The 57,671-nt window shown below is 51.3% G+C and carries 47 protein-coding genes and 7 pseudogenes (2 of these 54 only partly in view); 35 read left to right on the top strand and 19 right to left on the bottom strand.

What is annotated here, in order from left to right; all coding sequences use genetic code 11:
- The 5 genes and pseudogenes from phoB to malZ form a co-directional block, all read left to right on the top strand.
- Positions 1 to 407: pseudogene (gene phoB, locus CRI63_RS04780) on the top strand (phosphate response regulator transcription factor PhoB) (it extends 284 nt beyond the left edge of the window).
- Positions 408 to 464: 57 nt separating this feature from the next.
- Positions 465 to 1,760, top strand: a pseudogene (gene phoR, locus CRI63_RS04770) (phosphate regulon sensor histidine kinase PhoR).
- 405 nt (positions 1,761 to 2,165) lie between these two features.
- On the top strand, positions 2,166 to 3,485 hold the full coding sequence (gene brnQ, locus CRI63_RS04765; RefSeq protein ID WP_130206217.1) for a branched-chain amino acid transporter carrier protein BrnQ: 1,320 nt from the start codon (positions 2,166 to 2,168) through the stop codon (positions 3,483 to 3,485).
- 75 nt (positions 3,486 to 3,560) lie between these two features.
- Positions 3,561 to 4,934, top strand: coding sequence for a proline-specific permease ProY (gene proY, locus CRI63_RS04760; RefSeq protein WP_130223251.1), 1,374 nt, complete (start codon positions 3,561 to 3,563; stop codon positions 4,932 to 4,934).
- 154 nt (positions 4,935 to 5,088) lie between these two features.
- Positions 5,089 to 6,907: pseudogene (gene malZ, locus CRI63_RS04755) on the top strand (maltodextrin glucosidase).
- Positions 6,908 to 6,911: 4 nt separating this feature from the next.
- Here the strand turns inward: malZ and acpH are convergent.
- Complete coding sequence (gene acpH, locus CRI63_RS04750) at positions 6,912 to 7,493, bottom strand: ACP phosphodiesterase (RefSeq protein WP_135518657.1); 582 nt, start codon at positions 7,491 to 7,493, stop codon at positions 6,912 to 6,914.
- A 92-nt stretch (positions 7,494 to 7,585) separates the two neighbouring features.
- Here acpH and queA point away from each other — a divergent pair, with 92 nt between their 5' ends.
- The 6 genes and pseudogenes from queA to yajD all read left to right on the top strand — a co-directional run bounded on the left by queA (position 7,586) and on the right by yajD (position 13,525).
- The gene (queA, locus tag CRI63_RS04745) at positions 7,586 to 8,656 is read left to right on the top strand and encodes a tRNA preQ1(34) S-adenosylmethionine ribosyltransferase-isomerase QueA (protein WP_130206226.1); all 1,071 of its coding nucleotides are present in this window, start codon (positions 7,586 to 7,588) and stop codon (positions 8,654 to 8,656) included.
- A gap of 54 nt (positions 8,657 to 8,710) precedes the next feature.
- Complete coding sequence (gene tgt, locus CRI63_RS04740; protein WP_000667317.1) at positions 8,711 to 9,838, top strand: tRNA guanosine(34) transglycosylase Tgt; 1,128 nt, start codon at positions 8,711 to 8,713, stop codon at positions 9,836 to 9,838.
- A gap of 22 nt (positions 9,839 to 9,860) precedes the next feature.
- Entirely contained in the window at positions 9,861 to 10,193 is a 333-nt protein-coding gene (yajC, locus tag CRI63_RS04735) for a preprotein translocase subunit YajC (protein ID WP_000007629.1), read from the top strand.
- A gap of 27 nt (positions 10,194 to 10,220) precedes the next feature.
- Positions 10,221 to 12,067, top strand: a pseudogene (secD, locus tag CRI63_RS04730) (protein translocase subunit SecD).
- Between the two features lie 10 nt (positions 12,068 to 12,077).
- Positions 12,078 to 13,049, top strand: a complete 972-nt coding sequence (secF, locus tag CRI63_RS04725) for a protein translocase subunit SecF (RefSeq protein WP_130206230.1) — start codon at positions 12,078 to 12,080, stop codon at positions 13,047 to 13,049.
- A 128-nt stretch (positions 13,050 to 13,177) separates the two neighbouring features.
- Positions 13,178 to 13,525: an HNH nuclease YajD gene (gene yajD / locus CRI63_RS04720; RefSeq protein ID WP_000974823.1), complete on the top strand. Its 348-nt coding sequence runs from the start codon at positions 13,178 to 13,180 to the stop codon at positions 13,523 to 13,525.
- A gap of 176 nt (positions 13,526 to 13,701) precedes the next feature.
- Here yajD and tsx read toward each other — a convergent pair whose 3' ends face one another.
- Entirely contained in the window at positions 13,702 to 14,586 is an 885-nt protein-coding gene (gene tsx, locus CRI63_RS04715) for a nucleoside-specific channel-forming protein Tsx (RefSeq protein WP_116836751.1), read from the bottom strand.
- 298 nt (positions 14,587 to 14,884) lie between these two features.
- Positions 14,885 to 15,427, bottom strand: a complete 543-nt coding sequence (locus tag CRI63_RS04710; protein WP_135518655.1) for a DUF3251 domain-containing protein — start codon at positions 15,425 to 15,427, stop codon at positions 14,885 to 14,887.
- 150 nt (positions 15,428 to 15,577) lie between these two features.
- Here CRI63_RS04710 and nrdR point away from each other — a divergent pair, with 150 nt between their 5' ends.
- From nrdR to pgpA, 6 genes are all read left to right on the top strand, one after another.
- Positions 15,578 to 16,027 (top strand): transcriptional regulator NrdR, encoded by a 450-nt coding sequence (gene nrdR, locus CRI63_RS04705; RefSeq protein ID WP_064527125.1) that lies wholly within the window; start codon positions 15,578 to 15,580, stop codon positions 16,025 to 16,027.
- 3 nt (positions 16,028 to 16,030) lie between these two features.
- Complete coding sequence (ribD, locus tag CRI63_RS04700) at positions 16,031 to 17,134, top strand: bifunctional diaminohydroxyphosphoribosylaminopyrimidine deaminase/5-amino-6-(5-phosphoribosylamino)uracil reductase RibD (RefSeq protein WP_130258536.1); 1,104 nt, start codon at positions 16,031 to 16,033, stop codon at positions 17,132 to 17,134.
- 88 nt (positions 17,135 to 17,222) lie between these two features.
- Positions 17,223 to 17,693 (top strand): 6,7-dimethyl-8-ribityllumazine synthase, encoded by a 471-nt coding sequence (gene ribE / locus CRI63_RS04695; RefSeq protein ID WP_001021161.1) that lies wholly within the window; start codon positions 17,223 to 17,225, stop codon positions 17,691 to 17,693.
- Between the two features lie 19 nt (positions 17,694 to 17,712).
- Positions 17,713 to 18,132 carry a transcription antitermination factor NusB gene (gene nusB / locus CRI63_RS04690; RefSeq protein WP_000801121.1) on the top strand — a complete coding sequence of 140 codons (420 nt, stop codon included), beginning with the start codon at positions 17,713 to 17,715 and terminating at the stop codon, positions 18,130 to 18,132.
- A gap of 79 nt (positions 18,133 to 18,211) precedes the next feature.
- Entirely contained in the window at positions 18,212 to 19,189 is a 978-nt protein-coding gene (thiL, locus tag CRI63_RS04685; RefSeq protein ID WP_135518653.1) for a thiamine-phosphate kinase, read from the top strand.
- Positions 19,167 to 19,682, top strand: coding sequence for a phosphatidylglycerophosphatase A (gene pgpA / locus CRI63_RS04680; protein WP_053883271.1), 516 nt, complete (start codon positions 19,167 to 19,169; stop codon positions 19,680 to 19,682). Before thiL ends, pgpA begins: the two co-directional genes overlap by 23 nt.
- Positions 19,683 to 19,751: 69 nt before the next feature.
- Here pgpA and yajO read toward each other — a convergent pair whose 3' ends face one another.
- The 4 genes from yajO to xseB form a co-directional block, all read right to left on the bottom strand.
- Entirely contained in the window at positions 19,752 to 20,726 is a 975-nt protein-coding gene (gene yajO, locus CRI63_RS04675; protein ID WP_135518651.1) for a 1-deoxyxylulose-5-phosphate synthase YajO, read from the bottom strand.
- Positions 20,727 to 20,905: 179 nt separating this feature from the next.
- Complete coding sequence (gene dxs / locus CRI63_RS04670) at positions 20,906 to 22,768, bottom strand: 1-deoxy-D-xylulose-5-phosphate synthase (RefSeq protein ID WP_113264463.1); 1,863 nt, start codon at positions 22,766 to 22,768, stop codon at positions 20,906 to 20,908.
- A 24-nt stretch (positions 22,769 to 22,792) separates the two neighbouring features.
- Complete coding sequence (ispA, locus tag CRI63_RS04665) at positions 22,793 to 23,692, bottom strand: (2E,6E)-farnesyl diphosphate synthase (protein ID WP_130206240.1); 900 nt, start codon at positions 23,690 to 23,692, stop codon at positions 22,793 to 22,795.
- Positions 23,692 to 23,934, bottom strand: a complete 243-nt coding sequence (gene xseB, locus CRI63_RS04660; protein ID WP_001124935.1) for an exodeoxyribonuclease VII small subunit — start codon at positions 23,932 to 23,934, stop codon at positions 23,692 to 23,694. The genes ispA and xseB overlap by 1 nt, the downstream gene beginning before the upstream one ends.
- A 205-nt stretch (positions 23,935 to 24,139) precedes the next feature.
- Between xseB and thiI the strand changes: the two genes are divergently transcribed.
- Positions 24,140 to 25,588: a tRNA uracil 4-sulfurtransferase ThiI gene (gene thiI, locus CRI63_RS04655; RefSeq protein ID WP_000668687.1), complete on the top strand. Its 1,449-nt coding sequence runs from the start codon at positions 24,140 to 24,142 to the stop codon at positions 25,586 to 25,588.
- Positions 25,589 to 25,641: 53 nt separating this feature from the next.
- Here the strand turns inward: thiI and yajL are convergent, their stop codons facing one another.
- Positions 25,642 to 26,232 carry a protein deglycase YajL gene (gene yajL, locus CRI63_RS04650; protein WP_100008880.1) on the bottom strand — a complete coding sequence of 197 codons (591 nt, stop codon included), beginning with the start codon at positions 26,230 to 26,232 and terminating at the stop codon, positions 25,642 to 25,644.
- Positions 26,195 to 27,106: a 2-dehydropantoate 2-reductase gene (panE, locus tag CRI63_RS04645; RefSeq protein WP_135403887.1), complete on the bottom strand. Its 912-nt coding sequence runs from the start codon at positions 27,104 to 27,106 to the stop codon at positions 26,195 to 26,197. The genes yajL and panE overlap by 38 nt, the downstream gene beginning before the upstream one ends.
- 167 nt (positions 27,107 to 27,273) lie before the next feature.
- Between panE and yajQ the strand changes: the two genes are divergently transcribed.
- A complete protein-coding gene (gene yajQ, locus CRI63_RS04640) occupies positions 27,274 to 27,765 on the top strand; it encodes a nucleotide binding protein YajQ (protein ID WP_001138904.1) in 492 nt (163 codons plus the stop codon).
- Between the two features lie 127 nt (positions 27,766 to 27,892).
- Here the strand turns inward: yajQ and CRI63_RS04635 are convergent, their stop codons facing one another.
- A complete protein-coding gene (locus CRI63_RS04635) occupies positions 27,893 to 29,257 on the bottom strand; it encodes an MFS transporter (RefSeq protein ID WP_135518649.1) in 1,365 nt (454 codons plus the stop codon).
- Between the two features lie 392 nt (positions 29,258 to 29,649).
- Between CRI63_RS04635 and CRI63_RS24215 the strand changes: the two genes are divergently transcribed.
- The 3 genes from CRI63_RS24215 to CRI63_RS04625 all read left to right on the top strand — a co-directional run bounded on the left by CRI63_RS24215 (position 29,650) and on the right by CRI63_RS04625 (position 32,099).
- On the top strand, positions 29,650 to 30,423 hold the full coding sequence (locus CRI63_RS24215; protein ID WP_240782715.1) for a sel1 repeat family protein: 774 nt from the start codon (positions 29,650 to 29,652) through the stop codon (positions 30,421 to 30,423).
- 61 nt (positions 30,424 to 30,484) lie between these two features.
- The gene (locus tag CRI63_RS24210; RefSeq protein WP_240782714.1) at positions 30,485 to 31,150 is read left to right on the top strand and encodes a hypothetical protein; all 666 of its coding nucleotides are present in this window, start codon (positions 30,485 to 30,487) and stop codon (positions 31,148 to 31,150) included.
- Positions 31,151 to 31,160: 10 nt separating this feature from the next.
- Positions 31,161 to 32,099: a tetratricopeptide repeat protein gene (locus CRI63_RS04625; protein ID WP_135518647.1), complete on the top strand. Its 939-nt coding sequence runs from the start codon at positions 31,161 to 31,163 to the stop codon at positions 32,097 to 32,099.
- Positions 32,100 to 32,124: 25 nt separating this feature from the next.
- On the opposite strand, the gene cyoE is transcribed toward CRI63_RS04625, so the two are convergent.
- From cyoE to CRI63_RS04590, 7 genes are all read right to left on the bottom strand, one after another.
- Entirely contained in the window at positions 32,125 to 33,015 is an 891-nt protein-coding gene (cyoE, locus tag CRI63_RS04620; RefSeq protein ID WP_130223227.1) for a heme o synthase, read from the bottom strand.
- Between the two features lie 11 nt (positions 33,016 to 33,026).
- Positions 33,027 to 33,356 carry a cytochrome o ubiquinol oxidase subunit IV gene (locus CRI63_RS04615; protein ID WP_130237752.1) on the bottom strand — a complete coding sequence of 110 codons (330 nt, stop codon included), beginning with the start codon at positions 33,354 to 33,356 and terminating at the stop codon, positions 33,027 to 33,029.
- A complete protein-coding gene (locus tag CRI63_RS04610) occupies positions 33,356 to 33,970 on the bottom strand; it encodes a cytochrome o ubiquinol oxidase subunit III (RefSeq protein ID WP_000179819.1) in 615 nt (204 codons plus the stop codon). Before CRI63_RS04610 ends, CRI63_RS04615 begins: the two co-directional genes overlap by 1 nt.
- The gene (gene cyoB, locus CRI63_RS04605) at positions 33,960 to 35,951 is read right to left on the bottom strand and encodes a cytochrome o ubiquinol oxidase subunit I (protein ID WP_130215449.1); all 1,992 of its coding nucleotides are present in this window, start codon (positions 35,949 to 35,951) and stop codon (positions 33,960 to 33,962) included. Before cyoB ends, CRI63_RS04610 begins: the two co-directional genes overlap by 11 nt.
- Before the next feature lie 21 nt (positions 35,952 to 35,972).
- A complete protein-coding gene (cyoA, locus tag CRI63_RS04600; RefSeq protein ID WP_135518645.1) occupies positions 35,973 to 36,920 on the bottom strand; it encodes a cytochrome o ubiquinol oxidase subunit II in 948 nt (315 codons plus the stop codon).
- Positions 36,921 to 37,380: 460 nt separating this feature from the next.
- Positions 37,381 to 38,856: a muropeptide MFS transporter AmpG gene (gene ampG / locus CRI63_RS04595; RefSeq protein ID WP_135403883.1), complete on the bottom strand. Its 1,476-nt coding sequence runs from the start codon at positions 38,854 to 38,856 to the stop codon at positions 37,381 to 37,383.
- A gap of 43 nt (positions 38,857 to 38,899) precedes the next feature.
- On the bottom strand, positions 38,900 to 39,478 hold the full coding sequence (locus tag CRI63_RS04590; RefSeq protein WP_130206262.1) for a lipoprotein: 579 nt from the start codon (positions 39,476 to 39,478) through the stop codon (positions 38,900 to 38,902).
- 304 nt (positions 39,479 to 39,782) lie between these two features.
- Here CRI63_RS04590 and bolA point away from each other — a divergent pair, with 304 nt between their 5' ends.
- From bolA to fadM, 9 genes and pseudogenes are all read left to right on the top strand, one after another.
- Complete coding sequence (gene bolA / locus CRI63_RS04585; protein ID WP_130215453.1) at positions 39,783 to 40,100, top strand: transcriptional regulator BolA; 318 nt, start codon at positions 39,783 to 39,785, stop codon at positions 40,098 to 40,100.
- Between the two features lie 343 nt (positions 40,101 to 40,443).
- The gene (gene tig, locus CRI63_RS04580) at positions 40,444 to 41,742 is read left to right on the top strand and encodes a trigger factor (RefSeq protein ID WP_001198386.1); all 1,299 of its coding nucleotides are present in this window, start codon (positions 40,444 to 40,446) and stop codon (positions 41,740 to 41,742) included.
- Between the two features lie 244 nt (positions 41,743 to 41,986).
- The gene (clpP, locus tag CRI63_RS04575) at positions 41,987 to 42,610 is read left to right on the top strand and encodes an ATP-dependent Clp endopeptidase proteolytic subunit ClpP (RefSeq protein WP_000122253.1); all 624 of its coding nucleotides are present in this window, start codon (positions 41,987 to 41,989) and stop codon (positions 42,608 to 42,610) included.
- A gap of 125 nt (positions 42,611 to 42,735) precedes the next feature.
- A pseudogene (gene clpX, locus CRI63_RS04570) lies at positions 42,736 to 44,011 on the top strand (ATP-dependent protease ATP-binding subunit ClpX).
- Between the two features lie 187 nt (positions 44,012 to 44,198).
- A pseudogene (gene lon, locus CRI63_RS04565) lies at positions 44,199 to 46,554 on the top strand (endopeptidase La).
- 190 nt (positions 46,555 to 46,744) lie between these two features.
- Entirely contained in the window at positions 46,745 to 47,035 is a 291-nt protein-coding gene (gene hupB, locus CRI63_RS04560; RefSeq protein ID WP_254892905.1) for a nucleoid-associated protein HU-beta, read from the top strand.
- A 191-nt stretch (positions 47,036 to 47,226) separates the two neighbouring features.
- Complete coding sequence (gene ppiD / locus CRI63_RS04555; protein WP_135518643.1) at positions 47,227 to 49,098, top strand: peptidylprolyl isomerase; 1,872 nt, start codon at positions 47,227 to 47,229, stop codon at positions 49,096 to 49,098.
- A gap of 151 nt (positions 49,099 to 49,249) precedes the next feature.
- Complete coding sequence (locus CRI63_RS04550; protein ID WP_130206270.1) at positions 49,250 to 49,621, top strand: helix-hairpin-helix domain-containing protein; 372 nt, start codon at positions 49,250 to 49,252, stop codon at positions 49,619 to 49,621.
- Positions 49,622 to 49,715: 94 nt separating this feature from the next.
- Positions 49,716 to 50,114 (top strand): long-chain acyl-CoA thioesterase FadM, encoded by a 399-nt coding sequence (gene fadM, locus CRI63_RS04545; RefSeq protein WP_135518641.1) that lies wholly within the window; start codon positions 49,716 to 49,718, stop codon positions 50,112 to 50,114.
- 51 nt (positions 50,115 to 50,165) lie between these two features.
- Here fadM and queC read toward each other — a convergent pair whose 3' ends face one another.
- Both queC and CRI63_RS04535 read right to left on the bottom strand, forming a co-directional pair.
- A complete protein-coding gene (gene queC / locus CRI63_RS04540; protein ID WP_130206272.1) occupies positions 50,166 to 50,861 on the bottom strand; it encodes a 7-cyano-7-deazaguanine synthase QueC in 696 nt (231 codons plus the stop codon).
- 64 nt (positions 50,862 to 50,925) lie between these two features.
- The gene (locus CRI63_RS04535) at positions 50,926 to 52,620 is read right to left on the bottom strand and encodes an SgrR family transcriptional regulator (protein ID WP_135518639.1); all 1,695 of its coding nucleotides are present in this window, start codon (positions 52,618 to 52,620) and stop codon (positions 50,926 to 50,928) included.
- Between the two features lie 99 nt (positions 52,621 to 52,719).
- Here CRI63_RS04535 and cof point away from each other — a divergent pair, with 99 nt between their 5' ends.
- The 4 genes and pseudogenes from cof to CRI63_RS04515 all read left to right on the top strand — a co-directional run.
- Positions 52,720 to 53,538, top strand: a complete 819-nt coding sequence (gene cof, locus CRI63_RS04530; protein WP_135486577.1) for an HMP-PP phosphatase — start codon at positions 52,720 to 52,722, stop codon at positions 53,536 to 53,538.
- Between the two features lie 152 nt (positions 53,539 to 53,690).
- Positions 53,691 to 54,149, top strand: a complete 459-nt coding sequence (gene decR, locus CRI63_RS04525) for a DNA-binding transcriptional regulator DecR (protein WP_000884589.1) — start codon at positions 53,691 to 53,693, stop codon at positions 54,147 to 54,149.
- A 29-nt stretch (positions 54,150 to 54,178) separates the two neighbouring features.
- Positions 54,179 to 55,950: pseudogene (locus tag CRI63_RS04520) on the top strand (SmdA family multidrug ABC transporter permease/ATP-binding protein).
- Positions 55,943 to 57,671, top strand: the 5' portion of a protein-coding gene (locus tag CRI63_RS04515; RefSeq protein ID WP_130223209.1) for a SmdB family multidrug efflux ABC transporter permease/ATP-binding protein. Its footprint extends 53 nt past the window's final position; only the first 1,729 of its 1,782 coding nucleotides appear in the window; the start codon lies at positions 55,943 to 55,945; the stop codon falls past the right edge of the window. Before CRI63_RS04520 ends, CRI63_RS04515 begins: the two are co-directional and overlap by 8 nt.

Below are 57,671 nucleotides of genomic sequence, written 5' to 3'. Positions count from 1 at the left end.
TGAAACCGGTGCGGATGACTATATCACCAAGCCGTTTTCGCCGAAGGAGCTGGTGGCGCGAATCAAAGCGGTAATGCGCCGTATATCGCCGATGGCGGTGGAAGAGGTGATTGAGATGCAGGGGCTAAGTCTCGACCCGACATCTCACCGGGTGATGGCGGGCGAAGAACCGCTGGAGATGGGGCCAACTGAATTTAAACTGCTGCACTTTTTTTATGACGCATCCCGAGCGCGTGTACAGTCGCGAGCAACTGTTAAATCACGTCTGGGGAACCAACGTATATGTGGAAGACCGCACGGTCGATGTCCACATTCGCCGCCTGCGTAAAGCACTGGAGCCCGGCGGGCATGACCGCATGGTGCAGACCGTGCGCGGTACAGGATATCGTTTTTCAACCCGCTTTTAACGCCTTGCTCATCGGACGCAGAGCAGGGCTTATGATTTCTTAACTGGAGTATCTTACGTGCTGGAACGGCTGTCGTGGAAAAGGCTGGTGCTGGAGCTGCTACTTTGCTGCCTCCCGGCTTTCATCCTGGGTGCATTTTTTGGTTACCTGCCCTGGTTTTTGCTGGCATCGGTAACAGGACTGCTTATCTGGCATTTCTGGAATTTATTGCGCCTTTCATGGTGGCTGTGGGTGGATCGCAGTATGACACCGCCACCGGGGCGTGGTAGCTGGGAACCGCTGCTGTACGGTTTACACCAGATGCAACTGCGTAATAAAAAAACGCCGCCGCGAGCTGGGTAATCTTATCAAACGCTTTCGTAGCGGCGCGGAGTCGCTGCCTGACGCGGTGGTGCTGACCACGGAAGAGGGCGGTATTTTCTGGTGTAACGGTCTGGCGCAACAAATTCTAGGTCTGCGCTGGCCAGAAGATAACGGGCAGAACATCCTTAACCTGCTGCGTTATCCGGAGTTTACGCAATATCTGAAAACGCGTGATTTTTCTCGCCCGCTCAATCTGGTGCTCAACACCGGGCGGCATCTGGAAATTCGCGTCATGCCTTATACCCATAAACAGCTGCTGATGGTGGCGCGAGATGTCACGCAAATGCATCAACTGGAAGGGGCGCGGCGCAACTTTTTCGCCAACGTAAGCCATGAGTTACGTACGCCATTGACCGTGTTACAGGGCTACCTGGAGATGATGGATGAGCAACCACTGGAGGGGGCTGTACGTGAAAAAGCGTTGCACACCATGCGCGAGCAGACTCAGCGGATGGAAGGCTGGTGAAGCAGTTACTGACCTTGTCGAAAATTGAAGCCGCGCCGACGCAGTTGCTGAATGAGATGGTTGATGTGCCGATGATGCTGCGCGTCGTTGAGCGTGAAGCTCAGACGCTGAGCCAGCAAAAACAGACACTTACCTTTGAGATTGATAACGGCCTCAAAGTGTCTGGCAGCGAAGACCAGTTACGCAGTGCGATTTCGAATCTGGTCTATAACGCCGTGAATCATACGCCGGAAGGTACCCATATCACCGTACGCTGGCAGCGAGTACCGCACGGTGCCGAATTTAGTGTTGAAGATAATGGACCGGGCATCGCACCGGAGCATATTCCGCGCCTGACCGAGCGTTTTTATCGCGTTGATAAAGCGCGTTCCCGACAAACAGGCGGTAGCGGGTTGGGGTTAGCGATCGTGAAGCATGCGGTAAATCATCATGAAAGTCGGCTCAATATTGAAAGTACGGTGGGCAAAGGTACGCGTTTCAGTTTTGTTCTGCCGGAACGTTTAATTGCCAAAAATAGCGATTAATCCACCTTTGTCATTTTTTGTTGCCATAAGCCAGCCGATGCTGGCTTTTTTTCTTTGCAGTCAAAAAACGGGCGCTGAATTTTACAATGTCTGGTGATTTTTTGTTCGCATGATAAGCCATATCTTTTTCACGGAAATAGTGTTTTATACTGGTTGGTGATTTCTTATCGCTATATACCTCTGGTTTTTAGATCCCTCCTTGCTTTAAAACGTTATAAGCGTTTAAATTGCGCTTCAGGTGCTGTCATACTGACTGCATTCACGCGGTAAATCGAAAAACTATTCTTCGCCGCGCCTGGTTGGGAGTATTTCCCGCTAAAATTGTTTAAATATACCGCTGTATCATCCCCAGGGATTGGCACAAAATTTAACGTTACAACACCACATCCACAGGCAGTATGATTTATGACCCATCAGTTAAGATCGCGCGATATCATCGCTCTGGGCTTTATGACATTTGCGTTGTTCGTTGGCGCAGGTAACATTATTTTCCCTCCTATGGTCGGCTTGCAGGCAGGCGAACACGTCTGGACTGCGGCATTCGGCTTCCTTATTACTGCCGTTGGTCTGCCGGTATTAACGGTAGTGGCGCTGGCGAAAGTTGGCGGCGGCGTTGACAGTCTGAGCACACCAATCGGTAAAGTCGCAGGCGTGCTGCTGGCAACGGTCTGCTACCTGGCGGTAGGGCCGCTGTTTGCAACACCGCGTACGGCAACTGTCTCCTTTGAAGTGGGCATTGCGCCGCTGACGGGTGACTCCGCACTGCCGCTGTTTATCTACAGCCTGGTCTATTTCGCTATCGTTATTCTGGTTTCGCTCTATCCGGGCAAGCTGCTGGATACCGTGGGCAACTTCCTTGCGCCGCTGAAAATTATCGCGCTGGTCATCCTGTCTGTTGCCGCGATTGTCTGGCCGGCGGGTTCTATCAGCACGGCGACTGAGGCTTATCAAAACGCTGCGTTTTCTAACGGCTTCGTCAATGGCTATCTGACGATGGATACGCTGGGCGCGATGGTGTTTGGTATCGTTATTGTCAATGCGGCGCGTTCTCGCGGCGTTACCGAAGCGCGTCTGCTGACCCGTTATACCGTCTGGGCTGGCCTGATGGCAGGCGTTGGTTTGACTCTGCTGTACCTGGCGCTGTTCCGTCTGGGTTCAGACAGCGCGTCGCTGGTTGATCAATCCGCAAATGGTGCCGCTATTCTGCATGCTTACGTTCAGCACACCTTTGGCGGCGGCGGTAGCTTCCTGCTGGCGGCGTTAATCTTCATCGCTTGTCTGGTCACGGCGGTTGGTCTGACCTGCGCTTGTGCGGAATTCTTCGCCCAATACATCCCGCTCTCATACCGTACGCTGGTGTTTATCCTCGGCGGCTTCTCGATGGTGGTGTCTAATCTGGGCTTGAGCCAGCTGATTCAGATCTCTGTACCGGTGCTGACTGCCATTTATCCGCCGTGTATCGCACTGGTTGTATTAAGTTTTACACGCTCATGGTGGCATAATTCGTCCCGCGTGATTGCTCCGCCGATGTTTATCAGCCTGCTTTTTGGTATTCTCGACGGGATCAAAGCATCTGCATTCAGCGATATTTTACCGTCCTGGGCGCAGCGTTTACCGCTGGCCGAACAAGGTCTGGCGTGGTTAATGCCAACGGTGGTGATGGTGGTTCTGGCCATTATCTGGGATCGCGCAGCAGGTCGTCAGGTGACCTCCAGCGCCCACTAAATCACTGTAAATTTGTTTTAACCACGGGGCTGCGATGCCCCGTGGTTTTTTATTGTGTTGATGGGTTAGGAATTGATGGAAAGTAAGAACAAGCTAAAGCGTGGGCTAAGTACCCGACACATACGCTTTATGGCACTGGGTTCAGCAATTGGCACCGGGTTGTTTTACGGTTCGGCGGACGCCATCAAAATGGCCGGACCGAGCGTGTTGTTGGCCTATATTATCGGTGGTGTCGCGGCGTATATCATTATGCGTGCGCTGGGAGAAATGTCGGTACATAACCCGGCCGCCAGCTCTTTCTCGCGTTATGCGCAGGAAAACCTTGGCCCGCTGGCAGGTTATATCACCGGCTGGACCTACTGCTTTGAAATCCTTATTGTCGCCATCGCCGATGTCACCGCTTTCGGTATCTATATGGGCGTCTGGTTCCCGACGGTGCCGCACTGGATATGGGTGTTGAGCGTGGTGCTGATTATCTGCGCCATTAACCTGATGAGCGTGAAAGTCTTTGGTGAGCTGGAGTTCTGGTTCTCATTCTTTAAAGTCGCCACCATTATCATCATGATCGTTGCTGGTTTCGGCATCATCATTTGGGGGATTGGCAACGGCGGGCAACCGACCGGTATCCATAACCTGTGGAGCAACGGCGGCTTCTTCAGTAACGGCTGGCTTGGCATGGTGATGTCGTTGCAAATGGTGATGTTTGCTTACGGTGGGATCGAAATTATCGGGATTACCGCCGGTGAAGCGAAAGAGCCGGAGAAGTCTATTCCGCGCGCGATTAATTCAGTGCCGATGCGTATTCTGGTGTTCTATGTTGGTACGCTGTTCGTCATTATGTCTATCTATCCGTGGAATCAGGTAGGTACTGCTGGTAGCCCGTTCGTGCTGACGTTCCAGCATTTGGGGATTACCTTTGCCGCCAGCATTCTTAACTTCGTTGTGCTGACTGCTTCGCTGTCGGCAATTAACAGCGATGTGTTTGGTGTAGGCCGTATGCTGCACGGCATGGCAGAGCAGGGCAGTGCGCCGAAAATTTTCAGCAAAACGTCGCGTCGCGGTATTCCGTGGGTCACGGTGCTGGTCATGACTACCGCGCTGCTGTTTGCTGTGTATCTGAACTACATCATGCCGGAAAACGTCTTCCTGGTGATTGCCTCGCTGGCGACCTTCGCTACCGTGTGGGTGTGGATTATGATCCTGCTGTCGCAGATTGCCTTCCGTCGCCGCCTGCCGCCAGAAGAAGTTAAAGCGCTGAAATTTAAAGTTCCTGGCGGAGTGGCAACGACCATCACGGGGCTGGTTTTCCTGGTCTTTATCATCGGACTGATCGGTTATCACCCTGAAACGCGTATCTCTCTGTACGTTGGTTTTGCGTGGATTGTGGTGCTGTTGATTGGCTGGATGTTTAAACGCCGCCACGATCGCCAGTTGGCAGAAAACCACTAATTCCTGCCTTTTGTCGCCGGATCAGGAGCAAAACCTGATCCGGCTATTCCGAAAATTATCCGCCCCCGTCCTCATCCCCTAAATATCCTTCAGATGATGATTGATCCTGCATTAGGCTATGGCAAGGTGAACACATTTTAATCGCAGGGGAATTATGATGTTGAATGCATGGCACCTGCCGGTGTCCCCGTTTGTTAAGCAAAGCAAAGATCAACTACTCATTACACTGTGGCTGACGGGCGAAGAGCCGCCACAGCGCATTATGTTGCGCGTGGAAAACGATAACGAAGAAACATCAATACCGATGCATAAACAGCGCAGCCAGCCGCAGCCTCGAGTGACGGCGTGGCGGGGAGCGCTCTCTCTCGCCACCGGGCAACCACGGCGGCGCTACAGTTTCAAATTGTTGTGGCACGATCGCCAGCGTTGGTTTTCGCCGCAAGGTTTCAGCCCAATACCACCAGCACGGCTGGAACAGTTTGCCGTCGATGTGCCGGATATCGGACCACAATGGGCGGCGGATCAGATTTTTTATCAGATCTTCCCGGATCGTTTTGCCCGGAGTCTGCCTCGTAATGCCGATCAGGATCATGTCTATTATCATCACGCCGCCGGGCGGGAAATCATATTGCGTGACTGGGATGAGCCGGTCACGGCACAGGCGGGCGGATCAACGTTCTATGGCGGCGATCTGGACGGGATAAGCGAAAAACTGCCGTACCTGAAAAAACTCGGGGTGACAGCGCTGTATCTTAATCCGGTGTTTAAAGCACCCAGCGTGCATAAATACGATACCGAAGATTATCGCCACGTCGATCCGCAGTTTGGCGGCGACGGGGCGTTGCTGCGTTTGAGACACAACACGCAGCAGCAAGGAATGCGCCTGATGCTGGACGGCGTGTTTAACCACAGTGGCGATTCTCATGCCTGGTTTGACAGGCACAATCGCGGGACGGGCGGCGCTTGCCATAACCCCGAATCGCCCTGGCGCGACTGGTACTCGTTTCGCGATGACGGCACGGCGCTCGATTGGCTGGGCTATGCCAGCCTGCCAAAACTGGATTATCAGTCGGAAAGTCTGGTGAATGAAATTTATCGCGGTGAAGACAGCATTGTCCGTCACTGGCTGAAAGCGCCGTGGAATATGGACGGCTGGCGGCTGGATGTGGTGCATATGCTGGGGGGAAGCGGGCGGGGCGCGCAATAATTTGCAGCATGTCGCCGGCATCACTGAGGCGGCGAAAGAAACCCAGCCAGAAGCGTACATTGTCGGTGAATATTTTGGCGATGCGCGGCAATGGTTACAGGCCGATGTGGAAGATGCATCGATGAACTATCGCGGCTTTACTTTTCCGCTGTGGGGCTTTCTCGCTAATACCGATGTCTCTTACGATCCGCAGCAGATTGACGCTCAAATCTGTATGACCTGGATGGACAATTACCGTGCCGGGCTTTCTCATCAACAGCAACTGCGTATGTTTAACCAGCTCGATAGTCACGATACCGCGCGATTTAAAACGTTACTCGGACGGGATGTTGCGCGTCTGCCACTGGCGGTCGTCTGGCTGTTCACCTGGCCTGGTGTGCCGTGTATTTATTACGGCGATGAAGTGGGGCTGGACGGCAATAACGATCCATTTTGTCGTAAACCGTTTCCCTGGGACCCGGAAAAACAAGATACGGAGCTATTCGCGCTATACCAGCGAATGATTGCGCTGCGTAAGAAGAGCCTGGCATTGCGTCGTGGCGGCTGTCAGGTGTTGTATGCGGAAGATAACGTGGTGGTGTTTGTGCGTGTGCTCAATCAGCAGCGTGTGCTAGTGGCAATCAACCGTGGTGAAGCGTGTGAAGTGGTGCTACCCGCATCGCCGTTGCTTAATGTCGCGCAATGGCAATGCAAAGAAGGGAACGGACAACGGGTAGATGAGATCCTGACGTTGCCCGCGATATCAGCCACGGTGTGGATGAATTAATACCCTACAACGCTTTGCGTGACGCCTGCTCCATCATCCGCGGATAAAATTGCCAGAAGCGGGTTTCAAGGGCGTCGTAATGGGTGTCTAAATCGTACCAGGAGTCACGCAGAGCATCCAGACGTGGGCGACGGCTTGCCATGCCGTTTAACACGCTCTGGATGAAATCCATATCGCGATAGCGCACCAGCCATTGCTCTGACCACAAGTAGTTATTCAGATTGATAAAGCGCGGCGGTGAGTCCGGCAGAATGGTGATCACTTGTTCGCGGGCATAACAGACAAATTCCTGTAGCGGAAAGTCCGGCGACAGCTGCGACCAGTGGCGGGAAAGAAAGTGATCCCACATCACATCCAGCGTAATAGGCGCAACGCGGCGAGTTTCACTACGAAACCACTCCCGCGCTTCGCGGACTTCCGGCAGATTGTCGGTTAACACATCGATACGCCGATGCATATGAATACCTGCAACCACGTCGGGCGGAAAACTTTCGTCAGGATTTCCGCGAACAAAATCAGCCAGTAAATTGCCGGAAAGCGAACTTTCAGCGAGATGGGCTAAATGCAGGTGAGCTAAAAAATTCATCGATTATATTCTATCCAAAGGGGGGTAAAGGTTGCAGGGAGAGCGCCCCGGCACTAGACTACCCGCCTCTTATTTTAGTCTGAGTCAGTGTCATGCGCGTTACCGATTTCTCCTTTGAATTGCCCGAATCCCTGATTGCCCACTATCCAATGCCTGAACGCAGTAGCTGTCGTTTACTGTCGCTGGACGGGCCGACGGGCGCGCTGACGCACGGTACTTTCACCGATTTACTCGACAAGCTCAACCCCGGCGATCTTCTGGTTTTTAACAATACCCGCGTGATCCCGGCGCGCCTGTTTGGGCGTAAAGCCAGCGGCGGTAAAATTGAAGTGCTGGTTGAGCGGATGCTCGACGACAAACGCATTCTCGCGCATATTCGCGCCTCGAAAGCGCCAAAACCGGGCGCGGAGCTACTGCTGGGCGATGATGAAAGCATCAAAGCAACAATGACCGCTCGTCACGGCGCGCTGTTTGAAGTCGAATTTAACGATGAGCGCTCGGTGCTGGATATTCTCAACAGCATCGGCCATATGCCACTGCCGCCGTACATCGACCGTCCGGACGAAGATGCAGACCGCGAACTTTATCAAACGGTTTATAGCGAAAAACCAGGCGCGGTAGCAGCACCGACCGCCGGACTGCACTTTGACGAACCGCTGCTGGAAAAATTACGCGCCAAAGGCGTGGAGATGGCATTCGTGACTCTGCATGTGGGGGCGGGTACCTTCCAGCCGGTACGCGTCGACACCATTGAAGACCACATCATGCACTCGGAATATGCAGAAGTGCCGCAGGATGTGGTTGACGCAGTGCTGGCTGCGAAAGCGCGTGGAAATCGGGTGATTGCGGTTGGCACCACCTCTGTTCGCTCGCTTGAGAGCGCGGCCCAGGCGGCGAAAAACGATCTGATTGAACCGTTTTTCGATGATACACAAATCTTTATCTATCCCGGCTTCCAGTACAAAGTGGTCGATGCGCTGGTGACTAACTTCCATCTGCCGGAGTCAACGCTGATTATGTTGGTTTCCGCATTTGCCGGTTATCAACACACCATGAACGCCTATAAAGCGGCAGTAGAAGAGAAATATCGCTTTTTTAGTTACGGTGATGCGATGTTTATCACGTACAATCCGCAGGCAATTAATGAGCGCGTCGGGGAGTAATTCCGCGGCGCTGGTTTAAACGTTGGACTGTTTTTCTGACGTAGTGGAGAAAAAATGAAATTTGAACTGGACACCACCGACGGTCGCGCACGCCGTGGCCGCCTGGTCTTCGATCGTGGCGTAGTGGAAACGCCTTGTTTTATGCCTGTTGGCACCTACGGCACCGTAAAAGGGATGACGCCGGAAGAAGTTGAAGCCACTGGCGCGCAAATTATTCTGGGTAACACTTTCCACCTGTGGCTACGCCCGGGTCAGGAAATCATGAAACTGCATGGCGATCTGCACGATTTTATGCAGTGGAAAGGCCCGATCCTTACCGACTCCGGCGGCTTCCAGGTCTTCAGTCTCGGCGATATCCGTAAAATCACCGAACAGGGCGTGCACTTCCGTAACCCCATTAACGGCGACCCGATTTTCCTCGATCCCGAAAAATCGATGGAGATTCAATACGATCTTGGCTCAGACATCGTCATGATTTTTGACGAGTGTACGCCGTATCCTGCTGACTGGGATTACGCGAAGCGCTCTATGGAGATGTCGCTGCGTTGGGCGAAGCGTAGCCGCGAGCGTTTTGACAGCCTCGGCAACAAAAATGCGCTCTTTGGTATCATTCAGGGCAGCGTTTACGAAGATTTACGTGATATCTCTGTTAAAGGTCTGGTAGATATCGGTTTTGATGGCTACGCTGTCGGCGGTCTGGCAGTGGGTGAGCCGAAAGCAGATATGCACCGTATCCTGGAGCATGTGTGCCCGCAAATTCCGGCAGACAAACCACGTTACCTGATGGGCGTTGGTAAACCGGAAGACCTGGTTGAAGGCGTGCGCCGCGGTATCGATATGTTTGATTGCGTAATGCCAACACGTAATGCGCGTAACGGTCATCTGTTCGTGACCGATGGCGTGGTGAAAATCCGCAATGCGAAGTATAAGAGCGACACTGGCCCGCTCGATCCTGAGTGTGATTGCTACACCTGTCGCAATTATTCACGTGCCTACTTGCATCATCTCGACCGTTGCAACGAAATATTAGGCGCGCGACTCAACACCATTCATAACCTTCGTTACTACCAGCGTTTGATGGCGGGTTTACGCAAGGCTATTGAAGAGGGTAAATTAGAGAGCTTCGTAGCTGATTTTTACCAGCGTCAGGGGCGAGAAGTACCACCTTTGAACGTTGATTAATATTAATAATGAGGGAAATTTAATGAGCTTTTTTATTTCTGATGCGGTAGCGGCAACGGGTGCTCCGGCACAAGGTAGCCCGATGTCTTTGATTTTGATGCTGGTGGTATTCGGTCTGATTTTCTATTTCATGATCCTGCGCCCACAGCAGAAGCGCACCAAAGAACACAAAAAGCTGATGGACTCCATCGCGAAAGGTGATGAAGTGCTGACGAACGGTGGCCTGGTCGGTCGCGTAACCAAAGTAGCAGAAAACGGCTACATTGCTATCGCGCTGAATGACACCACTGAAGTAGTTATTAAACGTGACTTCGTAGCCGCCGTTCTGCCGAAAGGCACCATGAAGGCGCTGTAATTAAAATTTTTCCCTAAGGGAATTGCCGTGTTAAACCGTTATCCTTTGTGGAAGTACGTCATGCTGATCGTGGTGATTGTCATCGGTCTGCTGTATGCGCTTCCCAACCTGTTTGGTGAGGATCCGGCTGTTCAGATCACTGGCGCGCGCGGAGTCGCCGCCAGTGAGCAAACGCTGATCCAGGTCCAGAAAACGTTACAAGAAGAAAAAATAACTGCTAAGTCTGTGGCACTGGAAGAGGGCGCTATTCTTGCGCGCTTCGACTCCACTGACACCCAGCTACGTGCTCGTGAAGCATTAATGGGCATTCTGGGTGACAAATATGTCGTGGCGCTTAACCTTGCCCCGCTACGCCGCGCTGGCTGGCAGCTATTCACGCTGAGCCGATGAAGCTCGGCCTTGACTTGCGTGGCGGCGTTCACTTCCTGATGGAAGTGGATATGGACACTGCGCTTGGCAAACTTCAGGAACAAAATATCGATAGCCTGCGCAGCGATCTGCGTGAAAAAGGCATCCCGTATACCACTGTTCGTAAAGAAAATAATTACGGTCTGAGCATCACTTTCCGCGATGGCAACGCCCGTGATGAAGCCATTGCCTATCTGAGCAAGCGTCATCCTGATCTGGTCATTAGCAGCCAGGGTAGCAACCAGCTGCGTGCGGTCATGAGCGATGCGCGTCTCAGTGAAGCGCGTGAATATGCGGTGCAGCAGAACATTAACATCCTGCGTAACCGTGTAAACCAGCTTGGTGTGGCGGAGCCTGTAGTACAACGTCAGGGCGCAGACCGCATTGTCGTTGAGCTGCCAGGTATTCAGGATACCGCTCGCGCGAAAGAGATTCTTGGCGCGACCGCGACGCTGGAGTTCCGTCTGGTAAACACCAACGTTGACCAGGCCGCTGCTGCATCTGGCCGCGTACCGGGCGACTCTGAAGTGAAACAGACCCGCGAAGGTCAGCCGGTTGTGCTGTACAAACGCGTAATTCTGACCGGTGACCATATCACCGACTCCACTTCCAGCCAGGACGAATACAACCAGCCGCAGGTTAACATCTCGCTCGATAGCGCTGGTGGCAACATCATGTCTAACTTCACTAAGGACAACATCGGCAAACCGATGGCGACCCTGTTTGTGGAGTACAAAGACAGCGGTAAGAAAGATGCTAACGGTCGTGCGGTTCTGGTGAAACAGGAAGAGGTGATTAACATCGCGAATATCCAGTCTCGTCTGGGTAACAGCTTCCGTATCACTGGTATCAACAACCCGAACGAAGCGCGTCAGCTGTCGCTGCTGCTGCGTGCCGGTGCGTTGATCGCGCCGATTCAGATTGTTGAAGAACGTACCATTGGCCCGACTCTGGGTATGCAGAACATTGAACAGGGGCTGGAAGCGTGTCTGGCTGGCCTGCTGGTTTCTATTCTGTTCATGATCCTCTTCTATAAGAAGTTTGGTCTGATTGCGACCAGTGCTCTGATTGCGAACTTGATCTTGATTGTCGGCATTATGTCGCTGTTGCCAGGCGCAACGCTGAGTATGCCGGGTATCGCGGGTATCGTCTTAACCCTTGCGGTAGCGGTCGATGCTAACGTACTGATCAACGAACGTATTAAAGAAGAGTTAAGCAACGGGCGTACTGTTCAGCAGGCAATTGATGAAGGTTATCGTGGCGCGTTCAGTTCCATCTTCGATGCGAACATCACCACGCTGATTAAAGTCATCATCCTGTACGCGGTGGGTACCGGGGCAATTAAAGGGTTCGCGATTACTACCGGTATCGGTGTGGCGACGTCGATGTTTACCGCGATTGTCGGTACGCGTGCCATCGTAAACCTGCTATATGGCGGCAAGCGCGTCAAGAAGCTGTCAATCTGAGGAGTGCGATGTGGCACAGGAATATACTGTTGAACAACTAAACCACGGCCGTAAAGTCTACGACTTTATGCGCTGGGACTACTGGGCTTTCGGCATCTCTGGTCTACTGTTAATCGCCGCGATCGTCATTATGGGCGTGCGTGGCTTTAACTGGGGGCTGGATTTCACCGGTGGTACGGTTATTGAAATTACGCTCGAAAAACCGGCTGAAATTGATGTAATGCGTGATGCATTGCAGAAAGCGGGCTTTGAAGAGCCGATGCTGCAAAACTTCGGTAGCAGCCACGACATCATGGTCCGCATGCCGCCAGCTGAAGGAGAAACCGGTGGTCAGGTGCTGGGCAGCAAAGTTCTGAAGGTGATTAACGAAGCTACCAATCAGAACGCGGCGGTGAAGCGTATTGAGTTCGTCGGTCCGAGCGTAGGGGCAGACCTTGCGCAAACCGGCGCGATGGCGCTGATGGCGGCGCTGCTGTCTATCCTCGTGTACGTAGGTTTCCGCTTTGAGTGGCGACTGGCGGCAGGGGTGGTTATTGCGCTGGCGCACGACGTTATCATTACGCTGGGTATTTTGTCGTTATTCCATATCGAGATTGACCTGACCATTGTGGCATCGTTGATGTCGGTTATCGGTTACTCGCTTAACGACAGTATCGTGGTATCGGACCGTATTCGTGAAAACTTCCGCAAGATCCGTCGCGGTACGCCTTACGAAATCTTTAACGTGTCCTTGACCCAGACGCTGCACCGTACCTTGATCACATCCGGTACCACCTTGATGGTTATCCTGATGCTGTATCTCTTTGGTGGCCCGGTGCTGGAAGGCTTCTCGCTGACCATGCTGATTGGTGTGACTATAGGTACTGCATCTTCCATCTATGTAGCATCGGCGCTGGCCCTGAAACTGGGTATGAAGCGCGAACACATGCTGCAGCAGAAAGTGGAAAAAGAAGGGGCGGACCAGCCGTCAATTCTGCCTTAATCAAGTTCCCGTTGATGTTGAAAATCCCGGTCAGAAGATCGGGATTTTTTTTGATGTATGGAGATTGCGAAAATCCCCGCATCTTGGGAAACTGCGCGTAACCCTACATTTCATCCAGGTAACTTTTCATGGCTATCATCCCAAAAAACTATGCGCGGTTAGAAAGCGGCTATCGCGAAAAAGCATTAAAACTCTATCCGTGGGTCTGCGGTCGCTGCTCCCGCGAGTTTGTTTATTCCAACCTGCGTGAGCTTACCGTTCACCACATTGATCACGACCATACCAATAACCCGGAAGATGGCAGTAACTGGGAATTACTTTGTCTCTATTGCCACGATCATGAGCATTCGAAATATACCGAAGCGGATCAGTATGGTACGACCGTTATCGCAGGGGAAGATGCGCAGAAAGATGTCGGTGAAGCGAAGTACAACCCGTTTGCTGACCTGAAAGCGATGATGAACAAGAAGAAGTGATTAAAACGTAAAATTGCCTGATGCGCTACGCTTATCAGGCCTACGTAATATCAGCAATGTATTGAATTCACGTGCTTTTGTAGACCAGATAAGGCGTTTACGCCGCATCCGGCATGAACAAAGCGCACGTTGTCGACAATCTGAAATGCCGGGAATAAATCCCGGCATTTTCATAATCAGAAGTTGTAACCTACCACCAGGTAACCACCCCAGCCGGTAGAGCGAACGTTGAAGTTGCCGTTGCCGAAGTTCAGTTCTGCATCGTCGTTCCACTGACCACCGTCATGCCAGTAACGTGCAACGACAGAGTAGTGCCAGTGATCGTAGTTCAGCGCCAGAATATGGCTGGAAGCGATGGAGTTATTGCTGCGCGTCTTAATACCGTTGATTGCGTTACCGCTGTCATCACCCAAATCGGAACCCCAGTCGAAGTTGGTGAAACCGATGTAGCTTAACTGACCGCCCCACAGATCGGTAATCGGCACAAAGTATTTAATTTTGAAACGGTAACCGTCCCACTCGTTTTCGTTCGCTGCGCCGTAGTTCTGCCACTGGTATTTCGCATACACGTTCATGGACAGGCTCATCGGCAGGCCAGTGTCGATGTCAGTACCCAGACCCATATACCAGGTGCTCTGGCGACCATCTTTGTTACGGCCCATGTCGTAAATGTAGTTGTTCGCGAAGTACCACTCTTTGAACGGACCGAAGCTAAGGTCAGTATTGGTCAGCTTATCGATGGAGAAACGCGGTTCGATTTCCATAAATAGCGGAGAACCGTGGTTCCAGATACCTTTGGCATCGGAGTTACCGCCGAAGAATACCGGCGCATCCGCGTAACCATAGAAATCGAACCAGTCTTTTTTAGCGAATGCTTCATACTCCAGGTAAGTATCGTTACGGATCTGCGGTCCGAAACGAGTGTGATAGCTACCAACTACGTTAACGCTCTGGTGCCACCAGTCGGAAAGGTACTGCGGTTTATCGTTTTCAGCTGCGTTGACAGTAAAAGACGAAGAGAGCGCCAGTACCGCACCGGCTGCCAGTAATGTTTTTTTCATATGTATGCCACTGTTTGAAAATCCCTTACGGGAGTGAAAAAGGCGCAAATTGCGTTTCTAAATATTTCCTATACAGAGGAGCCTATTATAAAAATCATTGCTCACAAAAATATGTTTCGTTTCACAGTTCTATCATTTACGTAATCGATTGCGTTCACGTTTACACATATTCGGGCGGGGATTGTACTGACTTTCACCCTTGTTGCAAACTTTTACTATCAATCTGGGTGATGTAAGCGGAGTAACAAAATGACGGGGGGAGGATGTTGCGGGACGCACAAAACGCCCCGCGATACGTTTACTGCACAACAGGTTGAATGTCGTGTATACGTACAAAACCTAACTGATCCACAGAAATACCCTTTAACTGTAACGGAATATCAACATCGCTCGGAGCGAGGACGCTGGCAGGTGCATTAATCAATTGATTCTGCACATTGATTTCCTGAAAGTTGTCGATTGTTCCCTGAATTTGTCCATATTCAACGGTTCCGCTGAAAGCGGGTAAAGGATCATTGGACTCGCCCTGAATCCGTAACGTCAGAGTGGTGCCATCTGCATTTGGCGTAATATTCACCAGCGACATACGTAAAGTGCCTATTTGGCTTTCCAGCCGTGCCGGTGTATTTGCACCAGGTAACAGGTAAACCCCACTGCTGGATTTTGCGTTCAGCGTATTTTGCTGGGTGATTTTGACAGTTTCTTTGTTGAGCTGAGTCATCTCTTTATTCAACGTGCTGACGCTGTGTTTCATCTGGCGTACTTCGCTTTGCTGTACGCAGGCGCTCAGGCTGAACAGGCTTCCCAGCAAGAGTAGTCGAAAACATACTTTAATGTTCATAGGTAGTCCCTTTCTCGTCACAATTAGCCTAATGGTAGAAGCTTAAAGCCGTGAAAGCATCGATCCTTTATCTCAAAAGCGTTGCGCCTTTGTTGTATCGTCAGTTCAGGGTAAAATAGATTTCTATTAACCACCTGGTCAGGACGCCGTATGCATTGCCCATTCTGTTTCGCCGTGGACACTAAGGTAATTGACTCTCGTCTCGTGAGCGAGGGTTCTTCCGTACGCCGCCGTCGGCAGTGTCTGGTGTGTAATGAACGTTTCACTACTTTTGAAGTGGCGGAACTGGTTATGCCGCGTGTCGTGAAAAGCAACGACGTGCGCGAACCGTTTAATGAAGAAAAATTGCGTAGCGGAATGCTGCGGGCGCTGGAAAAACGTCCGGTGAGTTCCGATGACGTCGAAATGGCGATCAACCATATTAAATCGCAACTCCGCGCCACCGGTGAGCGCGAAGTGCCGAGCAAAATGATTGGCAATCTGGTGATGGAGCAATTGAAAAAGCTCGACAAAGTCGCCTATATCCGTTTTGCCTCTGTCTATCGCAGTTTCGAAGATATCAAAGAATTTGGCGAAGAGATCGCGCGCCTGGAGGATTAAACCGTGCAGGACGAGTTATACATGGCGCGGGCGCTAAAGCTGGCGCAACGAGGGCGCTTCACCACTCACCCTAACCCGAATGTCGGTTGCGTCATTGTGAAAGATGGCGAAATTGTCGGTGAAGGTTACCATCACCGCGCGGGCGAACCGCATGCCGAGGTACACGCGTTGCGCATGGCAGGTGAAAAAGCCAAAGGCGCAACAGCGTATGTGACACTCGAACCTTGTAGTCATCATGGTCGTACGCCGCCGTGTTGTGACGCATTAATTGCTGCTGGCGTGGCGCGCGTGGTGGCTGCGATGCAGGACCCTAATCCGCAGGTCGCTGGGCGTGGACTTTACCGTTTGCAACAAGCTGGCATTGACGTCAGCCACGGCCTGATGATGAGCGAAGCCGAGCAATTGAATAAAGGCTTCCTCAAGCGCATGCGCACCGGCTTTCCTTATATACAGTTGAAACTCGGCGCGTCGCTAGATGGTCGCACTGCGATGGCCAGCGGTGAAAGCCAGTGGATCACTTCACCTCAGGCTCGACGCGATGTTCAGCGTCTGCGTGCGCAAAGTCATGCTATTTTAACCAGCAGCGCCACGGTGCTGGCGGACGATCCAGCCTTAACGGTGCGTTGGTCTGAACTGGATGAACAAACTCAGGCGCTCTATCCGCAACAAAATCTCCGTCAGCCGGTACGTATTGTGATTGATAGCCAAAATCGCGTGACGCCGGAACACCGCATTGTGCAGCAGCCGGGGGAAACCTGGTTCGCGCGTACGCAGGAAGATTCTCGTGAATGGCCGGAAACGGTGCGTACCTTGCTGATTCCAGAGCATAAAGGTCATCTGGATCTGGTTGTACTGATGATGCAACTGGGTAAACAGCAGATTAACAGCATCTGGGTGGAAGCGGGGCCAACGCTCGCTGGCGCATTGCTACAGGCGGGTTTAGTCGATGAGCTGATTGTCTATATCGCACCTAAACTATTAGGCAGCGACGCCCGCGGATTATGTACGCTGCCGGGGCTTGAGAAATTAGCCGACGCGCCCCAATTTAAATTCAAAGAGATACGTCATGTAGGCCCGGATGTTTGCCTGCATTTAGTGGGTGCATGATCTCCCGGCTCGAAAGGGAAGCAGCGCACGAAATATTATGCTAAAATCCGCCCCCCTGCGGGGCCATACTCGAACCCGAAGGAAGAAAATGAACATTATTGAAGCTAACGTTGCTACCCCGGACGCTCGCGTCGCCATCACCATTGCGCGTTTCAACAACTTTATCAATGACAGCCTGCTGGAAGGTGCAATTGACGCACTGAAACGTATCGGTCAGGTAAAAGATGAAAACATTACCGTTGTTTGGGTGCCTGGTGCCTATGAGCTGCCGCTGGCGGCGGGTGCACTGGCTAAAACCGGTAAATACGACGCGGTGATTGCGCTGGGTACGGTTATTCGTGGTGGCACTGCCCACTTTGAATATGTCGCTGGTGGTGCAAGCAACGGCCTGGCGCATGTTGCCCAGGACAGCGAAATTCCGGTTGCTTTTGGGGTTCTGACCACTGAAAGCATTGAACAAGCGATCGAACGTGCTGGCACCAAAGCTGGTAACAAAGGTGCAGAAGCTGCACTGACCGCGCTTGAAATGATTAATGTATTGAAAGCCATCAAGGCCTGAAATTAGTAAGGGGAAATCCGTGAAACCTGCTGCTCGTCGCCGCGCTCGTGAGTGTGCCGTCCAGGCGCTCTACTCCTGGCAGTTGTCCCAGAACGACATCGCTGATGTTGAATACCAGTTCCTGGCTGAACAGGATGTAAAAGACGTTGACATCCTGTACTTCCGTGAGCTGCTGGCCGGGGTGGCGACTAACACCGCATACCTCGACGGACTGATGAAGCCATATCTGTCTCGCCTGCTGGAAGAGCTGGGCCAGGTAGAAAAAGCGGTACTGCGCATTGCGCTGTACGAGCTGTCTAAACGTAGCGATGTGCCGTACAAAGTGGCCATTAACGAAGCGATCGAACTGGCGAAATCGTTCGGCGCAGAAGACAGCCATAAGTTCGTCAATGGCGTACTGGATAAAGCAGCACCTGTGATTCGCCCTAACAAAAAGTGATATCCAGGCCGGCAGAGTAACGGAAAAACAGTTCCGCACTCGCCGGCCTTTTTCTTTTTTACCTGCTGAGGCATAACGTATGGCATGTGGCGAGTTCTCCCTGATTGCCCGTTATTTTGACCGTGTAAGAAGCTCTCGTCTTGATGTCGAACTTGGCATTGGCGACGATTGCGCACTTCTCAATATCCCCGAGAAACAGACTCTGGCGATCAGCACTGATACGCTGGTGGCGGGCAACCATTTCCTCCTTGATATCGATCCTGCGGATCTGGCATACAAAGCACTGGCGGTAAACCTAAGCGATCTGGCAGCGATGGGCGCCGATCCGGCCTGGCTGACGCTGGCATTAACCTTACCGGACGTAGACGAATCGTGGCTTGAGTCCTTCAGCGACAGTTTGTTTGAGCTCCTCGATTATTACGATATGCAACTCATTGGCGGCGATACCACGCGTGGGCCATTATCAATGACGTTGGGTATCCACGGCTTTGTTCCGATGGGACGAGCCTTAACGCGCTCTGGGGCGAAACCGGGTGACTGGATTTATGTGACCGGTACGCCGGGCGATAGCGCCGCCGGGCTGGCGATTTTGCAAAACCGTTTGCAGGTTGCCGATGCTAAAGATGCGGACTACTTGATCAAACGTCACCTCCGTCCGTCGCCGCGTATTTTACAGGGGCAGGCATTGCGCGATCTGGCAAATTCAGCCATCGATCTCTCTGACGGTTTGATTTCCGATCTCGGGCATATCGTGAAAGCCAGCGACTGCGGCGCACGCATTGACCTGGCATTGCTGCCGTTTTCTGACGCACTTTCTCGCCACGTTGAACCGGAACAGGCGCTGCGCTGGGCGCTCTCTGGTGGCGAAGATTACGAGTTGTGTTTCACTGTGCCGGAACTGAACCGTGGCGCGCTGGATGTCGCTTTGGGACATCTGGGCGTACCGTTTACCTGTATCGGGCAAATGACCGCCGATATAGAAGGACTCTGTTTTGTTCGTGACGGCGAACCTGTCACGTTAGACTGGAAAGGATATGACCATTTTGCCACGCCATAAAGATGTCGCGAAAAGTCGCCTGAAGATGAGTAATCCGTGGCATTTGCTTGCTGTCGGATTCGGAAGTGGATTAAGCCCGATTGTTCCTGGCACGATGGGATCGCTGGCGGCGATTCCGTTCTGGTATCTGATGACCTTTTTACCCTGGCAGCTTTATTCGCTGGTAGTCATGCTGGGGATCTGTATCGGCGTCTATCTTTGCCATCAGACCGCGAAAGATATGGGCGTGCACGATCACGGTAGTATCGTCTGGGACGAATTTATCGGCATGTGGATCACGCTCATGGCGCTGCCGACCAATGACTGGCAGTGGGTCGCCGCCGGGTTTGTGATTTTCCGTATTCTGGATATGTGGAAACCGTGGCCGATCCGCTGGTTTGATCGCAATGTGCATGGCGGCATGGGGATCATGATCGACGATATTGTCGCCGGGGTGATTTCCGCAGGCATCCTGTATTTTATCGGTCATCACTGGCCGATTGGTATCCTATAGTCGGCCGGATAAGGCGTTCACGCCGCATCCGGCGGTTGTGCGCCGTCGCGTCTTATCAGGCCGACATTCCTATTTAAAACCTACCACCGGATGCGGTTTATACGGCGTTTCCAGTTCAGCAATCTGTTCCGGTTTCAACGTGATATCCACCGCGTTCAGTAGTTCATCAAGCTGTTCTTCCCGCGATGTACCAATAATGGGTGCAGCAATACCTGGTTTGCTCAACAACCATGCCAGCGCGACTTGTGCTCGTGTCGCGCCCAGTTCTTCACTGACGCCCGTTAAGCGTTCTGCAATTTGCGCGTCATTTTCATCGCTTTCTTTGTAGAGATTTTTCCCCACTTCATCAGACACCAGGCGTGCAGTGGTTTCTCCCCACGGACGTGTCAGACGGCCCCGCGCCAGTGGGCTCCACGGAATGACCGCCACGCCCTCCTGATAACACAGTGGCAGCATCTCGCGCTCTTCTTCGCGATAAATTAGATTGTAGTGATCCTGCATACTGACAAACTGCGCCCAGCCGTGTTGTTTTTGTAGTTCCAGCGCCTGAGCAAACTGCGAGGCGTGCATGGATGATGCGCCGATATAACGTGCTTTCCCGGCTTTTACCACGTCGTTCAGGGCTTCCAGCGTCTCTTCGATCGGCGTGTTGTAATCCCAGCGATGAATTTGCAGGATATCGACATAATCCATGCCGAGACGGCGCAGGCTGTCGTCGATAGAGCGCAAAATTTGCGCACGGGATAATCCTTCCGGTAAATCACCAACGCGATGGAACACTTTGGTGGCAACGACCACGTCTTCACGACGGGCGAAATCCCGCAGTGCGCGACCGACGATCTCTTCGCTGCTGCCATCGGAATAGCTATTGGCGGTGTCAAAGAAATTTATGCCGCCTTCCAATGCACGTTTAATTATGGGACGGCTGCTCTCTTCCGGCAGTGTCCATGCGTGATTACCACGATCAGGCTCGCCAAAGATCATACAGCCGAGGCAAAGTCGGGAAACGCGAAGGTCGGTTTTTCCTAAGGGGTTGTATTGCATGCTGCCACTCCCGCTATACTCGTCATACTTCAAGTTGCATGTGCTGCGGCTGCATTCGTTCACCCCAGTCACTTACTTATGTAAGCTCCTGGGGCTTCACTCGTTTGCCGCCTTCCTGCAACTCGAATTATTTAGAGTCTATGAATAATTTCTTAAGCATAGCAGGAGTGGAGTAGGGATTATGCCAGCCAGGCCTTGATTTTGGCTTCCATACCACCGGCATCGAGGCCGAGTTCGGCGCGCATTTCTTCCTGCGTTCCTTGCGGAATAAAGAAGTCCGGCAGACCAATGTTCAGCACGGGTACTGGTTTACGATGGGCCATCAGTACTTCGTTCACGCCGCTGCCTGCGCCGCCCATAATGGCGTTTTCTTCTACGGTGACCAGCGCTTCATGGCTGGCGGCCATTTCCAAAATTAACGCTTCATCAAGCGGTTTCACAAAACGCATATCGACCAGCGTAGCGTTCAGCGATTCAGCGACTTTCGCCGCTTCTGGCATCAGCGTACCAAAGTTAAGGATCGCCAGTTTCTCGCCACGACGCTTCACAATGCCTTTGCCAATTGGCAGTTTTTCCAGCGGCGTCAACTCCACGCCTACCGCGTTGCCACGCGGGTAGCGCACCGCTGACGGGCCATCGTTATAGTGATAGCCGGTATAGAGCATCTGGCGACATTCGTTTTCATCGCTCGGGGTCATAATGACCATTTCCGGTATGCAGCGCAGGTAAGAGAGATCAAAAGCGCCCTGGTGGGTTTGACCATCAGCACCAACAATGCCCGCGCGGTCGATGGCGAACAGGACCGGGAGTTTTTGAATTGCCACGTCATGCAGCACCTGATCATAGGCGCGTTGCAGGAAAGTGGAGTAGATCGCGACAATGGGTTTGTACCCACCAATCGCCAGACCGGCGGCAAAGGTCACTGCGTGTTGCTCGGCAATTGCCACGTCGAAGTAGCGATCCGGGAATTTACGAGAGAACTCGACCATGCCGGAACCTTCACGCATCGCCGGAGTAATCGCCATCAGCTTGTTATCTTTCGCTGCGGTTTCGCACAACCAGTCGCCAAAGATTTTTGAATAGCTTGGCAAACCGCCGCTACTTTTCGGCAAACAACCGCTGGAGGGATCAAATTTAGGCACAGCGTGGAAGGTGATTGGGTCTTTTTCTGCCGGTTCATAACCACGACCTTTTTTAGTCATGATATGCAGGAACTGCGGGCCTTTCAGGTCGCGCATGTTCTTAAGCGTGGTGATAAGCCCCAGCACATCGTGACCGTCAACCGGGCCGATGTAGTTAAAGCCCAGCTCTTCAAACAACGTGCCAGGCACCACCATGCCTTTAATATGTTCTTCGGTACGTTTGAGCAGCTCTTTAATGGGCGGCACGCCAGAGAAAACTTTTTTCCCGCCTTCGCGCAGCGAAGAGTAAAGCTTACCGGAAAGCAGCTGCGCCAGATGGTTGTTGAGCGCGCCAACATTTTCGGAAATCGACATTTCATTGTCGTTGAGGACCACCAGCATATCAGGACGAATATCGCCCGCGTGATTCATCGCTTCAAACGCCATGCCTGCGGTAATCGCACCATCGCCGATTACACAGACGGTGCGGCGATTTTTGCCTTCTTTCTCGGCAGCAACCGCAATACCAATTCCGGCACTGATGGAGGTTGATGAATGCCCGACGCTTAATACGTCATATTCGCTTTCGCCGCGCCACGGGAACGGGTGCAGGCCACCTTTCTGACGGATGGTGCCGATTTTGTCGCGGCGTCCGGTCAAAATTTTATGCGGATAAGCCTGATGCCCCACATCCCAAATCAATTGGTCAAACGGGGTGTTATAGACGTAGTGCAGCGCCACGGTCAGTTCGACCGTGCCCAGCCCGGAGGCGAAGTGCCCGCTGGAACGGCTCACGCTGTCGAGTAAATAGCGGCGCAGTTCGTCGCAGAGTTTCGGTAAACTCTCTTTCGGCAACAGTCGTAACTCCTGGGTGGAGTCGACCAGTGCCAGGGTCGGGTATTTGGCAATATCAAAACTCATCAGGGGCCTATTAATACTTATTGTTTATTTATTACGCTGGATGATGTAGTCCGCTAGCGCTTCCAGTGCCGAGGTATCGAGTGATTGTTCAGCCAGTTGTTTCAGCGACTGGCGGGCATCGTCGATCAGATCCCGGGCTTTCTTCCGGGCTTGCTCAAGACCCAGAAGTGCAGGGTAGGTACTTTTACCAAGTTGCTGGTCGGCACCCTGGCGTTTTCCCAACGTTGCAGTATCTCCCACCACATCCAGGATGTCATCCTGAACCTGGAAGGCAAGGCCGATGCTCTCTGCGTACTTGTCGAGTACTGGCAGAGCACGACGCCCTTTATCTCCGGCGCTTAATGCACCAAGGCGAACGGCGGCGCGAATCAATGCGCCGGTTTTATGACGATGAATACGCTCGAGTGCGTCCAGAGGTACGTGTTTGCCTTCCGCATCTAAATCTAATGCCTGACCACCGCACATTCCGGCAATACCGCTGGCGCTCGCCAGTTCAGAAATCATCGAAATCCTGTCGCGGTCCGACACTTCCGGCATATCGGCATCGCTTAGAATCGAGAACGCCAGCGTTTGTAAAGCGTCGCCAGCGAGAATCGCGTTCGCTTCGCCAAACTTCACGTGACAGGTCGGCAAGCCGCGACGCAGATCGTCATCATCCATTGCCGGTAAATCATCATGAATTAATGAGTAAGCGTGGATACACTCTACGGCGGCGGCGGGTGCGTCCAGAGTATTCAGACTTACGCCGAGCATTTGACCGGTGGCATAAACCAGGAAAGGTCGCAGGCGCTTACCACCTAATAATGCGCCATACTGCATGGTTTCGACCACGGGAGTGTTCTGAAAGGGCAGTGGGGCGATAAAACGGCTCAGCGCCTGGTTGGCCTGCTTAACGCAGGCTTCGAGTTGCTGCGGAAAGTCCATTACTCATTGTCCGGTGTAAAAGGGGTTAGAGAGGCGTCTTCGTTGTCAGACAGCAGAATTTGTACGCGCTGTTCGGCTTGTTGTAATTTGGCCTGCCCCTGACGTGCCAGCTGCACGCCGCGTTCGAACTCGTTCAGCGCCTCTTCCAGCGGCAGGTCGCCACTTTCCAGACGGGTTACAATCTGTTCCAGCTCGCTCAGCGCCTTTTCAAAGCTGGCGGGCGCCTCATTTTTCTTCGGCATAATGAATGTCTGACTCTCAATATTTTTCGCCCCGTCATGGTAACGGACTCAGGGCAAATAGCAAATAACGCGCAATGGTAAGGTGATGTGCGCAGCAAAGCGATGTTAGTGGTATACTTCCGCGCCTGGATGCAGCCGCAGGTGTGGGCTGCTGTATTTTTCCCTATACAAGTCGCTTAAGACTTGCCAACGAACCATTGCCGCCATGAAGTTTATCATTAAATTGTTCCCGGAAATCACCATCAAAAGCCAATCTGTGCGCTTGCGCTTTATAAAAATCCTTACCGGGAACATTCGTAACGTTTTAAAGCACTATGATGAGACGCTCGCTGTCGTCCGCCACTGGGATAACATCGAAGTTCGCGCGAAAGATGAAAACCAGCGTCTGGCCATTCGCGACGCCCTGACCCGTATTCCGGGTATCCACCATATTCTCGAAGTTGAAGACGTGCCGTTTACTGACATGCACGATATTTTCGAGAAAGCGTTGGTTCAGTATCGCGATCAGTTGGAAGGCAAAACCTTCTGCGTGCGCGTGAAGCGCCGCGGTAAGCATGATTTTAGCTCGATTGATGTGGAACGTTACGTCGGCGGCGGTTTAAATCAGCATATTGAATCCGCGCGCGTGAAGCTGACGAATCCGGAAGTGACTGTCCATCTGGAAGTGGAAGACGATCGTCTGCTGCTGATCAAAGGTCGCTACGAAGGTATTGGTGGTTTCCCGATCGGCACCCAGGAAGATGTACTGTCGCTCATTTCCGGCGGTTTCGACTCCGGTGTATCCAGCTATATGTTGATGCGTCGCGGCTGCCGCGTGCATTACTGCTTCTTTAACCTCGGCGGCGCGGCGCATGAAATCGGCGTTCGCCAGGTGGCGCATTATCTGTGGAACCGCTTTGGCAGCTCCCACCGTGTGCGATTTGTCGCTATTAATTTCGAACCAGTCGTCGGGGAAATTCTCGAGAAAATCGACGACGGTCAGATGGGCGTTATCCTCAAACGTATGATGGTGCGTGCCGCATCTAAAGTGGCTGAACGTTACGGCGTACAGGCGCTGGTCACCGGCGAAGCACTGGGCCAGGTGTCCAGCCAGACGCTGACCAACCTGCGCCTGATTGATAACGTCTCCGATACGCTGATCCTGCGTCCGCTGATCTCTTACGACAAAGAGCACATCATCAACCTGGCTCGCCAGATTGGCACCGAAGACTTTGCCCGCACGATGCCGGAATATTGCGGTGTGATCTCCAAAAGCCCGACGGTGAAAGCGGTTAAATCGAAGATTGAAGCGGAAGAAGAGAAGTTCGACTTCAGCATCCTCGATAAAGTGGTTGAGGAAGCGAATAACGTTGATATCCGCGAAATCGCCCAGCAGACCGAGCAGGAAGTGGTGGAAGTGGAAACCGTCAATGGCTTCGGTCCGAACGACGTGATCCTCGATATCCGTTCTATCGATGAACAGGAAGATAAGCCACTGAAAGTTGAAGGGATTGATGTGGTTTCTCTGCCGTTCTATAAACTGAGCACCAAATTTGGCGATCTCGACCAGAGCAAAACCTGGCTGTTGTGGTGTGAGCGCGGGGTGATGAGCCGCCTGCAGGCGCTCTATCTGCGCGAGCAGGGCTTTAACAATGTGAAGGTATATCGCCCATAATTTGTGGTTGTGACGTCGCATCTGGTCAGATGCGACGTTTACCGCATCCGACTCTACTCGTAATAATTATAAATCCCTGCCGCCATCACCAGTTGTGATGCCACTTCATGGGCTTTTTCACGCCCAACCAGCAGGTCGATAATTTTCAGACCAAAGTCGATAGCTGTACCCGGCCCCTGGCTGGTCAGCAATTTTACCCGTGCATCCCAGACGACGCGCTTGTCCTGCCATTGTTCGGCGGGAATTTTGTCTTTCAGCGTCGGGAAGCCGGTCATATTGCCAATAGGGAAGATATCGTGCGGTACCAGCACGGTGGCTGGCGCGGCGCAAATCGCCGCGACGATACGCCCGGAACGGTGGAACTGTTTAACAGTTTCAACCAGCAGGGTGCTATCGCGAAAACACTCCACGCCTTTAATGCCGCCAGGCAGCACGATCACGTCATATTCGCCATCAGCCACCTCGACCAGCGGCGCATCCGCCAGCAGCTTCACGCCGCGCGAGCAGGTAATTGCCAGGTTGCCATCGCTGGCGACGCTGGCAGTGGTGACTTTGATTCCGCCGCGAACCAAGAGGTCGATCGTGGTGACGGCTTCAGTCTCTTCACTACCAGGGGCGAGGCAAACCAGTGCCGATGCGCTCATATTCACTCTCCTTTCTTTTTACCATTTCAAACAGGCGGGTGTTTTCCGGTACGGCAATCCCATGCGCACGGGCGCGGCGTAAGAGAAAACCATTGATATAGTCGATTTCAGTGTGGCGCAGCGCGCGGATATCCTGCAACATCGACGAGATATTTTCCGCTGTGGCATCAATCACCTGCATCACGTAATCACGCAAATCTTCTGCTGAAGTATGATGCCCTTCGCGTTCGATCACTGCCGCGACTTCTTCGCATATCTGCATAATTTCTTGCGGATGATGACGTAATTCACCGTTCGGGCAATTCCAGATAGCGGTCAGTGGATTAATCACACAGTTGACTGCCAGCTTGCGCCACAGCTCGGCGCGAATATTGTTATGCCATGCGACATCAGGTAACACGGTTTGCAAAATATCCGCCAGATAACTGTAATCGCCGTCCTGTTGCCGTGCCGGGCCAATATGCGTGATACCGTTTGCCACATGAATAATGACATTGCCGTCGCGGCGCGCCGCATGGGTGGTAGTGCCCATCAGTAAAGGCTGCGCAATGTTTTGCAACTCTTCAATGGTGCCCATGCCGTTGTGGATCAGCAAAATTGGTGTGGTCACAGGTAGTGTGGACGCCAGACTTTTGACGGCATCGGAAACCTGCCAGGCTTTCAGCGTCACCAGTAACAGATCGCTGGTGGCCAGAAAATCGGGATCGTTAGCGGTCAGAGACTCGTTAAATATCGAACCGTCAGTCTCAACCAGATTCACGCTACAATAAGGTTGCGGTACGCGCAGCCAGCCCTGAACTTCGTGACCCTGTTTGCAAAGTGCTGTAAGCCATAATTGCCCTAAGGCACCGCATCCCAATACGGTAATTTTCATTGTTCCTCCTCACCCGCAACCACTCCGGGTGTTCAATAAGGCTATCCCTTAATTGTGCATGCTGTTGCGACTATGCACAATTAAGGGATACGTCCTGGTGCAGGACTGTCGGTTATTTAACTTTGCAGGTATTATGCTTCGCATCAAAAATGAAGGGAGAGGAAAAGATGCCATCTTTCGATATTGTTTCTGAAGTTGATCTTCAGGAAGCACGTAACGCGGTTGATAACGCGAGCCGCGAAGTGGAGTCCCGTTTTGACTTCCGTAACGTTGAAGCCTCATTTGAGCTGAACGACGCCAGCAAAACCATCAAAGTGTTGAGCGAATCTGACTTCCAGGTCAATCAGTTGCTGGATATTCTGCGTGCCAAGCTGCTGAAGCGCGGCATTGAAGGCAGTTCGCTGGACGTACCGGAAAATATCGTTCATAGCGGTAAAACCTGGTTTGTGGAAGCGAAGCTCAAGCAGGGCATTGAGAGCGCGACCCAGAAGAAAATCGTCAAGATGATCAAAGACAGCAAACTGAAAGTGCAGGCGCAAATTCAGGGCGATGAGATCCGTGTGACTGGCAAATCTCGTGATGATTTACAGGCTGTCATGGCGATGGTACGTGGTGGCGATCTGGGTCAGCCGTTCCAGTTCAAAAACTTCCGCGATTAATCGCGACAACATGCGTTTTGTTCATGTCAGATGCGGCATGAACGCCTGATTCGGTCTACAAAGGTTTGTAACTCATGAACTTTGTAGGCCTGATAAGCGTAGTGCATCAGGCAATTTCGCCTCGCTCTTATGCCTGGCGAATTGCCTGTTCAACCTCAAAGCGATTCGTCACTTTGCTGTCGATTTTCACGTAAGCTGAATGTTCTTCTTCTGCAATCAACACTTCTTTGACGCCTGCGGTTTCCAGTAAACGCACTTTTAACGCCTCGTTTGCGGCAATGTCCGCCGGGATTTCAATGCGCAAGCTGCTGACATACGGTGGTTCTTTCATGGTACTGGCGACTGCCAGCCACAATGCTGCCAGCATTGCGCCAGCGAGAAAGACGCCCTGACCGTCAAACATGCCGTCAATCCAGCCGCCCAGCGAACCACCAATCGCCACGCCAAGAAACTGGCTGGTGGAGTAAACGCCCATCGCCGTACCTTTGTAACCAGCTGGAGACTCTTTACTGATAAGCGAAGGCAGAAGGGCTTCCATCAAATTAAACGCCACAAAGAAAAGCTGCACGCCGACCACCAGTTGCCAGAACTGCGTTTGTGCGTTCCACAACACGATTTCCGCAACCACGATCAGCCCGACGCAGAAGACAAAGACTTGTTTCATTTTACGCTTAACTTCAGCGTAGATAATGAAAGGTACGACAGAGCCAAAGGCGATTAACATCGTTGCCAGATAGACCTTCCAGTGTTCAGCCGCCGGGAAACCCGCATCAGCCAGTTGCCCTGGCAGGGCAACAAACGTCGACATCAGCAGCATGTGCAGACACATAATGCCGAAGTTGAGTTTCAGCAGCCGTGGTTCCGCCAGCACTTTACTGAAACTGCCTTTCACCATCCCGGACTCACGATTAAGTACGTGCGTGCTGCTGTTGGGTACAACCCAAATGGTCAACGCAATGCCGATCGTTGCCAGAATAGCGATCATCCAGAACAGCGCGTGCAGCCCAAGTTTGTGAGTAATGATCGGGCCAAGCACCATCGCAATGGCGAAGGTAATGCCAAAGCTCACGCCGATAAACGCCATCGCTTTGGTGCGGTTTTGTTCGCGCGTAAGATCGGAAAGCAGCGCCATAACGGCTGCGGCTATGGCGCCGGAGCCTTGTAGCGCCCGGCCCAGAATAATTCCCCAGATGGAGTCAGAGAGTGCAGCAATAACGCTACCGGCAGCAAACACCGCCAGTCCGCCGACAATTAATGGTTTGCGACCAATACGGTCGGAAAGCAGGCCAAACGGAATCTGAAAAACGGCCTGGGTCAGACCATAAATACCAATGGCAATACCGATTAATGCTTCGCTGGCGCCTTGCAGTGCCATACCGTACGTAGTCAGAACCGGCAGTACCATAAACATGCCCAGCATGCGCAATGAAAATACGGTCCCTAAACCCCAGGTCGCGCGCCGCTCACCTGGCGTCATTTTATAATCGTTCATTACCACCTCTTAAAAAATTGCCCACATAGTGTAGTGCGGAGCGCATGTTAGGTAAACAGAGTGTTAATGAGTAAATATTACATAAGAGAGTGATTTTTACGTCAGGTATGAGCTTCTCTCATATTCTTGCTATTAATACATCATGCGTTAAATATAACAAATGAAAAGCTCAAATGATTCTATCCTGCAACTAATGACATTATTTTCGGATTTATTGATGGGCGTGTAATTTTTATCAAAGGATGGTGTTATTTTATCGCAATAAATAGAAGCGTTGGAGGCACTGGTTATGCTGTTTCAGCTTAAATGTTTACTTATTACCTGGGCCGTTATGGCAGCGTATTTATTCATGAGGTGGATGTTTGGTGGTTGAATATATCAAGGAGGAATGTATGTGGTCTGGTAAAGTTATTTTATTATCATTGGGTTTATCTCTGGCTTCTTTTTGTTATGCTTCAACAGATATTGATCAACTGTATGAACGTATTGTCAATAAAGATCAGACGGCGTTAAAAGAACTGCAAAAATTAGCTGATACCAATAACACGCAGGCGCTAGTGCTACTGGGATTTGTTTATGAACACGGAGTGACAGTATCTGTTGACATCCCAAAGGCGATTCAGTGGTATGAGAAAGCCTGTAACCAGGGGGGCGAATACGGTTGTTATAATGCACGTTATTTCTTTCAATATGGTAAAGGCATAACCCTGGATGTGACACGAGCACAGATGTATGCCAGTAAGTCGAAAACTGACGATCTTAATATTCCGCCTGATTTGATGAATAAAATAATTAATCAGGCCTATGAATTGAAATCCGGGGCCGAGACAGACAAAACGAAACGGGCGAGTTTAATTGAATTTGTCAGTCGTTATGTCGGTCAGGCACCCGAGAATGATTTGCTTTTTTGGGGGCGAATTGGTTTCAGTAAACCGGAAATTCTGCGTCTGGCGACTCTATGGGCGCAGGAAGGCGACCCCGAAATGGATTATATTGTCGGAAATCTTTATCTCGATGATTTTGCACCTTCTGATGATAGACGTTCTTTAGACACCATAAAGAAAGCACTGCAATGGTTTCGCACTGCGGCAGAAAAAGGTTATCCGATGGCGCAGTATACCATGGGCGATGCCTACGAAAATGGCAGTGCTGGTTTAAAAAATTGATGCTGTCGAAGCCAAAAAATGGTACGAATTAGCTGCAAATAAGAATGACGAAAAAGCATTAGTGGCCCTGGGGAATATATACTATTCTGGGTTGACCGGTGAGGTTGATTATTCTAAAGCGAGCGTGCTTTTTGACAAGGCTGAACAGCAAGGGGCAAAAAAAGCCGCATTGTGGTTAAGTTGGATGTATTACAACGGATTAGGTGAAACGCTTGATTGTAATAAGGCATGGGATTATTACGAAAAAGGTGCGGGGAAATATTCAATGAAATTCAATAAGGATGAATATTTAATCCGTTGTAATCAAGATCAGAAAACCCGAGAAACACAGGCTGATATTTTACCTTATCTCACGTTAAAACATTACGGGACCTATGGCTTTAACGCAAATGAAAAACCAAAAATATGCGATGTCAGTATTGAAATTAATGCAGATAAAATTAGTGGTATAACTAATTTGCAGTTGACGCTTGAGCTAAAAGGGGGTGAGGGAGTGAATAAAGAATATACTCTTTCTGTCCCTCCTTTTAGTTTGAATACGCTCGGTGTGGATATGTATAATAATTCCAGTCATATAAGAAAAAGCTATATAGACATCCCAATGTATAATCGTAATTTATGCGATTTTCATGATTTGACTTATTCTGTTAAATCTGCGACGGCGATACTGAATGGAAAACAACGTGATTTATTAAAAGAAGCGCATATTCAGGTACAAGATAAATAAGGGATATTTTATGTTGCCTAAAAGAATATTATTTTCTTTAATGCTGATAGTTCCACCAGGCGTGGTGGCAAGCGAGAAAGCGCATGAATTGTATGACAGCATATACGATGGTAAACCTGCGCCCGATGTTATAAGTACACTGCATAAAATGGCTGAATCGGGGGATGTCGACGCGCAGAGCCTGTTAGGCTGGGAATATTATCAGCCCCGCTATGATACGAAACCCAACGTGCAGGAAGCGATTAAATGGTTCGAGTTAGCCGCCAGGCAAGGTCATGGAGATGCTTTGCTGGCACTGGGAGATATTTACTATTCCGGTACACTTATACGGGTGGATTACGCCAAAGCGTATGCGTTATTTAATCAGGCCGCGCAGCACGGTATAAATTTAGCATGGTCCAAATTGGGTATGATGTACGCCAATGGTCAGTATGTTGAGGTAGATTGTAAGAAAGCGAAGGAATATCTTGATAAGGGTGTCCACATTTATGGTGGCCCGCAGAACTTTCTTGCCGCCTGTCGAAAAGACATGATTGACAGAAAAACGGTCGATGATATGTTGCCAGCCATCACAATTACCCATTCTGGAATGCGGGATAATTTTTTAGATGAGAGCTTTTCCTGTATGGATAGCCTCTTTGCAGAAACCAATAAATTAGGCGAAGTGGCCAATCTTCGTGTTACGTACAACATTAAGAGTCCGTCTGGTAAAGAAATTATCCAAACGGTTGGTTTCGAGCCTTTCGGCTTAAACCGGCTGAATATTAACTTTACTGATTACATAATCGGTTCGTTTAGCAGCAATTCATTGCTCCTTCTTTATAGATCCGATTTTGAGTCGAAAATGTGTTCACAGGTGAAGACTCGCATTATTGCCGCAACGGCAACGATAAAGGGTAAAGAAGTGGATCTGCTAAAAGTGGGGGCAATAAAAAACCCGCCAGAGTAAGCGGGTTTTTTGATGACGATAAGATTTACCAAACAGACGCCAGCAGCGTATGCGAGTCCGGCACCATAAAATCAATGGACATCATTACCGAGAGGGCAGTGATGGCGATGATAGAGAAGCCGAACAGCTTGCGCGCCCAGATTCTGTCATCAGCAACTTTATAACCGCGCAGGGCCATACCTAACCACCAGACGCTCACCGCTGCGGCGACCACCAGATATTTATACCCAGCGTAACCGCCAAGAGAGAGCATCAGCGTGGCAACGGCAAAGGCGATGATATACAGCGTGATGTGATTCTTCGCCACCGAAATGCCTTTCACCACCGGCAGTACCGGAATGTTTGCTGCCTGATAATCCTTAAAGCGGAAAATGGCGATGGCATAGGAGTGAGGCATCTGCCACAGGCTGAAGATAGCCAGCAGGATCGCTGCGCCGCTATCGAACTCGCCCGTTACCGCACAGTAGCCGATCACCGGCGGCGCAGCGCCGGAGAGCGAACCAATCAACGTGCCGTAGACCGAGTGGCGTTTCATGTACAGGCTATAAACGCCGACATAAACCACGAAGCCCATCACCCCCAGCCAGCAGGCCAGCGGATTCGCGCCAAACCACAGCAGCATAAAGCCAGCAATACCCAGCAAGGTGGCGTACACCAGCGAGACAGCAGGAGAGATCAGGCCTTTAACCAGCACCCGATTCTTCGTCCTTTCCATCTTTCTGTCGATATCCCTGTCGATGTAGTTGTTAAACACACAACCCGACGCCACAACCAGTGACACCCCAACCAGCGTGTAGATAAACAGGGGATAATCAATGCTGCCTTTTGAGGCTAACAGGAATCCCCCAATCACCGAGATCAGGTTGCCAAAGATGATGCCTGGTTTCGTTACTTGCAGGTATTGCTTAAACATCATAACCGCCGCTCTTAGTGCATCATCATGTTGTAGTTGAGGTTCCACATAATCCAGATGGAGCCCACAACCAGGATAGCGATGATTAGCACGGTGAAGACAAACGCCGTCATGTTCCAGCCTTCATCTGATTTGGTATTCATGTGCAGGAAGCACACCAGATGCACCAGAACCTGTACCACAGCCATTACCAGGATTGTTCCCAGAATTACGGCCGGAGAGGCAGAACCTGTCATTACCATCCAGAACGGGATCACCGTCAGGATTACCGACAGGATAAAGCCTGTCATGTAGGTTTTTACGCTGCCATGGGATGCGCCGCTATGTTCGTTAGAATGACTCATTACATCGCCCCCATCAGATAAACAACAGTGAACACACAGATCCAAACCACATCCAGGAAGTGCCAGAACAGGCTCAGGCACATGATGCGGGTACGGTTAGTGCTGGTCAGGCCGCGACGGGCGATTTGCACCATCAGCACCGCCATCCAGATAAGACCGGAAGTGACGTGCAGACCGTGCGTGCCGACCAGCGCAAAGAACGCTGACAGGAAGCCGCTGCGATCCGGGCCCATGCCGTTAACAATCAGGTGATGGAATTCATAGATTTCCATCCCGATAAATCCGGCACCAAACAACCAGGTCAACGCCAGCCAGGAGATAACCTGGCTTTTGTTGTTTTTGTACATGGCGATAGCCGCCATGCCGTAGGTGATGGAGCTGAACAACAGCAAGAAAGTTTCAACCAGAACGAACGGCAGTTCGAAAATGTCCTTACCTGTCGGGCCGCCTGCGGTGCCGTTCACCAGAACGGCATAGGTAGCAAACAAGATAGAGAACAGAATGCAGTCGCTCATCAGGTAGATCCAAAATCCGAAGATTTTGGTTCCGCCTGCATCGTGGTGCCCGTGTTCGTGCGCGTGGGCAGTCGCGTGCGTCAAAGTATCAGTTGCCATTTTTCAGCCCTGCCTTAGTAATCTCATCGAAATGCTGGTTTTCCAGTTTTTCGATTTCTGCCACCGGCACGTAGTAATCCACGTCCTCGTCGAAGCTTTTCACGATCCAGGTGATGATCATGCCTGCGAAGCCAACAATCGCCAGCCACCAGATATGCCAGATCATGGCGAAACCGAAGATGGTGGAGAAAGCCGCAATGACGATACCGGCGCCGCTGTTTTTCGGCATATGAATTTCTTCATAGTGGTCAGGCTTTTTGTACGCTTCGCCTTTCTCTTTCATTTCCCAGAATGCATCACGTTCGTGAACGTGCGGCACAATGGCAAAGTTATAGAACGGAGGCGGGGAAGAGGTTGCCCACTCCAGCGTACGGCCACCCCACGGGTCGCCAGTCAGGTCACGGTTCTGGTCGCGGTCGCGAATAGAAACGTACATCTGAATAACGAGGCAGAGAATACCCAGCGCAATCAGTACCGCACCGCTGGCTGCAATCATCAGCATGGTGTGGAACTGCGGGTCAATCTGCTGGCTCAAGCGACGAGTCATGCCCATGAAGCCCAGCGCATACAGCGGCATAAAGGCAACGAAGAAGCCGATGATCCAGAACCAGAACGCGCGTTTACCCCAGGTTTCGTTCAGTTTGAAACCGAACGCTTTAGGCCACCAGTAGGTCATCCCTGCGAAGCAGCCGAAGACCACGCCGCCGATGATAACGTTATGGAAGTGCGCAATCAGGAACAGGCTGTTATGCAGAACGAAGTCCGCGCCCGGTACTGCCAGCAGCACACCAGTCATACCGCCCACCGAGAAGGTGACGATAAAGCCGATGGTCCACAGCATCGCAGAATGGAACACGATGCGGCCCTGATACATGGTGAACAGCCAGTTGAAGATCTTCACCCCGGTCGGGATGGCGATAATCATGGTGGTGATACCAAAGAAGGCGTTTACGTTCGCGCCCGCACCCATCGTAAAGAAGTGGTGCAGCCAGACGATGAACGACAGCACGGTGATACAGACGGTTGCCCATACCAGCGAGGTATAACCAAACAGGCGTTTACGCGAGAAGGTTGCCGCAATTTCGGAGAACACACCGAAAACAGGCAGGATCAGGATGTAAACTTCCGGATGGCCCCAGGCCCAAATCAGGTTGATGTACATCATCATGTTGCCACCCATATCGTTGGTAAAGAAATGGGTGCCCAGATAGCGATCCAGGGTCAACAACGCGACGGTAACCGTCAGAATTGGGAAGGAAGCAATAATCAGAATGTTTGCGCACAGTGATGCCCAGGTAAATACCGGCATCTTAAACATGGTCATGCCCGGTGCACGCATCTTCAGAATGGTAACGAAGAAGTTGATACCGGTTAGCGTCGTACCTATACCGGATAGCTGGAGACTCCATATCCAGTAATCGACACCGACTCCTGGACTGTACTCTATTCCCGATAACGGTGGATAGGCCAGCCAGCCGGTCTGCGCAAATTCGCCCACGCCGAGAGAAACGTTAACCAGAATCACACCAACAACGGTAAACCAGAAGCTTAAGTTGTTGAGGAACGGGAACGCAACGTCACGCGCGCCGATCTGCAGCGGAACCACCAGGTTCATCAGACCGATAACGAAAGGCATCGCCACGAAGAAGATCATAATCACGCCGTGCGCGGTGAAGATCTGATCGTAGTGGTGAGGTGGCAGGAAGCCAGCTTCACCCGCCGAGGCAAGGGCCTGCTGGCTACGCATCATAATGGCGTCAGCAAAACCACGCAGCAACATCACAATCGCCACGATAATATACATGATACCGAGGCGTTTATGGTCGACGGAGGTCAGCCACTCTTTCCACAGGTAGGTCCACTTACCGAAGTAAGTGATCAGGCCAACGAGCGCCAGACCTCCCAAAATAATGCCAGCGATCGTAACCATGACGATAGGTTCATGGTACGGGACTGCATCAAGTGATAATTTTCCGAACATCTTTATTCTTCCTCAACCCCTTTAATGGGCGGATTCCGCGTGGCTCATGTCCATGCCTTCCATACCTTCGTGTGCGCTGTGCTCACCTTCTGGCTGGGTCATGTCCATGCTCTTACCGTGAGCCATAAACTTATTAATCACATCGGCAAACAAGTCTGGTTTCACGTTGGAGAAATATTCCACCTGGTTGTATTCGCTAGGCGCGGCCAGTTTTTCGAACGCTGCCATGTCAGACATGGAGTTCGGCGACTGTTTCACTTTTGCGACCCACTGGTCGAATTCGGCGCGATCCGGCGTTGCGATAGCTTTGAACTTCATGCCTGAGAAGCCCGGACCGCTGTAGCTGGCGGAGATACCGTCATAAGTACCGGGTTCGTTGGCGATCAGATGCAGGCGAGTCTGCATACCGGCCATGGCATAAATCTGGCTACCCAGACGCGGAATGAAGAAGGAGTTCATCACGGAGTTGGAGGTCACTTTGAAGTACACCGGAGTGTTCGCCGGGAAAGCGATTTCATTCACGGTAGCAATTCCCTGTTCCGGGTAGATGAAGAACCATTTCCAGTCCATGGAAACCACTTCGATGGTAATGGGCTTCTCGTCGTGTGCCAGCGGCTTGCTAGGCTCAAGTGCGTGAGTGGTTTTCCAGGTCAGTACCGCAAGGAAGATGATGATTAAGATAGGTACCGTCCAGACCACAGCTTCCACTTTATTGGAGTGTGACCAGTTCGGGCTGTACTTAGCATCTTTATTGCTCGCACGGTACTTCCAGGCGAAACCAACAGCCATCAAGATTGCGGGAATAACGACAATCAACATCAGGCCAAATGCCGTCAGTATCAGTGAACGTTGCTCCAGACCAATCTGTCCTTTGGGATCTAACAGCGCAGAATTACAACCACTGAGCAATACAGTGCCTGCAAATAATGACAACCATCCCAAACTTTTATTGTATTTCCTGAGTCTCATTTAACGACCTCAATTCCACGGGATCTGGTGGCGTTTAAAGTGTGTGGGCATTTTACGGGAAGGTTACATTACTGTAAACATGATTAAATTACTGTTACTTGGATTTGGCTGCCAGGTCACATATGTTGCAAAACATATCAAGTTGGTTTTAAGAAGCTGTTGCAAAAGGGCGTTATAACGAAAGGGGCGCGCGGAAGGGGGGTAGCAGGGCAATTGGTATAACCAATCTCAAAATAAAACAATTATTTAACAAATAATTATCATTGAAGTGACAATTTAGGTGAGGGGAAATAAAGTGTCATTAGCTGAATCGTGTAAGAAAAATAGAATCTATAAATGGCGTCAATAATTTTAGAAATCTAAGCCGCACAAAAGAACAAATATTATTAAGCGATGCTGATGTTTATTTAGCCGTAATAATTACGCCGGGTGATTACTACAGCTAAATAATATTCACAGATTACGTCAGATGTGTTTTTCGTAGCGCCAGATAATCCAGCAAACCACCAAGCACGACTCCGCCCAGGGCGATTAAAACACCGACTTCCAGCAGAGCAGGCAGGAAAGAGAAGTGGGTCAAATCCAGCGCGTCCATCGTCAATAGCAGTAACCACACGGCTAACAGACTGACGCCCGTTGCCAGCGTCGACATGGCAAAGGCATAACCTGCCGGATACCCGGTACGAGGGATAAAGTCGTTATTGACCCATGTGTACTCCAGCGTGCGGCGGCAAACCAGCAGCAAAATAAGTCCAGGTACGGCGGCAGCAACAGAGAACAGATAGAACGTCGGCCAGCCGTGAGCTTCAACAAACCAACCTGCTACTGGTCCTACATAAACCCGTCCTACAGCAGAAAGCGCCGAGAGCAGGGCGAACTGGGTAGCGGAAAATGACTTATTACACAGGGTCATTAATAGCGCCACAAATGCTGATGTTCCCATCCCGCCACACAGGTTTTCGAAAAAGACAGCCGCGCCCATGCTGTAGAGATGCTTATCAGTCACGGAAAGTAGCCAGTAACCGGCGTTGGACGCACCTTGTAAAAGGCCGAAAATCATGAGCGCACGGAACAATGACAGGCGCTGCATTAAAATTCCGCCGAACAATGCGCCGACGATGGTCGCCAGTAGACCGAGCGTTTTGTTAACTACACCCACTTCGCCGGCATCAAATCCGACACCGCGAATCAAAAACGTGGTTGTCAGGCTCATGGCGAAAGCATCGCCCAGTTTGTACAGTACGATTAAAAGCAGAATCAGCCATGCGTTATTGCGGCCAAAGAAATCACGCAATGGTGCTACAACGGCTCGTTCCAGCGTTTTGGGTACAGGAATGGTGTCGGTTGGTTCTGGTGCAAGCAGTGTCGCGATAATACAGGGGATCAGCAGCGCCGCCATCAACCAGTACATGCCTTGCCAGCCCAGCCATTTATCCGCCAGCCATAAAGCCAGGCCGCCGGATACCAGCATCCCCAGGCGATACCCCAGCACGCTGATTGCCGCACCTGCGCCGCGTTCTTCCGCTGGAAGCACATCCGTTTTCCAGGCATCAAAGACGATATCCTGGGAGGCGGAGCAAAAAGCGATCACCACCGCCAGAGCTGCCATCCAGCGTAATTGGGTGCCAGGTTCGAGAAAACCCATCGCCGCAATGGACAGTAACAATAGAGTTTGTGTAGCGAGCAGCCAACCGCGCCGACGTCCGAGGAACGGTGGGGTGTAGCGGTCCATCAGCGGGGACCAGAGAAATTTAAATACATAAGCCTGGCCTACCAGAGAGAAGAAACCGATGGTTTTAAGATCGATATTCTCAACGGTCATCCACGCCTGTAACGTGCCGGATGTCAGGGCTAGCGGTAGCCCGGATGCAAAACCCAGGATCAGCAAAATGGCTGAACGCGGCTGTTGGAAAATACGTAAATATTGACTGGACATGGGCGTCTACAGGCCCGGTTTGCACCGGGCCAGAGGGCAGAAATTAACGCGCGTTCTGCTTGATGAATTCGTGAATGCTGGTGTCCTGAGACATGTCAGCAATGGTGTCGGTCAGCACACTGTTAACCGCATCGGCGATATTTTTGTTGGAAGCCTGAAAAGCGCCTTCAACGTTGTAGCTGGCACGATAGTTTTTGGTCATCTTGTTGCCATTCTGCGCGGTGGCGATGATGGCGATATCTGCTTTAGTGGCGATGTTGTAACGCACGTTACCCTGGGACACGTCAGCATACAGTTGGCTAACGATGATTTGCAGATTAACCGGACCATTTGGGCCGACCATGTAACCACGCGCGGTCATTTGTTTTTCCAGCACTTCTTGCAGCAGGAAACGCAAATCGCGAGAGGCGGTCAGGGTGACAATCTGATTATCGCGGGTCACTTTCGCCAGCGCCTGATCGGTACGTTGATCGGCACCATTAATGCTAACGGTGACGCCCATCAGGCTTGGATCCTGCTGCGGCAGCGTCATCGTTGGGGAAACGTCAATCGTCGTTGGTGGTGTTGCGCATCCTGCAAGCATAAACAGAGCAACTAATGGGAAGAGGATTTTTTTGAACATGTTCTGGCTCTCAGAGACTGGTAAGCGTGTTTGGTAAAAATTCTCGCCATCATAACATTGCCAACGACGAGGGGAAGTGGGTAAGGCATGTAAATTCATCGTGTTGACGAAATAATCACCGTGAGTAAAAGAATCACTCGTGCGCAGCCTGTGAATTAATCTTTAAATCAGTAAACTTCATACGGTTGACTGAAAAACTGGGACGAAAGCTAAATATTTGTTGCTAAGCTGTAATGGTAACGGTAAAAGCGGCTAGTATTTAAAGGGATGGGTGACATCTCAGCGTTGTCGGAGGAGATATTTCATGATGATACGTGAGCGGATAGAAGAAAAATTAAGGGCGTCGTTCCAACCCGTATTCCTCGAAGTTGTGGATGAAAGCTATCGTCACAATGTCCCAGCCGGCTCTGAAAGCCATTTTAAAGTTGTGCTGGTCAGCGATCGTTTTACGGGTGAACGTTTTCTGAATCGTCATCGAATGATTTACAGTACTTTAGCGGAGGAACTCTCTACTACCGTTCATGCGCTGGCTCTGCATACTTACACTATTAAGGAATGGGAAGGGTTGCAGGATACCATTTTTGCCTCTCCTCCCTGTCGTGGAGCAGGAAGCATCGCGTAAAAACGCATTTGCAACCGCCAGCGCTTTTCCAGTATGTTGCTAAAGATTTTATGAAAAACGGCCTGCGGGCCGTTTTGTTTTGTCTGGATTTTGTGCTTTTTGCCCAGCATTCAGACGAAAATTCCCCGGGAATTGTGAAAAAATACGCGGTAGCGCGCAATAACCGTTCTCGACTCATAAAAGTGATGCCGCTATAATGCCGCGTCCTATTTGAATGCTTTCGGGATGATTCTGGTAACAGGGAATGTGATTGATTATAAGAACATCCCGGTACCGCGAAGCCAACAACCTGTGCTTGCGGGGTAAGAGTTGACCGAGCACTGTGATTTTTTGAGGTAACAAGATGCAAGTTTCAGTTGAAACCACTCAAGGCCTTGGCCGCCGTGTAACGATTACTATCGCTGCTGACAGCATCGAAACCGCTGTTAAAAGCGAGCTGGTCAACGTTGCGAAAAAAGTACGTATTGACGGCTTCCGTAAAGGCAAAGTGCCAATGAATATCGTTGCTCAGCGTTATGGCGCGTCTGTACGCCAGGACGTTCTGGGCGACCTGATGAGCCGTAACTTCATTGACGCCATCATTAAAGAAAAAATCAATCCGGCTGGCGCACCGACCTATGTTCCGGGCGAATACAAGCTGGGTGAAGACTTCACCTACTCTGTAGAGTTTGAAGTGTATCCGGAAGTTGAACTGCAGGGTCTGGAAGCGATCGAAGTTGAAAAACCGATCGTGGAAGTGACCGACGCTGACGTTGACGGCATGCTGGATACTCTGCGTAAACAGCAGGCTACCTGGAAAGAAAAAGACGGCGCTGTTGAAGCAGAAGACCGCGTAACCATCGACTTCACCGGTTCAGTTGACGGCGAAGAGTTCGAAGGCGGTAAAGCGTCTGATTTCGTACTGGCGATGGGCCAGGGTCGCATGATCCCGGGCTTTGAAGACGGTATCAAAGGCCACAAAGCTGGCGAAGAGTTCACCATCGACGTGACCTTCCCGGAAGAATACCACGCAGAAAACCTGAAGGGTAAAGCAGCGAAATTCGCTATCAACCTGAAGAAAGTTGAAGAGCGTGAACTGCCGGAACTGACTGCAGAATTCATCAAACGTTTCGGCGTTGAAGATGGTTCTGTAGAAGGTCTGCGCGCTGAAGTGCGTAAAAACATGGAGCGCGAGCTGAAGAGCGCCATCCGTAACCGCGTTAAGTCTCAGGCGATCGAAGGTCTGGTAAAAGCTAACGACATCGACGTACCGGCTGCGCTGATCGACAGCGAAATCGACGTTCTGCGTCGTCAGGCTGCACAGCGTTTCGGTGGCAACGAGAAACAAGCGCTGGAACTGCCGCGTGAACTGTTCGAAGAACAGGCTAAACGCCGCGTAGTTGTTGGCCTGCTGCTGGGCGAAGTTATCCGCACCAACGAGCTGAAAGCTGACGAAGAGCGCGTGAAAGGCTTGATCGAAGAAATGGCTTCTGCGTACGAAGATCCGAAAGAGGTTATCGAGTTCTACAGCAAAAACAAAGAACTGATGGACAACATGCGCAATGTTGCTCTGGAAGAACAGGCTGTAGAAGCTGTACTGGCGAAAGCGAAAGTGACTGAAAAAGAAACCACTTTCAACGAGCTGATGAACCAGCAGGCGTAATTTACGCAGCATAACGCGCTAAATTCGCACAAAGGCCCGTCACCGCCAGGTGGTGGGCTTTTTTTGTCATGAATTTTGCATGGAACCGTGCGAAAACGCTCTTTCGGTGTTAGCGTAACAACAAAAGATTGTTATGCTTGAAATATGGTGATGCCGTACCCATAACACAGGGACTAGCTGATAATCCGTCCATAAGGTTACAATCGGTACAGCAGGTTTTTTCAATTTTATCCAGGAGACGGAAATGTCATACAGCGGCGAACGAGATAACTTTGCACCCCATATGGCGCTGGTGCCGATGGTCATTGAACAGACCTCACGCGGTGAGCGCTCTTTTGATATCTATTCTCGTCTACTTAAGGAACGCGTCATTTTTCTGACTGGCCAGGTTGAAGACCACATGGCTAACCTGATTGTGGCGCAGATGCTGTTCCTGGAAGCGGAAAACCCAGAAAAAGATATCTATCTGTACATTAACTCCCCAGGCGGAGTGATCACTGCCGGTATGTCTATCTATGACACCATGCAGTTTATCAAGCCTGATGTCAGCACCATCTGTATGGGCCAGGCGGCCTCGATGGGCGCATTCCTGCTGACCGCAGGGGCAAAAGGTAAACGTTTCTGCCTGCCGAACTCGCGCGTGATGATTCACCAGCCGCTGGGCGGCTATCAGGGCCAGGCGACCGATATCGAAATTCATGCCCGTGAGATTCTGAAAGTTAAAGGGCGCATGAATGAACTTATGGCGCTCCATACGGGTCAATCATTAGAACAGATTGAACGAGATACCGAGCGCGATCGCTTCCTTTCCGCCCCTGAAGCGGTGGAATACGGTCTGGTCGATTCGATTCTGACCCATCGTAATTGATGCCAGAGGCGCAGCTGTGCCGCTATACTTATCCAGGGCGGCACAACGCTATAAGCGACTTGCGCCTGAGAATGGCATTTGCGTCGTCGTGTGCGGCACAAAGAACAAAGAAGAGGTTTTGACCCATGACAGATAAACGCAAAGATGGCTCAGGCAAACTGTTGTACTGCTCTTTTTGCGGCAAAAGCCAGCATGAAGTGCGCAAGCTGATTGCCGGACCATCCGTGTATATCTGCGACGAATGTGTTGATTTATGTAACGACATCATTCGCGAAGAGATTAAAGAAGTTGCACCGCATCGTGAACGCAGTGCGCTACCGACGCCGCATGAAATTCGCAACCATCTGGACGATTACGTAATCGGTCAGGAACAGGCGAAAAAAGTGCTGGCGGTCGCGGTATACAACCACTACAAACGTCTGCGCAATGGCGATACCAGCAATGGCGTCGAGTTGGGCAAAAGTAACATTCTACTGATCGGTCCGACCGGTTCCGGTAAAACGCTGCTGGCTGAAACGCTGGCACGCCTGCTGGATGTTCCGTTCACTATGGCCGATGCGACTACACTGACCGAAGCCGGTTATGTGGGCGAAGACGTTGAAAACATCATTCAGAAGCTGTTGCAGAAGTGCGACTACGACGTACAGAAAGCGCAGCGCGGTATTGTCTACATCGATGAAATTGACAAGATTTCACGTAAGTCTGACAACCCGTCTATTACCCGTGACGTTTCCGGTGAAGGCGTACAGCAGGCACTGTTGAAACTGATTGAAGGTACAGTTGCTGCCGTTCCACCGCAGGGCGGGCGTAAGCATCCGCAGCAGGAGTTCTTGCAGGTAGACACCTCTAAGATACTGTTTATCTGTGGTGGTGCGTTTGCTGGTCTGGATAAAGTGATTTCCCATCGTGTAGAAACCGGCTCTGGCATTGGTTTTGGCGCGACGGTAAAAGCGAAGTCCGACAAAGCAAGTGAAGGTGAACTGCTGGCGCAGGTAGAACCGGAAGATCTGATCAAATTTGGTCTGATCCCTGAGTTCATCGGTCGTCTGCCAGTTGTAGCAACGCTGAATGAACTGAGCGAAGAAGCCCTGATTCAGATCCTTAAAGAGCCAAAAAAACGCCCTGACCAAGCAATATCAGGCGTTGTTTAATCTGGAAGGCGTTGATCTGGAGTTCCGTGACGAGGCGCTGGATGCTATCGCTAAGAAAGCGATGGCGCGTAAAACCGGTGCACGTGGTCTGCGCTCCATCGTAGAAGCCGCATTGCTCGATACCATGTACGATCTGCCGTCCATGGAAGATGTCGAAAAAGTGGTTATCGACGAATCGGTAATTGATGGCCAGAGCAAACCGCTGCTGATTTATGGTAAGCCGGAAGCGCAACAGGCATCTGGTGAATAATTAACCATTCGCATACAGTCAGTTAACCAAAAAGGGGGGATTTTATCTCCCCTTTCATTTTTCCTCTATTCTCGACGTTGAATGTGGGGGAAACATCCCCATATACTGACGTACATGTTAATAGATGGCGTGAAGCACAGTCGTGTCATCTGATTACCTGGCGGAAATTAAACTAAGAGAGAGCTCTATGAATCCTGAGCGTTCTGAACGCATTGAAATCCCCGTATTGCCGCTGCGCGATGTGGTGGTTTATCCGCACATGGTCATCCCCTTATTTGTCGGGCGGGAAAAATCTATCCGTTGTCTGGAAGCGGCGATGGACCATGATAAAAAAATTATGCTGGTCGCGCAGAAAGAAGCTTCAACGGATGAGCCGGGTGTAAACGATCTTTTCACCGTCGGGACCGTGGCCTCTATATTGCAGATGCTGAAGCTGCCTGACGGCACCGTCAAAGTGCTGGTCGAGGGGTTACAGCGCGCGCGTATTTCTGCGCTCTCTGACAATGGCGAACACTTTTCTGCGAAGGCGGAGTATCTGGAATCGCCGACCATTGAGGAGCGGGAACAGGAAGTGCTGGTGCGTACTGCAATCAGCCAGTTCGAAGGCTACATCAAGCTGAATAAGAAAATCCCACCAGAAGTGCTGACGTCGCTTAACAGCATCGACGACCCGGCGCGTCTGGCAGATACCATTGCCGCGCATATGCCGCTGAAACTGGCTGACAAACAGTCTGTTCTTGAGATGTCCGACGTTAACGAGCGTCTGGAATATCTGATGGCGATGATGGAATCGGAAATCGATCTGCTGCAGGTTGAGAAACGTATTCGTAACCGCGTGAAAAAGCAGATGGAGAAATCCCAGCGTGAGTACTATCTGAACGAGCAGATGAAAGCCATTCAGAAAGAACTCGGCGAAATGGACGACGCGCCGGACGAAAACGAAGCCCTGAAGCGCAAAATCGACGCGGCGAAAATGCCGAAAGAGGCAAAAGAAAAAGCGGAAGCAGAACTGCAGAAGCTGAAAATGATGTCTCCGATGTCGGCAGAAGCAACCGTGGTGCGTGGTTATATCGACTGGATGGTACAGGTGCCGTGGAATGCGCGTAGCAAGGTCAAAAAAAGACCTGCGTCAGGCGCAAGAAATCCTCGATACCGATCATTATGGTCTGGAGCGCGTGAAAGATCGTATCCTTGAGTACCTCGCGGTTCAAAGCCGTGTAAACAAAATCAAGGGGCCGATCCTCTGCCTGGTAGGGCCGCCGGGGGTAGGTAAAACGTCCCTGGGTCAGTCCATAGCCAAAGCCACAGGACGTAAATATGTCCGTATGGCACTGGGCGGCGTGCGTGATGAAGCGGAAATCCGTGGTCACCGCCGTACTTACATCGGTTCTATGCCGGGTAAATTGATCCAGAAAATGGCGAAAGTGGGCGTGAAAAACCCGCTGTTCCTGCTCGATGAGATCGACAAAATGTCTTCTGACATGCGTGGCGATCCGGCTTCTGCACTGCTTGAAGTGTTGGATCCAGAGCAGAACGTGGCGTTCAGCGACCATTACCTGGAAGTGGATTACGACCTGAGTGACGTGATGTTTGTCGCGACGTCGAACTCCATGAACATTCCGGCACCGCTGCTGGATCGTATGGAAGTGATTCGCCTCTCCGGTTATACCGAAGATGAAAAACTGAACATCGCCAAACGTCACTTGCTGCCGAAGCAGATTGAACGTAATGCGCTGAAAAAAGGTGAGCTTACCGTCGACGATAGCGCCATTATCGGCATTATTCGTTACTACACCCGTGAGGCAGGCGTGCGTGGTCTGGAGCGTGAAATCTCCAAACTGTGCCGTAAAGCGGTTAAGCAGTTACTTCTCGATAAGTCATTAAAACATATCGAAATTAACGGCGATAACCTGCATGACTACCTCGGCGTACAACGTTTCGACTATGGTCGCGCGGATAACGAAAACCGCGTCGGTCAGGTAACGGGTCTGGCGTGGACAGAAGTCGGCGGCGACTTGCTGACCATCGAAACTGCATGTGTACCAGGCAAAGGTAAACTCACTTATACCGGTTCGCTGGGCGAAGTGATGCAAGAGTCCATTCAGGCGGCGTTAACGGTGGTTCGTGCGCGTGCGGAAAAACTGGGGATCAATCCAGATTTTTACGAAAAACGCGACATCCACGTGCACGTACCGGAAGGTGCGACGCCGAAAGATGGTCCGAGCGCTGGTATTGCCATGTGCACTGCGCTGGTTTCTTGCCTGACCGGTAACCCGGTTCGCGCCGATGTGGCGATGACGGGCGAGATAACCTTGCGTGGCCAAGTGTTACCAATCGGCGGTTTGAAAGAAAAACTGCTGGCGGCGCATCGTGGTGGAATTAAAACTGTGTTAATTCCGTACGAAAATAAACGCGATCTGGAAGAGATTCCAGACAATGTTATTGCCGATCTGGACATTCATCCGGTGAAACGTATTGAGGAAGTTCTGACTCTCGCGTTGCAAAATGAGCCGTCTGGCATGCAGGTTGTAACCGCAAAATAGTGACCTCGCGCAAAATGCACTAATAAAAAAAGGGCTGGCAGGTAAATTCGGACTTGCCAGCCTTTTTTTGTCTCGTTAAGTTAGAGGGCGGATTAGGCTTGCCCTTATTAAGGGGTGTTGTAAGGGGATGGCTGGCCTGATATAACTGCTGCGCGTTCGCACCTTGAAGGATTCAAGTGCGAGATAAATTATAAAGAGGAAGAGAAGAGTGAATAAATCTCAATTGATTGACAAGATTGCTGCAGGGGCTGATATCTCTAAAGCTGCGGCTGGCCGTGCGTTAGATGCTATTATTGCTTCCGTAACTGAATCCCTGAAAGAAGGGGATGATGTAGCACTGGTAGGTTTTGGTACTTTTGCCGTTAAAGAGCGTGCTGCCCGTACTGGTCGCAACCCGCAGACCGGTAAAGAGATCACCATCGCTGCAGCTAAAGTACCGAGCTTCCGTGCAGGTAAAGCACTGAAAGACGCGGTAAACTAAGTGTTGTCCCCATTGGGGATGTGACGAAGTTCAAGGGCGCATCTACTGATGTGCCTTTTTTATTTGTATTCCGTGACTTTCTGCGCATTGTGGGCTGACAATTGCCCCCGTTTCTTGTCACAATAGGCCTTTGCGCGCAGCGATAAGTTGCGTGAGGTATACAGTCATCTACAGCGGAGTGTTGTTACACCATGATGGACAGCTTACGCACGGCTGCAAACAGTCTCGTGCTCAAGATTATTTTCGGTATCATTATCGTGTCGTTCATATTGACCGGCGTGAGTGGTTACCTGATTGGCGGAGGCAATAACTACGCCGCAAAAGTGAATGACCAGGAAATCAGCCGTGGGCAGTTCGAGAACGCCTTCAACAGCGAGCGTAATCGCATGCAGCAACAGCTGGGCGATCAATACTCCGAGTTGGCGGCGAACGAAGGCTATATGAAAACCCTGCGTCAACAGGTGCTGAATCGTCTTATCGACGAGGCTCTACTGGATCAGTACGCTCGCGAACTGAAACTGGGTATCAGCGATGAGCAGGTCAAGCAGGCGATTTTCGCGACCCCGGCTTTCCAGGTTGACGGCAAGTTCGATAACAGCCGCTACAACGATATCCTCAACCGAATGGGAATGAGTGCCGATCAGTACGCGCAGGCGCTGCGTAACCAGCTCACCACCCAACAGCTGATTAATGGCGTTGCCGGCACCGACTTTATGCTGAAAGGTGAAACTGACGAACTGGCCGCGCTGGTCGCTCAACAACGTGTAGTGCGTGAAGCGACTATCGACGTTAATGCGCTGGCGGCTAAGCAAGCTGTGACCGAAGCAGAAATCGCCAGCTACTACGAGCAAAACAAAAACAATTTCATGACTCCGGAACAGTTCCGCGTGAGCTACATCAAGCTGGATGCCGCTACAATGCAGCAACCGGTTAGCGATGCGGATATCCAGAGTTACTACGATCAGCATCAGGATCAATTCACCCAGCCGCAGCGCACGCGCTACAGCATCATCCAGACCAAAACTGAAGATGAAGCGAAAGCCGTACTTGATGCGCTGAACAAAGGCGGTGATTTTGCCGCGTTAGCAAAAGAAAAATCTGCCGATATTATCTCTGCCCGTAACGGCGGTGATATGGGTTGGTTAGAAGACGCCACCACTCCGGACGAGCTGAAAAATGCCGGTCTGAAAGAAAAAGGCCAGCTTTCTGGTGTGATCAAATCCTCGGTAGGTTTCTTGATCGTTCGTCTGGATGACATTCAGCCAGCAAAAGTGAAGTCGTTAGACGAAGTGCGTGACGAAATCGCAGCGAAAGTGAAACACGAAAAAGCGCTGGATGCATACTACGCGCTGCAACAGAAAATAAGCGATGCAGCAAGCAACGACACTGAATCTCTGGCAGGTGCAGAGCAGGCAGCGGGCGTTAAAGCTACTCAGACTGGCTGGTTCAGCAAAGATAAGCTGCCGGAAGAGTTAAACTTCAAACCGGTGGCGGACGCTATCTTTAACGGCGGTCTGATTGGTGAAAACGGCGCACCGGGCATCAACTCTGACATCATCACCGTAGACGGCGATCGTGCATTCGTTCTGCGTATCAGTGAGCATAAACCGGAAGCGGTTAAACCGCTGGCAGATGTTCAGGAACAGGTTAAAGCAATGGTTCAGCACAACAAAGCTGAACAGCAAGCGAAAATCGATGCTGAAAAACTGCTGGTTGATCTGAAAGCGGGCAAGGGTGCGGAAGCTATGCAGGCTGCCGGTGTGAAATTTGGTGAGTCGAAAACCTTAAGCCGTTCTGGCCGTGACCCGATTAGCCTGGCGGCATTTGCACTGCCTCTGCCAGCGAAAGACAAACCGAGCTACGGTATGGCGACCGATATGCAGGGCAATGTCGTTCTGCTGGCGCTGGACGAAGTGAAACAAGGTTCAATGCCGGAAGAGCAGAAAAAAGCGATGGTGCAGGGCATTACCCAAAACAACGCACAAATCGTCTTTGAAGCTCTGATGAGTAACCTGCGCAAAGAGGCGAAAATCAAAATTGGCGATGCGCTGGAACAGCAATAATCCTGAAGCCGCCTCGCAAAAAAATGCTTTGCAGCTGTAACAAGAAAAAGGTCGCTTTCGCGGCCTTTTCCATTTCTGAACATTGCCATTTGTTTACTGTTTTCACTGCCGTTAAGGTGATTCCACTGTTAACAAACAAGGAGAAAACAGTATGAAACACGGAATCAAAGCACTGCTCATTACCCTGTCCCTGGCCTGTGCCGGAATGTCTCACTGTGCGCTGGCGGCAGCTCCTGCGGCGAAACCTGCGGCGGTCGAAACCAAAGCGGAAGCCCCTGCGGCACAAAGCAAAGCGGCAGTACCGGCGAAAGCCAGTGATGAGGAAGGCACCCGGGTCAGCATTAATAATGCCAGCGCGGAAGAGCTAGCCCGCGCGATGAATGGCGTTGGCCTGAAGAAAGCGCAGGCGATTGTCAGTTATCGCGAAGAGTATGGCCCATTTAAAACGGTGGAGGATCTGAAGCAGGTGCCGGGGATGGGTAATTCGCTGGTGGAACGTAATCTGGCGGTATTAACCCTGTAATTAATTTGCATAGTGGCAATTTTTTTGCCAGACTGAAGAGGTCATACCAGTTGTGACCTCTGTACTTATAACAACAACGTAAGGTTATTGCGCTATGCAAACACAAATCAAAGTTCGTGGATATCATCTCGACGTCTACCAGCACGTAAACAACGCCCGCTACCTTGAGTTTCTCGAAGAAGCCCGCTGGGATGGATTGGAAAACAGCGACAGTTTTCAATGGATGACCGCCCATAACATCGCTTTCGTGGTGGTGAATATCAATATCAACTATCGCCGCCCGGCGGTATTAAGTGACTTGTTAACCATTACGAGCCAGTTACAGCAATTAAACGGTAAAAGCGGCATCTTAAGCCAGGTCATCACTCTGGAGCCTGAAGGGCAGATGGTCGCGGATGCGCTTATCACGTTTGTCTGTATCGATCTTAAAACGCAGAAGGCTTTAGCTCTGGAAGGGGAGCTGCGCGAAAAGCTGGAGCAGATGGTTAAGTAAACATTTTGTTGTGCCGGATGCTCAAGCCGCATCCGGCAACACCCGGAATAATTACTTCAACCCGGTCTTTTGCTTCATCGCCGCCATCACCGCTGGTTTATCGGACAGATAATGATTCAACCCATTACTGCGCAGATTACACGCCGCACATTGACCGCAACCGTCGCCTTTAATGCCGTTATAGCAGGTCAGTGTTTCGTTACGCACTAAATCCAGCTTGCCGTAATAATCCGCCAGCGCCCAGGTTTCCGCTTTATCAATCCACATCAGCGGCGTTTCAAAACGAATCTCTTTCGCCATGCCCAAACTGACGGCATGGTTTAGTGCTTTCACAAACTCATCGCGGCAATCCGGGTAGCCGGAGAAATCTGTTTCGCAGACGCCGGTGATCACCGCTTCGGCTTTCACCTGATATGCGTAAATCGCCGCGAGCGTCAGGAACAAAATATTACGCCCTGGAACAAACGTATTCGGGATGCCATCGGCTTCAGGTTCATAATCTGGCACTGGAATGCTGTCACGCGTCAGACTGCTGACTGCCAGCTCGTTAAGCAGGGTGACATCCAGCACCTTATGCGCGCGTGCGCCCAGTTTCAGCGCCAGATCGCGCGCGACGTCGATCTCTGCGCGATGGCGCTGACCGTAATCAAACGTCACGCAATGGACTTCATCATATTGTTGCAATGCCTGCACCAGACAGGTTGTAGAGTCCTGGCCCCCACTGAATACAACGACAGCACGTTTCATAAATCATCCTGCTAAATCGATAAAAACGTTATGGTAACGCCTGCGGTTAACCCGGGCCAGCTCTTCATTGCGACGGTGCGGGTAGCCAGGCCTCGGTAAATTCAAACCAGCCGCGCGGTGTCAGTCGCACACCGTTCACGCCTGGCGGCGCACTAATGCGATAGTGATAGTTGAACAGTGGTGTCAGCGTCGCATCTGCCATTAACTGGCTAAACACTGTTTTCAGGGCATTAAATCGGCTTTCTTCGTCAGGCATTATTTGCACGGCATCCAGTGTCGATTGTAGATGTGCGTATGTACTGGCAGTAAAAATATGTGGCCACAGCGGATCGCAGCGCAGCCACTGTTCAAGGGTATATTCCGGCGCTTCGCCAATTAATCTGTCGCCCATCATGAGGTCTGCTTGCTCCAGTGGCGTGGCTCCATCCCAGTTTTTCGCGTTATGAAAAATAATCTTTAGCTCGCAACCTTCTGCTGCCAGCGTCGTTCGTAGCTGTTCTGCCATCACATGAAGTTCCACCGGCAGGTGATAAACCAGCGTCAGCGTTTCAGGTAGTTTGACCTCATCCGGTACCTTCCATTGCGGAATAGTCCAGCCAGGCAGCAATGCATGACTGGCGGTGATCAGATTTTCTCCGACTTCTAACGTTTGTAGTAAACCGGATTGATGAATAATGGTGATCACTTTTCGTGCCTGCCAGAGAGTCAGTCGGGGGCTTTTGCGCAACGTTAAATAGCAAAAACCTAAACTGATGCCGCTACTGACCTGACTGACCCGTGGTAATTCCTCTGGTTTGCCGATGGTGATTTGGACGGGATGCCGACAACTCGTCCCCAAATCTTTTTCAAAAAGCGGCGGGGTTATCCAGTACTCAACCGCTTTTAGTAGCGGATGACGTAAATGGTAATAATCATGGCTTTCGAGGCGCACCAGCTCCGGTGTGAATTGTGTTAAGCGGAAAGGTCCGGTTCCTACCAGTGGTAATTGCGGATGCGCCAGATGGCAGCAATAGCTCGCCAGTCGGTGTGCCAGCCAGTAATCGGGACGATTTAAAAAGAAGGTCAGACACTGCGTGTGGGTGACTTCAATACGCTGCACGCTAATTAATAACTGCCTCAGGGCAGGCAGCAGCATCAGCAAGCGTTGATGTAGCTGTGTTGCTTTTACTGCATCACCGTTATGCCAATGTAGAGTTGAGCGAAGATAAAAATCCCAGCGTAACCCGTCAGCAGACGTTTCCCAGTGATGCGCTAAATCGCCAATTGGGCGCTGGGAGGTATTGTCGAAACGGCTCAGGCCGGAAAAAATTTGCCCGGCGAGATGCTGTTCGGCACGTCCGGCTAAAAAACCCGGTTGCAGTGGTTCGAGCGGGCGATAATAAGGAATACGCAATGTCGGGGTATCGTTTTGCCATTGCCCGCCCATAAACGGTTGTAACATGGTACGCAGTTCGCCAGGCGCCAGCTGCGCGAGTTCCAGCACATCCTGTTGTTTTCCACTTTCCAGCGCCTGTTCCATCATCGTATTGCGCAAGGATTCCGGCGTCACCAGAAAGCGCAGTTGCCCGCGTTTTCCGCGCCCGGATTGCGCCTGCCACTCCAGCCATCCCGCCTCCTGCGCCTGACGTAACAATGTGCGTACATGGCGTTCGCTGCAAAAGCAACGTTCTGCCAGTTCGCTGACGGTAACGGATTGTGGTGTTCCGGCGGAAGGTTGCCACAAACGTTGATACTGGTTAAGACGATTAAGCAGTCGCATATAAACCCGGAACAATATTTTTTATCTATTCACTATTACTTCCGTATATATCAAGTGATACTCAATCACCATTAATCGTGTCACAGAGTGGAGAAAGAAATGGCTCGTCTGGCAGCATTTGATATGGACGGCACTTTATTGATGCCTGACCATCATTTAGGTGAGAAAACTCTCTCTACTCTGGCGCGCCTGCGTGAACGCGATATTACCCTTACATTTGCTACGGGGCGTCATGCGTTGGAGATGCAGCATATTCTCGGGGCGCTATCGCTGGATGCGTATTTAATTACCGGCAACGGCACGCGTGTGCACTCTCTGGAAGGCGAACTTTTACATCGTGATGATTTACCTGCGGATGTGGCGGAGCTGGTGCTGTATCAGCAATGGGATACCCGAGCCAGCATGCATATCTTCAATGACGATGGTTGGTTTACCGGGAAAGAGATCCCTGCGCTGTTGCAGGCATTTGTCTATAGCGGTTTTCGTTATCAGATAATCGATGTCAAAAAAATGCCACTCGGCAGTGTCACCAAGATCTGTTTCTGTGGCGATCACGACGATCTTGCACGCTTGCAGATCCAACTACACGAAGCTTTAGGTGAGCATGCACATTTGTGTTTTTCCGCGACTGATTGCCTGGAAGTGCTGCCGGTGGGCTGCAATAAAGGCGCTGCGTTGACTATGCTGACCCAACATTTAGGTTTTTCGCTGCGTGACTGTATGGCCTTTGGTGACGCGATGAATGATCGCGAAATGTTAGGCAGCGTCGGTAAGGGCTTCATTATGGGTAATGCGATGCCGCAATTGCGCGCGGAACTCCCTCATTTACCGGTGATTGGACACTGCCGTAATCAGGCTGTCTCTCACTTTTTGACGCACTGGCTGGATAATCCACATCTACCTTATTCCCCCGAATAACGAGATCCCTTCCAGCACCGGGCAACTGCCCGGTTTTTTTTGCCCCGAATTTGTCATTTTGTGCATTCTCTGTGAAATCGCACGGAATAAATTGTCGCTATTTGGCCTTTAAAATAGAATCAAAAGAGAAAATAATTCTCTGTGGATTGGCTATGTTAGATAAAATTGACCGTAAGCTGCTGGCCTTATTACAGCAGGATTGCACCCTTTCTTTGCAGGCACTGGCAGAAGCCGTTAATCTGACAACCACGCCTTGCTGGAAGCGTCTGAAACGGTTGGAAGATGACGGTATTCTTATCGGCAAAGTCGCGTTGCTGGATCCGGAAAAAATTGGCCTGGGTCTGACGGCTTTTGTGCTGATTAAAACGCAACATCACAGCAGTGAATGGTATTGTCGCTTTGTCACGGTCGTCACGGAAATGCCGGAAGTTCTCGGTTTCTGGCGCATGGCCGGTGAATACGATTATCTGATGCGGGTTCAGGTTGCTGATATGAAGCGCTACGATGAGTTTTATAAGCGTCTGGTTAACAGTGTGCCGGGGCTTTCGGACGTCACTTCCAGCTTCGCGATGGAACAGATTAAGTACACTACCTCGTTACCTATCGAATAATTATCCAGGATCAGGTCAGGACATAACGCGTGCGATTATTTGCTCAACTAAGCTGGTATTTCCGCCGGGAATGGCGCCGCTATCTCGGGGCTGTCGCCTTGCTTGTCATTATTGCGATTCTGCAACTGATCCCGCCAAAAGTCGTTGGTATTGTTGTCGATGGCGTGACAGAAAAACACTTTACTACCGGGCAGATCCTGATGTGGATCGCCACCATGGTGTTGATTGCAGTGGTGGTTTATCTCCTGCGTTACGTCTGGCGCGTACTGCTGTTCGGCGCGTCTTATCAACTGGCTGTTGAACTGCGTGAAGACTATTACCGCCAGCTAAGCCGCCAGCATCCAGAGTTTTATCTGCGTCATCGTACGGGCGACCTTATGGCCCGTGCGACAAATGACGTCGATCGTGTGGTATTTGCCGCCGGTGAAGGGGTGCTAACGCTGGTGGATTCGCTGGTGATGGGTTGCGCAGTGCTGATAATGATGTCAACGCAGATTAGCTGGCAGTTAACTTTAATAGCGCTGTTGCCGATGCCAGTGATGGCAATCATGATTAAACGCAACGGCGATGCCTTGCATGAACGCTTTAAGCTGGCACAAGCCGCTTTTTCCAGCCTTAACGATCGTACCCAGGAGAGTCTGACCAGTATTCGCATGATTAAATCCTTTGGTCTGGAGGATCGCCAGTCTGCACTGTTCGCCGCAGATGCCGAAGATACCGGTAAGAAAAACATGCGAGTAGCGCGCATTGATGCTCGTTTCGACCCGACCATTTATATCGCGATTGGCATGGCGAATTTACTGGCGATTGGCGGTGGTAGTTGGATGGTCGTGCAGGGCAGCTTAACGTTGGGCCAGCTCACCAGTTTTATGATGTACCTTGGTTTGATGATTTGGCCGATGCTGGCGCTGGCGTGGATGTTTAACATTGTGGAGCGTGGCAGCGCGGCGTATAGCCGAATTCGTAGCATGCTGGCCGAAGCGCCAGTCGTTATTGATGGTAAAGATAAGGTGCCAGAAGGTCGTGGTGAACTGGATGTGAATATTCGCCAGTTTACGTATCCTCAAACTCATCATCCTGCGCTCGAGAACATCAGTTTTGCGCTGAAACCGGGTCAGATGCTGGGAATTTGCGGGCCGACCGGCTCCGGCAAAAGTACTGTGCTGTCATTAATTCAACGTCATTTTGATGTTACCGAGGGTGATATCCGTTTTCATGATATACCTTTGACGCAGTTGCAACTCGACAGCTGGCGTAGCGCCTGGCGGTAGTTAGCCAGACACCGTTCCTTTTTTCTGACACGGTTGCTAATAACATCGCACTGGGTTGCCCAAATGCCACCCAGCAAGAAATTGAACATGTAGCGCGGTTAGCCAGCGTGCATGACGATATTTTGCGTCTGCCGCAAGGTTACGACACAGAAGTGGGCGAGCGCGGCGTGATGCTTTCCGGTGGGCAAAAACAGCGAATCTCCATTGCCAGGGCATTGCTGGTGAATGCGGAAATCCTCATTCTTGACGATGCTCTATCGGCGGTAGATGGTCGCACGGAATACCAGATTCTCCATAACCTGCGCCAGTGGGGGCAGGGGAGAACGGTGATTATCAGCGCCCATCGCCTTTCTGCCCTGACCGAAGCAAGTGAAATTATTGTGATGCAGCATGGGCATATTGCCCAGCGCGGCGCTCATGATGTGCTGGCGCAGCAAAGCGGCTGGTATCGCGATATGTATCGTTACCAACAACTGGAAGCGGCGCTCAACGATGCTCCGGAAAATCACGAGGAGGCTGTTGATGCGTAGTTTTAGCCAACTCTGGCCGACTCTGAAGCGCCTGTTAGCTTACGGTTCACCGTGGCGTAAACCGCTGGGTATCGCAGTGTTGATGATGTGGGTGGCAGCGGCGGCAGAAGTGAGCTGCCCACTGCTCGTCAGTTACTTTATCGACAATATGGTGGCGAAAAATAATCTACCGCTGAAAATGGTTGTCGGGCTGGCAGCGGCATATGTCGTACTGCAACTGTTTGCCGCCGGGCTACATTACGCGCAGTCGCTGTTGTTTAACCGGGCGGCAGTAGGCGTTGTACAACAGTTACGTACCGATGTGATGGATGCTGCACTGCGCCAACCGTTGAGTGAGTTTGATACTCAGCCGGTCGGGCAGGTGATTTCCCGCGTTACCAATGATACTGAAGTTATCCGCGATCTGTACGTTACCGTGGTCGCGACCGTTTTGCGTAGTGCCGCCCTGGTAGGGGCGATGCTGGTAGCGATGTTCAGTCTCGACTGGCGAATGGCGCTGGTGGCGATAATGATTTTCCCGGTGGTGCTGGTGGTGATGGTGATATACCAGCGTTACAGCACGCCGATTGTCCGTCGTGTGCGCGCCTATCTGGCGGATATCAACGACGGCTTTAACGAAGTTATTAACGGCATGAGCGTCATCCAGCAGTTCCGCCAGCAGGCGCGATTTGGCGAACGTATGGGCGAAGCCAGCCGTTCACACTATATGGCGCGAATGCAAACGCTACGGCTGGACGGCTTTTTACTGCGTCCCCTGCTGAGTCTGTTTTCATCGCTCATTCTTTGTGGCTTGTTGATGCTGTTTGGCTTCTCCGCCAGCGGCACCATTGAAGTGGGTGTGTTGTATGCGTTTATCAGCTATCTTGGGCGACTTAACGAACCCTTAATCGAACTGACCACGCAACAGGCGATGCTGCAACAGGCTGTTGTTGCTGGCGAACGTGTGTTTGAGCTGATGGACGGTCCGCGCCAGCAATATGGCAATGATGATCGCCCGTTACAGAGCGGCACCATTGAAGTTGATAACGTGTCATTTGCTTATCGCGATGACAATCTGGTGCTGAAAAATATTAATCTTGCCGTTCCTTCGCGCAGCTTTGTGGCGTTGGTGGGGCATACCGGTAGCGGAAAAAGTACCCTCGCAAGTTTGCTGATGGGCTATTACCCACTAACAGAAGGTGAGATTCGCCTTGATGGACGTCCGTTAAGTTCGCTCAGTCATAGCGCGCTGCGTCAGGGCGTGGCGATGGTGCAGCAAGATCCGGTGGTGCTGGCGGATACTTTCCTTGCCAATGTGACGCTGGGACGTGATATCTCCGAAGAGCGCGTCTGGCAGGCGCTGGAAACGGTACAACTGGCGGAACTCGCGCGTAGCATGAGCGACGGTATTAATACGCCGCTGGGCGAGCAGGGGAATAATCTCTCAGTCGGGCAAAAGCAACTGCTGGCACTGGCTCGCGTGCTGGTGGAGACGCCGCAAATCCTGATCCTTGATGAGGCAACCGCCAGCATTGACTCCGGTACTGAACAGGCGATTCAACATGCTCTGGCGGCGGTGCGTGAACATACTACGCTTGTGGTGATTGCTCACCGCTTATCGACTATTGTTGATGCTGATACCATTCTGGTGCTTCATCGTGGTCAGGCTGTGGAACAGGGTACTCACCAGCAACTGCTGGCCGCCCAGGGGCGCTACTGGCAGATGTATCAACTGCAACTTG

It is taken from the genome of Escherichia sp. E2661 (genome assembly GCF_004745185.1).
Classification (GTDB): Bacteria; Pseudomonadota; Gammaproteobacteria; order Enterobacterales; family Enterobacteriaceae; genus Escherichia.
This window is presented reverse-complemented; position numbering and strand designations above follow the sequence as displayed.

Excerpts from the sequence above, each read along its gene's own strand:
- yajQ (WP_001138904.1), top strand. The coding sequence starts at position 27,274 with ATGCCATCTTTCGATATTGTTTCTGAAGTTGATCTTCAGGAAGCACGT.
- queC (WP_130206272.1), bottom strand. The coding sequence starts at position 50,861 with ATGAAACGTGCTGTCGTTGTATTCAGTGGGGGCCAGGACTCTACAACC.
- clpP (WP_000122253.1), top strand. The coding sequence starts at position 41,987 with ATGTCATACAGCGGCGAACGAGATAACTTTGCACCCCATATGGCGCTG.
- CRI63_RS04610 (WP_000179819.1), bottom strand. The coding sequence starts at position 33,970 with ATGGCAACTGATACTTTGACGCACGCGACTGCCCACGCGCACGAACAC.
- CRI63_RS04635 (WP_135518649.1), bottom strand. The coding sequence starts at position 29,257 with ATGAACGATTATAAAATGACGCCAGGTGAGCGGCGCGCGACCTGGGGT.
- ispA (WP_130206240.1), bottom strand. The coding sequence starts at position 23,692 with ATGGACTTTCCGCAGCAACTCGAAGCCTGCGTTAAGCAGGCCAACCAG.
- brnQ (WP_130206217.1), top strand. The coding sequence starts at position 2,166 with ATGACCCATCAGTTAAGATCGCGCGATATCATCGCTCTGGGCTTTATG.
- ppiD (WP_135518643.1), top strand. The coding sequence starts at position 47,227 with ATGATGGACAGCTTACGCACGGCTGCAAACAGTCTCGTGCTCAAGATT.
- nrdR (WP_064527125.1), top strand. The coding sequence starts at position 15,578 with ATGCATTGCCCATTCTGTTTCGCCGTGGACACTAAGGTAATTGACTCT.
- cyoA (WP_135518645.1), bottom strand. The coding sequence starts at position 36,920 with ATGAGACTCAGGAAATACAATAAAAGTTTGGGATGGTTGTCATTATTT.
- panE (WP_135403887.1), bottom strand. The coding sequence starts at position 27,106 with ATGAAAATTACCGTATTGGGATGCGGTGCCTTAGGGCAATTATGGCTT.
- CRI63_RS04550 (WP_130206270.1), top strand. The coding sequence starts at position 49,250 with ATGAAACACGGAATCAAAGCACTGCTCATTACCCTGTCCCTGGCCTGT.
- yajC (WP_000007629.1), top strand. The coding sequence starts at position 9,861 with ATGAGCTTTTTTATTTCTGATGCGGTAGCGGCAACGGGTGCTCCGGCA.
- cyoB (WP_130215449.1), bottom strand. The coding sequence starts at position 35,951 with ATGTTCGGAAAATTATCACTTGATGCAGTCCCGTACCATGAACCTATC.
- ampG (WP_135403883.1), bottom strand. The coding sequence starts at position 38,856 with ATGTCCAGTCAATATTTACGTATTTTCCAACAGCCGCGTTCAGCCATT.
- dxs (WP_113264463.1), bottom strand. The coding sequence starts at position 22,768 with ATGAGTTTTGATATTGCCAAATACCCGACCCTGGCACTGGTCGACTCC.
- pgpA (WP_053883271.1), top strand. The coding sequence starts at position 19,167 with ATGACCATTTTGCCACGCCATAAAGATGTCGCGAAAAGTCGCCTGAAG.
- ribE (WP_001021161.1), top strand. The coding sequence starts at position 17,223 with ATGAACATTATTGAAGCTAACGTTGCTACCCCGGACGCTCGCGTCGCC.
- CRI63_RS04535 (WP_135518639.1), bottom strand. The coding sequence starts at position 52,620 with ATGCGACTGCTTAATCGTCTTAACCAGTATCAACGTTTGTGGCAACCT.
- CRI63_RS04590 (WP_130206262.1), bottom strand. The coding sequence starts at position 39,478 with ATGTTCAAAAAAATCCTCTTCCCATTAGTTGCTCTGTTTATGCTTGCA.
- yajO (WP_135518651.1), bottom strand. The coding sequence starts at position 20,726 with ATGCAATACAACCCCTTAGGAAAAACCGACCTTCGCGTTTCCCGACTT.
- CRI63_RS04710 (WP_135518655.1), bottom strand. The coding sequence starts at position 15,427 with ATGAACATTAAAGTATGTTTTCGACTACTCTTGCTGGGAAGCCTGTTC.
- CRI63_RS04615 (WP_130237752.1), bottom strand. The coding sequence starts at position 33,356 with ATGAGTCATTCTAACGAACATAGCGGCGCATCCCATGGCAGCGTAAAA.
- cof (WP_135486577.1), top strand. The coding sequence starts at position 52,720 with ATGGCTCGTCTGGCAGCATTTGATATGGACGGCACTTTATTGATGCCT.
- xseB (WP_001124935.1), bottom strand. The coding sequence starts at position 23,934 with ATGCCGAAGAAAAATGAGGCGCCCGCCAGCTTTGAAAAGGCGCTGAGC.
- proY (WP_130223251.1), top strand. The coding sequence starts at position 3,561 with ATGGAAAGTAAGAACAAGCTAAAGCGTGGGCTAAGTACCCGACACATA.
- bolA (WP_130215453.1), top strand. The coding sequence starts at position 39,783 with ATGATGATACGTGAGCGGATAGAAGAAAAATTAAGGGCGTCGTTCCAA.
- yajL (WP_100008880.1), bottom strand. The coding sequence starts at position 26,232 with ATGAGCGCATCGGCACTGGTTTGCCTCGCCCCTGGTAGTGAAGAGACT.
- tgt (WP_000667317.1), top strand. The coding sequence starts at position 8,711 with ATGAAATTTGAACTGGACACCACCGACGGTCGCGCACGCCGTGGCCGC.
- thiL (WP_135518653.1), top strand. The coding sequence starts at position 18,212 with ATGGCATGTGGCGAGTTCTCCCTGATTGCCCGTTATTTTGACCGTGTA.
- tig (WP_001198386.1), top strand. The coding sequence starts at position 40,444 with ATGCAAGTTTCAGTTGAAACCACTCAAGGCCTTGGCCGCCGTGTAACG.
- acpH (WP_135518657.1), bottom strand. The coding sequence starts at position 7,493 with ATGAATTTTTTAGCTCACCTGCATTTAGCCCATCTCGCTGAAAGTTCG.
- fadM (WP_135518641.1), top strand. The coding sequence starts at position 49,716 with ATGCAAACACAAATCAAAGTTCGTGGATATCATCTCGACGTCTACCAG.
- thiI (WP_000668687.1), top strand. The coding sequence starts at position 24,140 with ATGAAGTTTATCATTAAATTGTTCCCGGAAATCACCATCAAAAGCCAA.
- tsx (WP_116836751.1), bottom strand. The coding sequence starts at position 14,586 with ATGAAAAAAACATTACTGGCAGCCGGTGCGGTACTGGCGCTCTCTTCG.
- cyoE (WP_130223227.1), bottom strand. The coding sequence starts at position 33,015 with ATGATGTTTAAGCAATACCTGCAAGTAACGAAACCAGGCATCATCTTT.
- yajD (WP_000974823.1), top strand. The coding sequence starts at position 13,178 with ATGGCTATCATCCCAAAAAACTATGCGCGGTTAGAAAGCGGCTATCGC.
- decR (WP_000884589.1), top strand. The coding sequence starts at position 53,691 with ATGTTAGATAAAATTGACCGTAAGCTGCTGGCCTTATTACAGCAGGAT.
- queA (WP_130206226.1), top strand. The coding sequence starts at position 7,586 with ATGCGCGTTACCGATTTCTCCTTTGAATTGCCCGAATCCCTGATTGCC.
- CRI63_RS24215 (WP_240782715.1), top strand. The coding sequence starts at position 29,650 with ATGTGGTCTGGTAAAGTTATTTTATTATCATTGGGTTTATCTCTGGCT.
- CRI63_RS04625 (WP_135518647.1), top strand. The coding sequence starts at position 31,161 with ATGTTGCCTAAAAGAATATTATTTTCTTTAATGCTGATAGTTCCACCA.